General features: G+C 72.1%; 54 protein-coding genes (1 of these 54 only partly in view). 27 read left to right on the top strand and 27 right to left on the bottom strand.

Going from position 1 to position 54,399, the window contains the following annotated elements:
- Together ACIA8F_RS32140 and ACIA8F_RS32135 are read right to left on the bottom strand one after the other, a co-directional pair.
- Window positions 1–266, bottom strand: partial view of a phosphoribosyltransferase gene (locus ACIA8F_RS32140; RefSeq protein ID WP_399384097.1) — the 5' portion only. 2,188 nt of this gene lie to the left of the window's left edge; only the first 266 of its 2,454 coding nucleotides appear in the window; it begins with the start codon at window positions 264–266; its stop codon lies beyond the left edge, outside the window.
- Between the two features lie 8 nt (window positions 267–274).
- Window positions 275–1,441: an HpcH/HpaI aldolase/citrate lyase family protein gene (locus ACIA8F_RS32135; protein ID WP_399384096.1), complete on the bottom strand. Its 1,167-nt coding sequence runs from the start codon at window positions 1,439–1,441 to the stop codon at window positions 275–277.
- Window positions 1,442–1,635: 194 nt separating this feature from the next.
- Here ACIA8F_RS32135 and ACIA8F_RS32130 point away from each other — a divergent pair, with 194 nt between their 5' ends.
- Window positions 1,636–2,367: a TerD family protein gene (locus tag ACIA8F_RS32130; RefSeq protein ID WP_399384176.1), complete on the top strand. Its 732-nt coding sequence runs from the start codon at window positions 1,636–1,638 to the stop codon at window positions 2,365–2,367.
- A gap of 54 nt (window positions 2,368–2,421) precedes the next feature.
- Here ACIA8F_RS32130 and ACIA8F_RS32125 read toward each other — a convergent pair whose 3' ends face one another.
- From ACIA8F_RS32125 to ACIA8F_RS32100, 6 genes are all read right to left on the bottom strand, one after another.
- Window positions 2,422–3,162: a Tellurium resistance gene (locus ACIA8F_RS32125; protein ID WP_267039314.1), complete on the bottom strand. Its 741-nt coding sequence runs from the start codon at window positions 3,160–3,162 to the stop codon at window positions 2,422–2,424.
- 145 nt (window positions 3,163–3,307) lie between these two features.
- Window positions 3,308–4,423, bottom strand: coding sequence for a DUF475 domain-containing protein (locus tag ACIA8F_RS32120; protein ID WP_399384175.1), 1,116 nt, complete (start codon window positions 4,421–4,423; stop codon window positions 3,308–3,310).
- Window positions 4,424–4,448: 25 nt separating this feature from the next.
- Entirely contained in the window at window positions 4,449–5,024 is a 576-nt protein-coding gene (locus ACIA8F_RS32115) for a TerD family protein (protein ID WP_399384094.1), read from the bottom strand.
- 200 nt (window positions 5,025–5,224) lie between these two features.
- Window positions 5,225–5,800 (bottom strand): TerD family protein, encoded by a 576-nt coding sequence (locus ACIA8F_RS32110; protein ID WP_254385430.1) that lies wholly within the window; start codon window positions 5,798–5,800, stop codon window positions 5,225–5,227.
- A 161-nt stretch (window positions 5,801–5,961) separates the two neighbouring features.
- On the bottom strand, window positions 5,962–6,420 hold the full coding sequence (locus ACIA8F_RS32105) for a peroxiredoxin (protein WP_399384092.1): 459 nt from the start codon (window positions 6,418–6,420) through the stop codon (window positions 5,962–5,964).
- Between the two features lie 204 nt (window positions 6,421–6,624).
- Complete coding sequence (locus tag ACIA8F_RS32100; RefSeq protein WP_243329420.1) at window positions 6,625–7,050, bottom strand: DUF3052 domain-containing protein; 426 nt, start codon at window positions 7,048–7,050, stop codon at window positions 6,625–6,627.
- Window positions 7,051–7,495: 445 nt separating this feature from the next.
- On the opposite strand from ACIA8F_RS32100, the gene aceE reads away from it, so the two are divergent.
- Window positions 7,496–10,228 (top strand): pyruvate dehydrogenase (acetyl-transferring), homodimeric type, encoded by a 2,733-nt coding sequence (gene aceE, locus ACIA8F_RS32095; RefSeq protein ID WP_399384090.1) that lies wholly within the window; start codon window positions 7,496–7,498, stop codon window positions 10,226–10,228.
- Between the two features lie 72 nt (window positions 10,229–10,300).
- Window positions 10,301–11,167, top strand: coding sequence for a potassium channel family protein (locus ACIA8F_RS32090; protein ID WP_399384088.1), 867 nt, complete (start codon window positions 10,301–10,303; stop codon window positions 11,165–11,167).
- Here ACIA8F_RS32090 and ACIA8F_RS32085 read toward each other — a convergent pair.
- Window positions 11,148–11,561: a peptidase inhibitor family I36 protein gene (locus ACIA8F_RS32085; RefSeq protein WP_399384086.1), complete on the bottom strand. Its 414-nt coding sequence runs from the start codon at window positions 11,559–11,561 to the stop codon at window positions 11,148–11,150. The genes ACIA8F_RS32090 and ACIA8F_RS32085 overlap by 20 nt on opposite strands.
- 307 nt (window positions 11,562–11,868) lie before the next feature.
- On the bottom strand, window positions 11,869–13,485 hold the full coding sequence (locus ACIA8F_RS32080) for an MFS transporter (RefSeq protein ID WP_399384084.1): 1,617 nt from the start codon (window positions 13,483–13,485) through the stop codon (window positions 11,869–11,871).
- Window positions 13,486–13,576: 91 nt separating this feature from the next.
- Here ACIA8F_RS32080 and ACIA8F_RS32075 point away from each other — a divergent pair, with 91 nt between their 5' ends.
- The 3 genes from ACIA8F_RS32075 to ACIA8F_RS32065 all read left to right on the top strand — a co-directional run bounded on the left by ACIA8F_RS32075 (window position 13,577) and on the right by ACIA8F_RS32065 (window position 16,575).
- Window positions 13,577–14,236: a TetR/AcrR family transcriptional regulator gene (locus ACIA8F_RS32075; RefSeq protein WP_399384174.1), complete on the top strand. Its 660-nt coding sequence runs from the start codon at window positions 13,577–13,579 to the stop codon at window positions 14,234–14,236.
- 279 nt (window positions 14,237–14,515) lie between these two features.
- Complete coding sequence (locus ACIA8F_RS32070; protein WP_399384172.1) at window positions 14,516–15,655, top strand: alpha/beta hydrolase; 1,140 nt, start codon at window positions 14,516–14,518, stop codon at window positions 15,653–15,655.
- Between the two features lie 65 nt (window positions 15,656–15,720).
- Window positions 15,721–16,575: a DUF4429 domain-containing protein gene (locus ACIA8F_RS32065; protein ID WP_399384083.1), complete on the top strand. Its 855-nt coding sequence runs from the start codon at window positions 15,721–15,723 to the stop codon at window positions 16,573–16,575.
- A gap of 64 nt (window positions 16,576–16,639) precedes the next feature.
- On the opposite strand, the gene ACIA8F_RS32060 is transcribed toward ACIA8F_RS32065, so the two are convergent.
- Window positions 16,640–17,686, bottom strand: coding sequence for an aldo/keto reductase (locus ACIA8F_RS32060; RefSeq protein ID WP_399384081.1), 1,047 nt, complete (start codon window positions 17,684–17,686; stop codon window positions 16,640–16,642).
- On the bottom strand, window positions 17,683–18,099 hold the full coding sequence (locus ACIA8F_RS32055) for a MerR family transcriptional regulator (RefSeq protein ID WP_383944191.1): 417 nt from the start codon (window positions 18,097–18,099) through the stop codon (window positions 17,683–17,685). The genes ACIA8F_RS32060 and ACIA8F_RS32055 overlap by 4 nt, the downstream gene beginning before the upstream one ends.
- 60 nt (window positions 18,100–18,159) lie before the next feature.
- Here ACIA8F_RS32055 and ACIA8F_RS32050 point away from each other — a divergent pair, with 60 nt between their 5' ends.
- Complete coding sequence (locus ACIA8F_RS32050; RefSeq protein WP_399384170.1) at window positions 18,160–18,978, top strand: serine hydrolase domain-containing protein; 819 nt, start codon at window positions 18,160–18,162, stop codon at window positions 18,976–18,978.
- A 3-nt stretch (window positions 18,979–18,981) separates the two neighbouring features.
- Here ACIA8F_RS32050 and ACIA8F_RS32045 read toward each other — a convergent pair whose 3' ends face one another.
- The gene (locus ACIA8F_RS32045; protein ID WP_399384079.1) at window positions 18,982–19,695 is read right to left on the bottom strand and encodes a pirin family protein; all 714 of its coding nucleotides are present in this window, start codon (window positions 19,693–19,695) and stop codon (window positions 18,982–18,984) included.
- An 80-nt stretch (window positions 19,696–19,775) separates the two neighbouring features.
- Between ACIA8F_RS32045 and ACIA8F_RS32040 the strand changes: the two genes are divergently transcribed.
- The 5 genes from ACIA8F_RS32040 to fabF all read left to right on the top strand — a co-directional run bounded on the left by ACIA8F_RS32040 (window position 19,776) and on the right by fabF (window position 24,686).
- Complete coding sequence (locus tag ACIA8F_RS32040) at window positions 19,776–20,993, top strand: PucR family transcriptional regulator (protein WP_399384078.1); 1,218 nt, start codon at window positions 19,776–19,778, stop codon at window positions 20,991–20,993.
- 89 nt (window positions 20,994–21,082) lie between these two features.
- Window positions 21,083–22,009: an ACP S-malonyltransferase gene (locus ACIA8F_RS32035; protein ID WP_399384077.1), complete on the top strand. Its 927-nt coding sequence runs from the start codon at window positions 21,083–21,085 to the stop codon at window positions 22,007–22,009.
- Window positions 22,010–22,028: 19 nt separating this feature from the next.
- Complete coding sequence (locus tag ACIA8F_RS32030) at window positions 22,029–23,033, top strand: ketoacyl-ACP synthase III (protein ID WP_399384076.1); 1,005 nt, start codon at window positions 22,029–22,031, stop codon at window positions 23,031–23,033.
- Window positions 23,034–23,095: 62 nt separating this feature from the next.
- Complete coding sequence (locus ACIA8F_RS32025; RefSeq protein ID WP_243329395.1) at window positions 23,096–23,344, top strand: acyl carrier protein; 249 nt, start codon at window positions 23,096–23,098, stop codon at window positions 23,342–23,344.
- A 76-nt stretch (window positions 23,345–23,420) separates the two neighbouring features.
- Window positions 23,421–24,686 carry a beta-ketoacyl-ACP synthase II gene (fabF, locus tag ACIA8F_RS32020; RefSeq protein ID WP_399384074.1) on the top strand — a complete coding sequence of 422 codons (1,266 nt, stop codon included), beginning with the start codon at window positions 23,421–23,423 and terminating at the stop codon, window positions 24,684–24,686.
- 66 nt (window positions 24,687–24,752) lie between these two features.
- Here the strand turns inward: fabF and ACIA8F_RS32015 are convergent, their stop codons facing one another.
- Window positions 24,753–25,247, bottom strand: coding sequence for a DUF3145 domain-containing protein (locus ACIA8F_RS32015; protein ID WP_399384073.1), 495 nt, complete (start codon window positions 25,245–25,247; stop codon window positions 24,753–24,755).
- A gap of 250 nt (window positions 25,248–25,497) precedes the next feature.
- Between ACIA8F_RS32015 and ACIA8F_RS32010 the strand changes: the two genes are divergently transcribed.
- Window positions 25,498–26,403 carry an SGNH/GDSL hydrolase family protein gene (locus ACIA8F_RS32010; protein WP_399384072.1) on the top strand — a complete coding sequence of 302 codons (906 nt, stop codon included), beginning with the start codon at window positions 25,498–25,500 and terminating at the stop codon, window positions 26,401–26,403.
- Between the two features lie 109 nt (window positions 26,404–26,512).
- Here the strand turns inward: ACIA8F_RS32010 and ACIA8F_RS32005 are convergent, their stop codons facing one another.
- A complete protein-coding gene (locus ACIA8F_RS32005; RefSeq protein WP_399384071.1) occupies window positions 26,513–28,972 on the bottom strand; it encodes a beta-glucosidase in 2,460 nt (819 codons plus the stop codon).
- 144 nt (window positions 28,973–29,116) lie between these two features.
- Between ACIA8F_RS32005 and ACIA8F_RS32000 the strand changes: the two genes are divergently transcribed.
- Window positions 29,117–29,692, top strand: a complete 576-nt coding sequence (locus ACIA8F_RS32000) for a TetR/AcrR family transcriptional regulator (protein ID WP_399384070.1) — start codon at window positions 29,117–29,119, stop codon at window positions 29,690–29,692.
- Between the two features lie 94 nt (window positions 29,693–29,786).
- Window positions 29,787–30,545, top strand: coding sequence for a carbon-nitrogen hydrolase family protein (locus ACIA8F_RS31995; RefSeq protein WP_399384068.1), 759 nt, complete (start codon window positions 29,787–29,789; stop codon window positions 30,543–30,545).
- A gap of 85 nt (window positions 30,546–30,630) precedes the next feature.
- Here the strand turns inward: ACIA8F_RS31995 and ACIA8F_RS31990 are convergent, their stop codons facing one another.
- A complete protein-coding gene (locus ACIA8F_RS31990) occupies window positions 30,631–32,283 on the bottom strand; it encodes a DUF2142 domain-containing protein (RefSeq protein ID WP_399384067.1) in 1,653 nt (550 codons plus the stop codon).
- Between the two features lie 13 nt (window positions 32,284–32,296).
- Window positions 32,297–33,874 (bottom strand): hypothetical protein, encoded by a 1,578-nt coding sequence (locus ACIA8F_RS31985; RefSeq protein ID WP_399384066.1) that lies wholly within the window; start codon window positions 33,872–33,874, stop codon window positions 32,297–32,299.
- A gap of 579 nt (window positions 33,875–34,453) precedes the next feature.
- On the opposite strand from ACIA8F_RS31985, the gene ACIA8F_RS31980 reads away from it, so the two are divergent.
- Window positions 34,454–35,188 carry a class I SAM-dependent methyltransferase gene (locus tag ACIA8F_RS31980; RefSeq protein WP_399384064.1) on the top strand — a complete coding sequence of 245 codons (735 nt, stop codon included), beginning with the start codon at window positions 34,454–34,456 and terminating at the stop codon, window positions 35,186–35,188.
- 16 nt (window positions 35,189–35,204) lie between these two features.
- Here the strand turns inward: ACIA8F_RS31980 and ACIA8F_RS31975 are convergent, their stop codons facing one another.
- Window positions 35,205–35,555 carry a winged helix-turn-helix transcriptional regulator gene (locus ACIA8F_RS31975; RefSeq protein ID WP_399384062.1) on the bottom strand — a complete coding sequence of 117 codons (351 nt, stop codon included), beginning with the start codon at window positions 35,553–35,555 and terminating at the stop codon, window positions 35,205–35,207.
- Window positions 35,556–35,652: 97 nt separating this feature from the next.
- Between ACIA8F_RS31975 and ACIA8F_RS31970 the strand changes: the two genes are divergently transcribed.
- The gene (locus ACIA8F_RS31970; RefSeq protein WP_399384061.1) at window positions 35,653–36,600 is read left to right on the top strand and encodes an NAD(P)-binding domain-containing protein; all 948 of its coding nucleotides are present in this window, start codon (window positions 35,653–35,655) and stop codon (window positions 36,598–36,600) included.
- Here the strand turns inward: ACIA8F_RS31970 and ACIA8F_RS31965 are convergent.
- From ACIA8F_RS31965 to ACIA8F_RS31955, 3 genes are all read right to left on the bottom strand, one after another.
- A complete protein-coding gene (locus ACIA8F_RS31965; protein WP_399384059.1) occupies window positions 36,590–37,483 on the bottom strand; it encodes an EI24 domain-containing protein in 894 nt (297 codons plus the stop codon). The two genes, ACIA8F_RS31970 and ACIA8F_RS31965, sit on opposite strands and share 11 nt — an antisense overlap.
- A gap of 135 nt (window positions 37,484–37,618) precedes the next feature.
- Window positions 37,619–38,041 carry an organic hydroperoxide resistance protein gene (locus tag ACIA8F_RS31960; RefSeq protein WP_399384057.1) on the bottom strand — a complete coding sequence of 141 codons (423 nt, stop codon included), beginning with the start codon at window positions 38,039–38,041 and terminating at the stop codon, window positions 37,619–37,621.
- A gap of 65 nt (window positions 38,042–38,106) precedes the next feature.
- Complete coding sequence (locus ACIA8F_RS31955) at window positions 38,107–39,129, bottom strand: NADP-dependent oxidoreductase (protein WP_399384055.1); 1,023 nt, start codon at window positions 39,127–39,129, stop codon at window positions 38,107–38,109.
- Between the two features lie 129 nt (window positions 39,130–39,258).
- On the opposite strand from ACIA8F_RS31955, the gene ACIA8F_RS31950 reads away from it, so the two are divergent.
- Window positions 39,259–39,681, top strand: coding sequence for a MarR family winged helix-turn-helix transcriptional regulator (locus ACIA8F_RS31950; protein ID WP_389693118.1), 423 nt, complete (start codon window positions 39,259–39,261; stop codon window positions 39,679–39,681).
- A 24-nt stretch (window positions 39,682–39,705) separates the two neighbouring features.
- Here the strand turns inward: ACIA8F_RS31950 and ACIA8F_RS31945 are convergent, their stop codons facing one another.
- Window positions 39,706–40,482, bottom strand: a complete 777-nt coding sequence (locus ACIA8F_RS31945; RefSeq protein ID WP_399384053.1) for a hypothetical protein — start codon at window positions 40,480–40,482, stop codon at window positions 39,706–39,708.
- Between the two features lie 80 nt (window positions 40,483–40,562).
- Between ACIA8F_RS31945 and ACIA8F_RS31940 the strand changes: the two genes are divergently transcribed.
- On the top strand, window positions 40,563–41,201 hold the full coding sequence (locus tag ACIA8F_RS31940) for a hypothetical protein (protein WP_399384051.1): 639 nt from the start codon (window positions 40,563–40,565) through the stop codon (window positions 41,199–41,201).
- On the opposite strand, the gene ACIA8F_RS31935 is transcribed toward ACIA8F_RS31940, so the two are convergent.
- Window positions 41,198–41,926: an esterase/lipase family protein gene (locus ACIA8F_RS31935; RefSeq protein ID WP_399384049.1), complete on the bottom strand. Its 729-nt coding sequence runs from the start codon at window positions 41,924–41,926 to the stop codon at window positions 41,198–41,200. The two genes, ACIA8F_RS31940 and ACIA8F_RS31935, sit on opposite strands and share 4 nt — an antisense overlap.
- 242 nt (window positions 41,927–42,168) lie before the next feature.
- Here ACIA8F_RS31935 and ACIA8F_RS31930 point away from each other — a divergent pair, with 242 nt between their 5' ends.
- The 3 genes from ACIA8F_RS31930 (at window position 42,169) to ACIA8F_RS31920 (ending at window position 46,406) form a co-directional block, all read left to right on the top strand.
- Window positions 42,169–43,206 carry a rod shape-determining protein gene (locus tag ACIA8F_RS31930; RefSeq protein WP_399384047.1) on the top strand — a complete coding sequence of 346 codons (1,038 nt, stop codon included), beginning with the start codon at window positions 42,169–42,171 and terminating at the stop codon, window positions 43,204–43,206.
- Complete coding sequence (locus tag ACIA8F_RS31925; protein WP_399384045.1) at window positions 43,203–44,798, top strand: GAF domain-containing protein; 1,596 nt, start codon at window positions 43,203–43,205, stop codon at window positions 44,796–44,798. Before ACIA8F_RS31930 ends, ACIA8F_RS31925 begins: the two co-directional genes overlap by 4 nt.
- A gap of 243 nt (window positions 44,799–45,041) precedes the next feature.
- Window positions 45,042–46,406 (top strand): carboxyl transferase domain-containing protein, encoded by a 1,365-nt coding sequence (locus ACIA8F_RS31920; RefSeq protein ID WP_399384042.1) that lies wholly within the window; start codon window positions 45,042–45,044, stop codon window positions 46,404–46,406.
- On the opposite strand, the gene ACIA8F_RS31915 is transcribed toward ACIA8F_RS31920, so the two are convergent.
- Window positions 46,403–47,515 (bottom strand): esterase-like activity of phytase family protein, encoded by a 1,113-nt coding sequence (locus ACIA8F_RS31915; RefSeq protein ID WP_399384041.1) that lies wholly within the window; start codon window positions 47,513–47,515, stop codon window positions 46,403–46,405. The genes ACIA8F_RS31920 and ACIA8F_RS31915 overlap by 4 nt on opposite strands.
- A gap of 294 nt (window positions 47,516–47,809) precedes the next feature.
- Between ACIA8F_RS31915 and ACIA8F_RS31910 the strand changes: the two genes are divergently transcribed.
- Window positions 47,810–48,271, top strand: coding sequence for a cupin domain-containing protein (locus tag ACIA8F_RS31910; RefSeq protein ID WP_399384039.1), 462 nt, complete (start codon window positions 47,810–47,812; stop codon window positions 48,269–48,271).
- 288 nt (window positions 48,272–48,559) lie between these two features.
- Window positions 48,560–48,727, top strand: coding sequence for a hypothetical protein (locus ACIA8F_RS31905; protein ID WP_399384037.1), 168 nt, complete (start codon window positions 48,560–48,562; stop codon window positions 48,725–48,727).
- Between the two features lie 37 nt (window positions 48,728–48,764).
- Here ACIA8F_RS31905 and ACIA8F_RS31900 read toward each other — a convergent pair whose 3' ends face one another.
- Window positions 48,765–50,084, bottom strand: a complete 1,320-nt coding sequence (locus ACIA8F_RS31900) for an MFS transporter (RefSeq protein ID WP_399384035.1) — start codon at window positions 50,082–50,084, stop codon at window positions 48,765–48,767.
- A 163-nt stretch (window positions 50,085–50,247) separates the two neighbouring features.
- Between ACIA8F_RS31900 and ACIA8F_RS31895 the strand changes: the two genes are divergently transcribed.
- Window positions 50,248–51,459: a glutamate--cysteine ligase gene (locus ACIA8F_RS31895; protein ID WP_399384034.1), complete on the top strand. Its 1,212-nt coding sequence runs from the start codon at window positions 50,248–50,250 to the stop codon at window positions 51,457–51,459.
- A 34-nt stretch (window positions 51,460–51,493) separates the two neighbouring features.
- On the opposite strand, the gene ACIA8F_RS31890 is transcribed toward ACIA8F_RS31895, so the two are convergent.
- Together ACIA8F_RS31890 and ACIA8F_RS31885 are read right to left on the bottom strand one after the other, a co-directional pair.
- Window positions 51,494–52,174: a response regulator gene (locus tag ACIA8F_RS31890; protein WP_399384033.1), complete on the bottom strand. Its 681-nt coding sequence runs from the start codon at window positions 52,172–52,174 to the stop codon at window positions 51,494–51,496.
- A complete protein-coding gene (locus tag ACIA8F_RS31885) occupies window positions 52,162–53,355 on the bottom strand; it encodes a sensor histidine kinase (RefSeq protein WP_399384032.1) in 1,194 nt (397 codons plus the stop codon). Before ACIA8F_RS31885 ends, ACIA8F_RS31890 begins: the two co-directional genes overlap by 13 nt.
- 224 nt (window positions 53,356–53,579) lie before the next feature.
- Here ACIA8F_RS31885 and ACIA8F_RS31880 point away from each other — a divergent pair, with 224 nt between their 5' ends.
- Together ACIA8F_RS31880 and ACIA8F_RS31875 are read left to right on the top strand one after the other, a co-directional pair.
- Window positions 53,580–53,864, top strand: a complete 285-nt coding sequence (locus ACIA8F_RS31880) for a hypothetical protein (protein WP_399384030.1) — start codon at window positions 53,580–53,582, stop codon at window positions 53,862–53,864.
- A complete protein-coding gene (locus tag ACIA8F_RS31875) occupies window positions 53,861–54,154 on the top strand; it encodes a hypothetical protein (protein WP_399384029.1) in 294 nt (97 codons plus the stop codon). The genes ACIA8F_RS31880 and ACIA8F_RS31875 overlap by 4 nt, the downstream gene beginning before the upstream one ends.
- Window positions 54,155–54,399: the final 245 nt, after the last annotated feature.

The raw sequence follows: 54,399 nt of genomic DNA, 5'->3' as shown, positions 1-54,399 counted from the left end.
TGCTCCTCGCCCAGCAGCTCCCGGACCCGCTCGCCGAGCCGGTATCCGGCGGCGTACACGGCGGCCGGGGACTGCGGGACGTGCTTGCCCAGCACCTGCGAGACGAGCAGGTGGGCCCGCTTGGGGTTGCGCCGCAGGGCGAGCCCCAGCAGTTCGTCCAGCCGCGGGCCGTCACCCGTGCCGTCCTCCAGGCTCACGCCCAGCCGGTCCGCGACCCACGTTCCCGACCACACCGCTTCGATCTTCTTGCCCTTCTTCGCAGTCAACGGCCCGCTCACACCTGGAGTCCGGCCGTGAGGAGATCGACGAAGCCGACCTCCTCCTTCGCCACACCGAAGACCTCCGCGCGCAGCATGGTGCGCTCGGCCCAGGCCCGGTGGGGCTTCACCTCGTTCATCTTGTTCGTGTAGACGGAACGCATCACTCCGCCGCCCCCGCGCTCGGGGCGCAGGATGTCTTGAGCATCGCTGAACTCCTCGTGCGACACCACCGAGAGCGCGTGGACCGGGGTGACGTGGGCGGGGTGGATGCAGGTCTTGCCCAGCAGCCCGTTGGCCCGGTCGAGCTCGATCTCGCGCAGCAGTCCGTCCAGGTCGTGCTCGATCAGCGCGGTGCGCAGCTCCTCGACGCCCTCCTCCAGGAAGGGGCTGCGGCGCAGCTGCGGCTTGAAGAGTCGCTGCTGGCTGCGGAAGTATTCCCAGACGGGCCCGGTCACGGTGAAGCCGGTGCCGTCGGCGCGGCTGAGCACGTTGACCACGTCGGCGATCACCCCGGCGACGATCTGGACGTCGTAGGCGGTCATGTCGGGGGTGCGGCGCAGCCCGTAGGCGGAGCAGAAGTCGGTCACGCCGAGGCGGAGCGCCAGGACCCGCTCGCGGTACTTGTTGACCGTGCGGGAGATCCCGGCGAGGGCCTCGACCCGGGTTTCCAGGTGGAGCAGCTCGGGGGTCTCCAGGACGGGCATCGCGTACAGCCGCGGCTGTCCGCTCGCGGCCTCCGCCTGCGCGACGGCGTCGAGGAAGGCGATGCCCCGGCTCTCGCTGAACTTGGGAAGCACGAATCCGGCCAGCCGAGCCGCCGAGCCGCCGAGCCGGTGCACGAGGTCGGGGATCTGCTCGGGTTCCCGGACGCGGATGAAGAGCAGCGGGAGCTCGGCCGGGTCCTCGTGGAGGGCGGCGAACTGCCGGACGAGGTTCTCCTCGCCCCCGGCCACGTCGGCGTCGCTGATGGAATCCTCCAGGCAGAGGACCATGGAGACGACCCCGAGGGCGGCCTGCTTGCGGATGTCCCGGGCGAGCTGGGGCCGGGTGGCGGGGCTGTAGAGCGTGGCTCCCAGTGCGGCCGCGAGCGTGGTGGCGGGGGAGGCGGCGGTGAACTCGGCCGGCTCCTGGTGGAAGAGGTCCTTGCGGACGGTGGGCGAAATATGCCCGAAGTGACGCATGTGCTTCCCCCGTACTGGCTCGGCGGCCGTTCTAGCGTGGCCGGTAATAGTACGTACGAACGTGAGTCAAAAATTCCTCAAGCGCATGAAATCCAGGTAACCCTCTTGCACCATGCCCAGGTCTCCGCGATCCGGACAAGGTCTACGGGGGGCCGCATTGTCCCGGTCCCGCCCGGGAGGGCAGGATGACCGCCATGACGCACGCGATGCAGAAGGGCTCCAACATCCCCGTGGCCGCCGTGGCGGTCCGCGCGGTGCTGCGCTGGACCGGGGGGCCCGACGTGCCCGACGTGGACGCCTCCGCGCTGCTCGTGGGAGCGGACGGGCGCGTGCGCTCGGACGAGGACTTCGTCTTCTACAACCAGCCCCGGCACCCCTCCGGGGCCGTCTGGCGGCTCGGGAAGAAGCAGCTCGGCGACGGGATCACCGACGCCGTCCAGGCGGACCTGCGGGCCGTCACCCCGGCCGTGGACCGGATCCTCGTCGTCGCCTCCGCCGAGGACGTCCCCTTCGAGCGGGTCCACGACCTGCGGATCCTGCTCTACGACGCCACCGCGACCGGCGGCTCCGAACCGCTGGCCTACTTCGACGTGCGGCCGGAGACGGGCGCCGAGACGGCGCTGATCTGCGGCGAGCTGTACCGGCGGGCGGACGCGTGGAAGTTCCGCGCGCTCGGCGAGGGCTACTCCAACGGGCTCGTCGGCCTGGCCACCGACCACGGGATCTCGGTGGACGAGAACGCCCCCGAGGCGCAGGAGCAGGCGCAGGCCGCCACGGCCGCCCCGGCGCCGCCCACCCAGGCCCCGCCGCTCGCCCAGCCCGCCTACGGCTATCCGCAGCCGGTGGCGCAGCCCCCGGTGCCGGCTCCGGGCGGGGACCCGTCCTTCCGGCTGCCCGCGCAGGGTCCGCAGTTCATCCGCCGGTGAGCGCGGGGGCCAGCGGGAGCGCCCCGGCGGCTCCCCCGCCGCTCCCCGGCCCCGTCAGGTCTTGGTCTTGTAGCCCCGCCCCCACTGGAGGCCCCACCCGTACAGCCGGTCCAGCTCGGCCTGGAACCCGTACACGAAGGTGACCTCGCGCCGCACGATCAGCTCCCCCTTGACGTTCTCCAGGGAGACGACGGCGCAGGAGCGGGCGTGCGGGTGGCGCTCCTCCAGCGGGATCTCGATGCGCGGCCCGGTGATCGGGTACAGGGTGACCAGGGCGTGCGTCCGGTCGAAGGCCGGGGTCTGGTCGTAGATGTAGACGAAGACCAGGAGCCGCTTGATCTCCTCGGCGTGGTCGAGGTTGACGAAGATCGTCTCGCCGGAGGGCGCCCCGAAGCGGTCGTCCCCGCTGAGCTTCACGTACGGCGGGCTGTTGATGTCCCCGTGCAGGTTCCCCAGCGGCTGGACGACGCCCCGGGTCCCGTCGGTCAGTTCGTAGAGGCAGCCGATGTCGAGGTCGACGTTGACCATGCCCTGGGTGTGCGCCTGCACCATGTCCGGCTTGAACAGCTTGAACGGATGCCGGAACAGCTGCCCGCTCTGGCCGGTACTGCGGCCGCCTATGTCCGAGGTGCGCATCCGCCAGGAGAGGTTCACGCGCAGATTGCCGTGCACCGCCCCCTGTTTGGTGAGCGATACCGTCGGATGGCGTTTGGTCAGCTCGATCGCGTTCGACGAGGCACTGCCCGACTGGAACTGCGTACCGCGGCTGCCCCTGATGCCGTCGAAGAATCCCATCCCCACAACCCCCCTGCTCACTTGGCCCGCTTGGCCCCCTGCAGGCACGCCGGGGTTCCGTCCCGACATGCGGACGGGGCGGTCCGGTGGGTCCGTGGACCCTCCGGACCGCCCCGCACTTGAGCGTTCCGCATTACCGCCGTGATCATGCCTCGGCGGTGGAACCCTCCAGTTCCAGGCGCTTGTTGCGGCGCACCGAGGACCAGAAGGACCATCCGATCAGGACCACGCCGACGAGGCCGGTGATGACCTCGTTGATCTCGTACTGGATGGTGACGAGCAGGATGACGGCCAGCGCGCCGATGGCGTAGTGGGCGCCGTGCTCCAGGTAGACGTAGTCGTCGAGGGTGCCCTGGCGGACCAGGTAGACCGTCAGCGAACGGACGTACATGGCACCGATGCCGAGGCCGAGCGCCATGATCACGATGTCGCTGGTGATGGCGAAGGCGCCGATGACCCCGTCGAAGGAGAAGGAGGCGTCAAGGACTTCGAGGTAGAGGAACATGAAGAACGCGGCCTTGCCGGCCATCGCGACGACCGAGACGGGCTTGCCGCTCTTCTTCGCCTCTTCCTCCAGCTCGTGTTCGTGTTCCTCCTCTTCCTCCAGCTTGTTCTCGAAGTAGCCGGAGAGGCCGCCGACGATCATGTAGGTGATCAGGCCGAGGATGCCGGAGATCAGGACGGTCTGCGCCTTGTCCACGTGCACGCCGCCGTGCTGGTGGGCGTTGACGGCGAAGGTCATCGAGGTGACGACCAGGACGATCAGCGCGATGCACGCCGACAGCATGTCGATCTTGCCGAGCTTGGCGAGCGGGCGCTCCAGCCACGCGAGCCACTTGATGTCACGGTCCTCGAAGATGAAGTCGAGGAAGATCATCAGCAGGAACATGCCACCGAAGGCGGCGATGGACGGGTGAGCGTCCGTGACGAGCTGCTTGTACCGGTCGGGCTCGGACACCGCGAGGTCGACGGCGTCGATCGGCCCGATCTTGGCGCTGATGGCCACGATCACGATCGGGAAGACCAGGCGCATGCCGAACACGGCGATGAGAACACCGACGGTGAGGAAGATCTTCTGCCAGAAGGCATTCATCTTCTTCAGGATTCCGGCGTTGACCACCGCGTTGTCGAAGGACAGCGAGATTTCCAGGATGGTCAGGATCGCAACGACCCCGAAGGCCTCCCACCCCCCGTAGAGCACCGCTGCGACCAGTCCGAGCGCAGTGACTGCGAACGACCAGCCGAAGGTTTTCAGAACCACTGGCATCCCATCGTGTTGTACGGCTTTACGAAACGTTGACCCCGAAGTCTAGAGCGATGCCGCGGAGCCCCGACGCGTACCCCTGCCCCACCGCACGGAACTTCCATTCGCCGCCGTACCGGTAGACCTCGCCGAAGATCATCGCGGTCTCGCTGGAGGCGTCCTCGGAAAGGTCGTAACGGGCCAGTTCCTGGCCGTCCGCCTCGTTCACCACACGGATGAACGCATTGCTGACCTGGCCGAAGCTCTGCCGACGGGCCTCGGCCTCGTGGATCGAGACCGGAAAGACGATCTTGTCCACACCGGCCGGGACCTTGGTGAGGTCGATGATGATCGACTCGTCGTCCCCTTCACCCTCGCCGGTGAGATTGTCCCCCGTGTGTTCGACGGAGCCCTCGGGGCTCTTCAGGTTGTTGTAGAAGACGAAGTACTCGTCCCCGAGCACCCTGCCGTTGCTGCACAGCAGTGCGCTGGCGTCGAGGTCGAAGTCGGCGCCCGTGGTCGAGCGCGCGTCCCATCCGAGGCCTACGAGAACCCGGGTGAGGTTCGGCGCGGCTTTGGAGAGGGAGACATTGCCCCCCTTGGCGAGTGTGACGCCCATGTTGTGGTCCTCCCCGGACGACGGTGGCGAAGTGGCGGAGCGGCCGTACGGCGGTGTGCGGCACGGCGATGCGACGGTACGGCGGTGTGACGGTACGGCGGTACGCGGTGAGGCGGTGGGGCCGTAAAGCCGGTCCGGCGCCGTACACACGAGTGCACGGCGCCGGACGGATGGAACGCGACTGCTCGGGTGGAGCAGGATCAGACGTTGACGCCGAAGTCCTGCGCGATGCCGCGCAGGCCCGAGGCGTAGCCCTGGCCGATGGCGCGGAACTTCCACTCCGCACCGTTGCGGTAGAGCTCGCCGAAGACCATGGCGGTCTCGGTCGAGGCGTCCTCCGACAGGTCGTAGCGGGCGAGCTCGGCGTTGTCGGCCTGGTTCACCACGCGGATGTACGCGTTGCGGACCTGGCCGAAGCTCTGCTGGCGGCTCTCGGCCTCGTAGATCGAGACCGGGAAGACGATCTTGGCCACGTCGGCGGGGACACCGGCGAGGTTGACCTTGATCGCCTCGTCGTCGCCCTCGCCCTCACCGGTGGTGTTGTCACCGGTGTGCTCGACCGAGCCGTCGGGGCTCTTCAGGTTGTTGAAGAAGACGAAGTTCGCGTCGCTGGCGACCTTGCCCTGGTCGTTGGTCAGGATCGCGCTGGCGTCCAGGTCGAAGTCGACACCGGTGGTGGTGCGAGCGTCCCAGCCCAGACCGACGATGACCGCGGTCAGGTTCGGCGCGGCCTTGGACAGCGAGACGTTGCCGCCCTTGCTGAGGCTGACTCCCACGGGTCCTCCATAAGGTTTTGTGTGGGGCGGGGCCCCGTCGTGCGGTTGCTATCGGATCAACGTTTCGATCCTAGTGACGGGTTCCCGCCTGTACGGGCTTATTCCAGGCGAACGGGCCCGCGTGCCTGCCGGCACCGTGCCCATGAGCCTGCGGCACGGACTCAGAGGCTGTCGAGGGCCTTGATGTACTCGTTCAGGTCACGCGCGTCGGGCAGCCCGTTGACGACGGTCCAGCGCACGACGCCCTCGCGGTCGATGACGAAGGTGCCGCGCACCGCGCAGCCCTTCTCCTCGTCGAAGACCCCGTAGGCCCGGGAGGCCTCGCCGTGCGGCCAGAAGTCCGACAGCAGCGGGTACTCCAGGCCCTCCTGCTCGCCGAAGACGCGCAGGGTCGGGACGGAGTCGTTGGAGACGGCGAGGAGCTGCACGTCGTCGTTCTGGAAGCGCGGCAGGTGGTCGCGCAGCTCGCAGAGCTCGCCGGTGCAGACGCCGGTGAAGGCGAAGGGGTAGAAGAGCAGCACGACGGCCTTCTCCCCCCGGAAGTCGGAGAGCCGCACGACCCTGCCGTGGTTGTCCTTGAGCTCGAAGTCCGGGGCCTTGGTGCCGACCTCGATCGCCATCTGTCGCATCCCTTCGTCCCGCATCCCTGCGTTGGGCTGTTCGGGTGATCTCACCTTATGGGTCCCCCGCTCATGGCTCCCCCGTTCACGGCTCCCCCCGCGCGTCCGCTCCGGCCCGGCCCGCCCGCGAAACGCACGCACCCCGCCCACCGGGAAGCTTCCGGCGTGCGGGGTGCGTGTGTCCGCATGATTGCGGGGCGCGGCTCAGCGCTTGGACTTGGCCGTCTTCGGAGTCGCCAGCTTGGTGGCGGTCCACTCCTTGCCGACGGGGAGACCCTTCGCCAGCGAGAGGCCGGCCGTCTCGGCAGCCTCGCTGATGTCGCTGGCCTCGACGAAACCGTCCTTGCCGGTCTTGGGGGTCACCAGCAGGATCAGTGCGCCGTCCTCGACCAGCTCGGTCGCATCGACCAGGGCGTCCGTCAGGTCGCCGTCGTCCTCCCGGAACCACAGCAGAACCGCGTCTGCGACATCGTCGTAGTCCTCATCGACGAGTTCGGTGACGTGATCCTCTACGGCATCACGGAATTCCTGATCGACATCGTCGTCGTAGCCGATCTCCTGGACCACCTGTTCGGACTGGAAACCCAGCCTGGCGGCCAGGTTCTCCGCGTGGTCCGCGGTCGCGCTCACGGGGTGCCTCCTGCTCATGTTCGGTGAATGTTCTTCGGCGGCGCGCGTACGCGCAGCATTGGGCGTAGTCCACACGGGCGCGGCGGATCGCGCAAGTACCCGGCCGCCGAGACCGTCGAAACGGTGACGATTGCGGCCGTCTCGCCGCAACTTTCAGCCCTTCCGCATGTACCCCTGGTGATTCATCCCACACCATTCCACCTCATTCGGCGCGGCCCCGGGACTTTCGCACCTGTTTGAGGGACGAACGGCCTTGCGAAGAGGGTGATCCACATGGGCGTAAGGTTGCGGTTTGGGCGTTGTCGTCGCCGCAGCCAGCACAATCCCGCCACCTCAAGGGATTACCCAACGGTAAAGATGACGATTCCAGCCGAGCGTAAGACCATGGGAGGCGGCGAACCCCAGCACGGCTTCAGCACGACTCCCCCGACAGCGAAGGAACAGCGTGGCTTCCGCATCCGATCGCAATCCGATCATCATTGGTGGCCTCCCGAGTCAGGTACCGGACTTCGATCCGGAAGAGACGCAGGAGTGGCTCGACTCCCTTGACGCGGCCGTCGACGAGCGCGGCCGCGAGCGCGCCCGCTACCTGATGCTGCGGCTGATGGAGCGGGCCCGCGAGAAGCGCGTGGCCGTGCCCGAGATGCGCTCCACGGACTACGTCAACACGATCGCCACCAAGGACGAGCCCTTCTTCCCCGGCAACGAGGAGATCGAGCGCAAGGTCCTCAACGCCACCCGGTGGAACGCGGCCGTCATGGTCTCGCGCGCCCAGCGCCCGGGCATCGGCGTCGGCGGTCACATCGCCACCTTCGCCTCCTCGGCTTCGCTCTACGACGTGGGCTTCAACCACTTCTTCCGGGGCAAGGACGAGGGCGACGGCGGCGACCAGATCTTCTTCCAGGGCCACGCCTCGCCCGGCATCTACGCCCGCGCCTACCTCCTGGACCGGCTCTCCGAGCAGCAGCTCGACGCGTTCCGCCAGGAGAAGTCGAAGGCCCCGTACGGCCTGTCCAGCTATCCGCACCCGCGGCTCATGCCGGACTTCTGGGAGTTCCCGACCGTCTCGATGGGCCTCGGCCCGCTCGGTGCGATCTACCAGGCCCGGATGAACCGGTACATGGAGGCCCGCGGGATCGCGGACACCTCCAAGTCACACGTTTGGGCGTACCTGGGCGACGGCGAGATGGACGAGCCCGAGTCGCTCGGCCAGCTCTCCATCGCGGCCCGCGAGCACCTCGACAACCTGACCTTCGTCGTCAACTGCAACCTGCAGCGCCTCGACGGCCCGGTCCGCGGCAACGGCAAGATCATGCAGGAGCTGGAGTCGCAGTTCCGCGGCGCCGGCTGGAACGTCATCAAGCTGATCTGGGACCGCTCCTGGGACCCGCTGCTGGCCCAGGACCGCGACGGCATCCTGGTCAACAAGCTGAACACCACCCCGGACGGCCAGTTCCAGACGTACGCCACCGAGACGGGCGCGTACATCCGCGACCACTTCTTCGGCGGCGACCACCGGCTGCGGGCCATGGTCGAGAACATGACCGACCAGCAGATCCAGCACCTGGGCCGCGGCGGTCACGACCACAAGAAGGTCTACGCGGCGTACGCGGCGGCCAAGGCCCACAAGGGCCAGCCGACGGTCATCCTGGCGCAGACGGTCAAGGGCTGGACGCTGGGCCCGAACTTCGAGGGCCGCAACGCGACCCACCAGATGAAGAAGCTGACGGCGGACGACCTCAAGCGCTTCCGCGACCGCCTGCACATCCCGATCACGGACGCCCAGCTGGAGGACGGCGCGCCGCCGTACTACCACCCGGGCCGCAACTCCCCCGAGATCCAGTACATGCACGACCGCCGCAGCGCGCTCGGCGGCTACGTGCCGACCCGCGTGGTGCGCGCGAAGCCGCTCCAGCTGCCGGGCGACGCCGCGTACGCGGCGGCCAAGAAGGGCTCGGGCCAGCAGTCGATCGCCACCACCATGGCCTTCGTCCGCATCCTGAAGGACCTCATGCGGGACAAGGAGATCGGCAAGCGCTTCGTGCTGATCGCCCCCGACGAGTACCGCACCTTCGGCATGGACGCGTTCTTCCCGAGCGCCAAGATCTACAACCCGCTCGGCCAGCAGTACGAGGCGGTCGACCGCGACCTGCTGCTCGCCTACAAGGAGTCGCCGACCGGCCAGATGCTGCACGACGGCATCTCGGAGGCGGGCTGCACGGCCTCGCTGATCGCCGCGGGTTCGGCGTACGCGACGCACGGCGAGCCGCTGATCCCGGTCTACGTCTTCTACTCGATGTTCGGATTCCAGCGCACGGGTGACCAGTTCTGGCAGATGGCGGACCAGCTGGCCCGCGGTTTCGTCCTGGGCGCGACCGCCGGCCGGACCACCCTGACGGGTGAGGGCCTGCAGCACGCCGACGGCCACTCCCAGCTGCTGGCCTCGACGAACCCGGGCTGCGTGGCGTACGACCCGGCGTACGGGTACGAGATCGCGCACATCGTCAGGGACGGTCTGCGGCGCATGTACGGCCCCGACGCCGAGGACGTCTTCTACTACCTGACGGTCTACAACGAGCCCATCCAGCACCCGGCCGAGCCGGCCGGCGTGGACGTGGACGGGATCCTCAAGGGCATCCACCGGATCTCCCAGGGCACCTCGGGAGCCGTCGGGGCGCAGATCATGGCCTCGGGCGTGGCCGTGCCGTGGGCGCTGGAGGCGCAGCGGATCCTGGCCGAGGAGTGGAACGTCAGGGCGGACGTCTGGTCGGCGACCTCCTGGAACGAGCTGCGCCGCGAGGCCGTCGCCGTGGAGGAGCACAACCTGCTCCACCCGGAGGAGGAGCAGCGCGTCCCGTACGTGACGAGCAAGCTGTCCGGCGCGGAGGGTCCGTTCGTGGCCGTCTCCGACTGGATGCGGGCGGTCCCGGACCAGATCTCGCGCTGGGTGCCCGGCACGTACACCTCGCTGGGCGCGGACGGCTTCGGCTTCGCGGACACGCGGGGCGCGGCCCGGCGCTTCTTCCACATCGACGCGCAGTCGGTGGTCCTCTCGGTGCTGACCGAGCTGGCCAAGGAGGGCAAGATCGACCGTTCGGCGCTGAAGCAGGCGATCGACCGCTACCAGCTGCTGGACGTCCGGGCGGCCGACCCGGGCGCGGCCGGGGGCGACGCGTAGCCGTCACTCTTGTGTGAGGGGCGCCGGGACACCTGTCCCGGCGCCCCTTACGCGTTCTTTACGATGCTCCGCATGAAGCAACCTTCTCCCCAGGCCCGGTGGGAGCACCGGACGCAGACGCCGCTGCTGGTGCTCGCCCTGGGGTTCGCCGTGGCCTACGCGGTGCCCATCGTGCTGCCCGACGCGAGCGCGGCGGTGCACGGCGCCTGCAAGCACGCCGAATGGGTGGTGTGGGCCGCCTTCGCCGCCGACTACCTGATGCGGCTGGGCCTGGCGCACTCGAAGAGGGCCTTCGTACGGACCCACTGGCTGGACCTGGCGGCGGTGGTGCTGCCGATGATCCAGCCGCTGCGGCTGCTGCGGGTGGTCTCCACCCTGATGCTGGTGGGCCGGCGGGCCCGGATGGCCCCGCAGATCCGGCTCACCACGTACGTGGCGGGTTCGGTGGTCGGGCTGCTGATGTTCGGCTCGCTGGCGGTGCTGAGCGTGGAGCGGGACGCCCCCGACGGCAACATCAAGAACCTCGGGGACGCGCTCTGGTGGTCGGTGACCACGATGACGACGGTCGGCTACGGGGACCACTCCCCCACCACCGGACTCGGACGGCTGCTGGCGGTGGGGCTGATGCTGTCCGGGATCGCGCTGCTGGGTGTGGTGACCGCCAACATCGCGGCCTGGTTCATCTCCCGCTTCGAGCGCGACGACCTGGTGGAGCTCGCCCAGACGGCGGCGATCTCCGAACTGACGGCGGAGGTACGGGCCCTGCGCGCCGAGGTCGCCCGCCTCGGCGGGCTCCCGGGGGCGGCGGGGTCCTACGCGGCCCCGGCCACGGCTCCGGAGCCGGCTCCGGAGCCGGACCCCGCCCCGGGCGCCGGGGTCGGCGCCCAGGGCGGGCCGGTTCAGGCGGGCGGCGGCGCCGTCAGCGCTCCCACACCTTGAACGCCCTGACCTGGTACGGAGACTGGGGCAGCCACACCCCGTCGCCCGGGTAGGTCTGGAACTCGCCCGTCTCGGCGCACTCGGCCGACTGGTAGGTGGTGACCGGGCGGCCGGTCCGGTTGGTCAGGGACTGGGCGGTGGTCCCGGCGGGCAGGGCGGTGCAGCTGTTGATGTCGAGGGTGCTGAGCTCGTGGGTCGTGCGGGCGCCCTTGAACTCCGGCTTCGCCCAGAAGCACAGCTGCCCGGTGGCGCAGGCCCCGAGCGCCGGCGGCCCGGCGGCCCGGCCCTTCCCCGATCCGTTGCCCGCGGCGTGCGCGGAGCCGGCGGTGGACGGGACCAGCAGGGTGGCGGCGAGAACGGCGGCCGATACGAAAGTCGTGCTCCACGTACGCATGACGGGTCAACTCCTGGTGGACGTACGGGCCCCGGACCGTTTCCGGAGCTCCGTCGGCACCACGCTGACCTGCGCGGACGTCCGGGCGGAAGGGGGCGCGAGCGGGTCCACCCGGATAGGCGACAGCCCCGCCGGGACCTCCCGACGGGGCTGTCGAGGCCCCGGAGTTGACGCCTCCGGGGCCGCCGTGGAACCGCTCCGGCCGCCCGGCCGGGGCGCGGCGTCAGCGGGACACCGTGCCGGGCCGGGCCGCCGGAGCGGGGCTGGTTGCCGCCTGGCCGTGGGCCGGGCGGGGCAGGACACTCCGCTAGATGTGGGCCGCGCCCGCGCCCGCCTCGGCGTTCTCGCCGCGCTTCGTGAAGCAGGCCACGACCGCGGCGAGCACCGCGACCACGCCGGCGACGGTGAAGGCCGTGCTCATCCCCGACACGAACGTGTCGTGCGCGACCCCCGTGATGGTCGCCGCGAGCTGCTGCGGAGCGTCCGGCGGGACCGGGGCGATGCCGACCTGGATGCCCTTCTCCGCGAGGTCCGCCTGCTCCGGGGTGAGCGGGGGCAGTCCGGCCCCGGCCCAGTTGTCCTCGAAGACGCTGCCGACCTTGCTCGCCATGACCGCGCCGAGCACGGCCGTGCCCAGGCTGCCGCCGACCTGCATGGCGGCCTGCTGGAGCCCGCCGGCCACGCCGGAGAGCTCCAGCGGGGCGTTGCCGACGATGACCTCGGTGGCGCCGACCATGACGGGCGCGAGCCCGAGGCCCATCAGGGCGAACCAGAGCGACATCGTGGGCGTGGAGGTGCCCGGGGTCAGCTGGGACATCCCGAAGCAGGCGGCGGCGGTGGCGACCATGCCCGCGACGAGCGGCGGCCGCGGGCCGACCTTGGTGATGGCCAGGCCCGCCAGCGGCGAGCCGACGATCATCATGCCGGTCAGCGGCAGCAGGTGCAGGCCGCTGTCGACGGGGCTCATGCCGTGGACGTTCTGCAGGTAGAAGGTGACGAAGAACAGGCCGCCCATGAAGGCGAAGGCCATCAGGACCATCAGCACCGTGCCCGCGGAGAGCGGCAGCGAGCGGAACATCCCGAGCGGGATCAGCGGCTCGGAGACGAAGTTCTCCCAGAGGGCGAAGGCCACGAAGCACACGACGGACCCGCCGAGGAAGGCCAGGGTCTTCCCGTCGCCCCAGCCCCATTCGGAGGCCTTGATCAGCGCCCAGATCAGCGAGAACATCCCGGCCGACAGGAGCAGGATGCCCAGGACGTCGAAGGAGCGCGGGGCGTTCTCGGCCCGGTGGTCGACCAGGATGAAGAGGCCGAAGGCGAGCGCGACGATGCCGACGGGCACGTTGATGAAGAAGACGGACTGCCAGCTCACGTTCTCCACGAGCAGGCCGCCGACGATCGGTCCGGCGGCGGTCGAGGCGCCGATGACCATGCCCCAGATGCCGATGGCCATGTTGAGCTTCTCGGCCGGGAAGGTCGCCCGCAGCAGGCCCAGCGCGGCGGGCATGAGCAGCGCTCCGAAGACGCCCTGGGCGACGCGGAAGCCGATGACGAGCTCGACGCCGCCGGAGAGGCCGATGGCCGCGGAGGAGACGGCGAAGCCGGCGATGCCGATGAGGAAGGTCTGGCGGTGGCCGAAGCGGTCGCCGAGCTTGCCCGCAGTGATGAGGGAGACCGCGAGGGCGAGCAGGTAGCCGTTGGTGATCCACTGGACGTCGGCGAGCGAGGCGCCGAGGTCCTTCTGGATGGCCGGGTTGGCGACGGCGACGATCGTGCCGTCGAGGGTGACCATCATGACGCCGATCGCGACGGCGAACAGCGTGAGCCACGGGTGGCCGCGGAGGCCCGTGCGGACCGGCGAGGGGTCCGGTTCCTTGGTGAGCGAGAGTGCGTCCCCGCCGTCGACGGTGATCTGACTAGTCATGCGAACAGGTTAGTGACAGCTACTGACACTTCACAGGCCGCTTTGTCAGACAGCCACTGTCAGGTCGGTCACAGGTACCCTGACCGCCGTGATGACCGATCAGCGGCCCGCGTCCGCACCGCCGGCCGGACTGCGCGAACGCAAGAAGCAGCGCACCCGCGACGCCCTCCTGCGCGCGGCCCTCCTCCTCTTCATCGCCCAGGGGTACGAGGAGACGACCGTCGACGAGATCGCCGACGCGGTGGACGTCTCCCAGCGCACCTTCTTCCGGTACTTCGCCAACAAGGAAGAGGTCGCCTTCGCCGTCCAGGACCTGGTCGAATCGCACTTCGTCGCGGCCCTGCACGCCCGCCCGCCGGCCGAGGGCCCCTTCGAGGCGATGCGCTCGGCCGTGCTCGCCGCCTGGGACACCGTCGAAGAGGCCATCTCGGACCTGGTCCCCCTCGACCTGTACATGCGCAGCTACCGGCTGATCGAGTCCACCCCGGCGCTGCTCGCCGTGCACCTGCGCCGCTCCACCGAGCTGGAGGAGCGGATCGCCCGGCTGATAGCCGAGCGCGAGGGTCTTGACGTGGACGCCGACCCGCGCCCGCGGGTGGCCGTCGCGGCGTTCACGGGCGTGATGCGCGTCACCGGCCGGCTCTGGGGGCAGGGCGAGGACACCAGCGTGGCCGCCATCCGGCGGATGACCGAGGCCTACCTCGATCAGATCGGTCCGGCCCTCGGCGCGGACTGGCGCCGCCCCGTCTGACCGGCGCGGTTGCCGTCCGACGGGGCCGGGCCGCCGAAGACCGGGCGAAAGCCGCGTACGGGTCACGGCGCCCGCGCACGAGGTCCCGTACGGGCACACCCGGCGGCGGCGCGTCCCACGGTCGGCGGTGACTCCCGTCACCCGGCGCGCAGGCACCCGCGACGGTCTCCTAGGCTGGGCGCAGTGAACCTGCCCGGCCCCGCCCACACCCACTCCGCCGACGCCCCCGCGCGCCCGGCCGCCCTGCGCGCCCTGCTCGCGCTGGCGGTGGTCTTCCTGATGCTCGCGACCACGGGCTGGACGGCCGTCTACCGGCCCGCGAGCGATCCCTCCCCGCGCGAGGCCGCGCTCGCCTCCTGGGCCGCGGCGCGCTTCGAAGGCCGGACCCTGCCCGCCGCGGACGCCCCGGCCCCCGTGGTGGCACGTTTCTTCGCCAGCCTCGACGGCGCCCAGCGCGCCCGGCTCACCGAGGGCCACCCGCTGGTGGTCGGCAACCTCGACGGCGTGCCCCCCGGCGTCCGCTACCGGGCCAACCGGATGGCCCTGCAGCAGGCCGTGCGGACCGAGGACGCCCGCGCGCACGACATCACGCTGGCCCCCTCCGACCGGGCCACCGCCACCCGGCGCTCCCACCGCTTCGAGTCCCTCGCCGAGTCCGGCCGGCAGATCCTCGTCTTCGACCCCACCGGCGGCGGTCTCGTCGCCGAGGTCTTCGGCGACCTCGCGGAGGCCCGCCGGGTCTCGGTGGTCGTCCCCGGGGTCGACACCGACGCGCTCACCTTCGAGCGGACCATGCGCCGCCTGACCGCGCCCGTCGGCATGGCGGAGTCCCTGTACGCGGCCGAGCGCACGGCCGATCCGGACAGCCGGACCGCCGTCATCGCCTGGGCCGGCTACACCGCCCCGACCGGCGTCGGCATGGACGCGGCGACCGGGCGGCTGGCGGTGGACGGCGCGGCCCGGCTGCGCTCGCTGACCGCCGCGCTCCCCGGACGGGCGAGCGTGGCGCTGTTCTGCCACAGCTACGGCTCGGTGGTGTGCGGGGTGGCGGCGCACGAACTGCCCTCGCAGGTCACGGACATCGTGGTGGCGGGCAGCCCCGGGATGCGCGTCGAGAACGCCGCCGAACTGGGCACCGCGGCGCGGGTGTGGGCGATGCGGGACGCCGGTGACTGGATCGCCGACGTGCCCCACCTGGAGTTCGGGGGCCTGGGCCACGGCGCGGATCCGGTCTCCGGGGAGTTCGGCGCGCGGGTCCTGTCGGCGGCCGGAGCCAAGAGCCACACCGGCTACTTCGAGCCAGGGACCGAATCCCTGGACAACTTCGCCAAAATCGGAACCGGCGCGTTCGGTTCCACGGTGTGCGCCGCCGGGGACGACAGCTGCCGGCGCGGAACATCCGGTACGAACGGCTCCTGACCCGGTCGGCCGACCCGAAATCGGACCTCGCAGCGGGGGGACGCGCGGGGGTGCGTCCCTTTACGATGTGCCGCATGGGTGACGTACTGGCCGGAAATCATGCCGTCTGGGAGTGCGACCGCACCACGGACTCGCTCATCATCCGCTTCGCACGGGGGATGCGAACGCCCAGACTCTGGCACGCCCTGGGGGAACGGCGGATCCCCCTGGAGGCGTTGTCCGGGGTGAGCCTGACCGCGGGACGGCGGGACACCCTGGTTCTGCACGCCCTCGTACGGGCGGGAGCCGATCCGCTCGTGGAGGCCGCGGCCGGGCAGCTGCGCGAAGTCTGCGATCCGTACCGGCTGGTGCTGCCGGGCGGCGCCGCCGGGTCCGCCGGCGCGGCGGAGTTCGCCGAGACCCTGCGCGAGCGGCTGGGACCGGACGAACCGGCGGAACGGTTCCTCGTCCCCGCCCCGGAGCCGCCGGCCACCCTGAAGGCCTACGACGCCCGGCTCGCCTTCGACGGCGGCGCCGTCACCTTCCGCTGGTCGCGCACCGGGGCCACCAGCGCCAAGTGGAAGGCGGGCGACCAGCGGTATCCGCTGGCCGCCCTCGCCGGGCTGGTCTGGCACTCCCCGGAACGCTCCGGCGGGCACCTGCGGCTGCTGCCCCGCGAGGGCGCCGGTGATCCGCGGCCGGACCACGATCTCGCCTCCGCGGTCTTCGGTGTGGGGTACGGGGCCGTGCACGAGTCCCTGCCGTTCGCGGCGGCGGTCCTCGCCGCGCTGCGGGCCCGGACGCCGGTCGCCTCCGGCGCGGGTGTGCCCGGGCCCCGGACCTGGGAGCGGATCCAGCACCTCTCCGAACTGCACAGCGCGGGGCTCCTCACGGACGCGGAGTACCGGGCCCTACGGGACCGCTTCACGGCCGGGGCCTAACCCGGCGGGGTGCCTGACCCGGCGGGGTGCCCGGGCCGGCCCCCGGCAACGGCGCCGCGCCCGGTCATCCCTCGCGTGCCGCCGAGGTCGAGCTCATGTCCGGGTAGCGGTCGCCCGCCACCTGGGAGGCGATCGGCTCCAGGAGGGAGAGTTCCGCGGCCGTCAGGGTGATGCGGGTCGCCGCCGTGTTCTCCGCGAGGCGGGTGGGCTTGCGGGTGCCCGGGATCGGGACGACCGTCAGGCCGTGCACGGCCGCCCGCTGCTGCACCCACGCCAGGGCGATCTGCGCCGGGGTGGCCCCGCGGGCCGCCGCGATCTCCCGTACCGGCGCCAGCAGCTCCGCGTTCTTCCTCGCGTTGTCCCCGGTGAACCGGGGCTGGTACTGCCGGAAGTCACCGGCCGTCAGCTCCGCCGCCGCGTCCGCGAACGCCCCGGTCAGGAAGCCGCGCCCGAGCGGGGAGTACGGCACGAAGGCCACGCCCAGCTCCGCCGCCGCGCCCACCGCGCTGCGCTCCACGTCCCGGCTGAACAGCGACCACTCCGACTGGAGCGCCGCGATCGGGTGCACCGCGTGCGCCTCGCGCAGCTCGGCTCCGGTCACCTCGCTGAGCCCGAGCCGGCGCACCTTGCCCTCCTGCACCAGCTCCGCCATCGCGCCCACCGACTCGGCGAACGGGACGGCCGGATCCCGCCGGTGCATGTAGTAGAGGTCGATCACGTCGGTGCCCAGCCTGCGCAGGCTGTCCTCCACCGCGCCGCGGAGGTACGCGCGGTCGTTGCGGACCCCCCGGTACCGCGGGTCGTCCGTCCGCTCTATGGCGAACTTCGTGGCGAGGGTGATCCGGTCGCGGTGCGCGGCCACGAACGGCGCGAGGAACTCCTCGTTGGCGCCCCGCCCGTAGACGTCGGCGGTGTCGAAGAGGGTGACCCCGGCCTCCAGCGCCGCTTCCAGGGTCTGCCGGGCGGCCGCCTCGTCGGTGTCCCCGTAGAACTCGCTCATGCCCATGCAGCCGAGCCCCTGGACGCCCACCAGCGGGCCGCCCGCGCCCAGTTCGACCTGCTCGATCGGCGCCGTGCCGCCTGCCGCGCCGCCTGCCGTGTTCCCGCTCATGTCCGGTCTGCCTCTCCCGCGACGGTGGTGCACATCGCATACGTATCGATCTTGTAGTCCAGAACGGCGAGCGCGTCCGTCAGCTCCGCGATCCGCGTCCGCACCTCGTCGCGGGTGCGCTCCAGCAGTTCGCGCCGGGCATCGGCGGTGTGCGGGCCCTCACGGACGAGTTCCGCGTACCGGACCATGTCCGCCACCGACATTCCGGTGGTGCGCAGCTTGCCGACGAAGCCCAGCCAGTCGAGGTCCTTGTCGGTGAACCGCCGCTGCCCCGAGTGCGAGCGGTCCACGTGCGGCATGAGGCCGATCCGCTCGTACCAGCGCAAGGTGTGCTGGGTCAGACCGGTCCGTGCCTCGACCTCGCTGATCGTGTACCGCGTCTGCGTCTGCAGGGGCGTCTGGGTCAGGCTCATGACTCCACGCTAAATCCTTGGAGTGCACTCCAAGCAAGTACCCTCGGCCGCATGGAGAGCTTGCAGAGTCTGCGCATCATCGAGAACTGGCCGGTTCCGACCGCCGCCGCGGCCGTGGTCGACTCCGACGGGACCGTGCTCGGCGCCCACGGCCCGGTGGACCACCGCTTCCCGCTGGCCTCCGTCACCAAGCCGCTCACCGCCTACGCCGCCCTCGTCGCCTACGAGGAGGGCGCCATCGAGCTGGACGAGCCGGCGGGGCCCGAGGGCTCCACCGTGCGCCACCTGCTCGCCCACACCAGCGGCCTGGCCTTCGACGAGCACCGGGTGACGGCCCCCGCCGGGGAGCGCCGGCTGTACTCGAACGCCGGTTTCGAGGTGCTCGGCGACCACATCGCCAAGGCCACCGGGATCCCCTTCGCCGCGTACCTGGCCGAGGCCGTCTTCGAGCCGCTGGGCATGGCGTCGAGCAGCCTGGAGGGCTCTCCCGCCAAGGACGGCGTGTCCACCGTCTCCGACCTCGTGCGTTTCGCCGCGGAGCTCCAGCAGCCCCGGCTGCTGGACGTCCGTACCGTCGCGGAGGCCACCTCGGTGGTCCACCCCGGGCTCAAGGGCGTGCTGCCCGGCTACGGCCACCAGTCGCCCAACGACTGGGGTCTGGGCATGGAGATCCGCGACGGGAAGGCCCCGCACTGGACGGGCGCCGGTTCCTCGCCGCGGACCTTCGGGCACTTCGGGCAGTCCGGGACCTTCCTGTGGGTGGACCCGGACGCCCGCGCCGCCTGCGTGGCGCTGACGGACCGCGCCTTCGGACCGTGGGCGGTCGAGGCCTGGCCCCCGTTCACCGACGCCGTGCTGGCCGAGCTCAGGACCCGCTGAGGCCTACGGAAACTCCCAGATCAGCACCTCGGCGGGCGAGCCGGCGACCAGTTCGAGCTCCGGCTCGCCGGTGATCCGCGCCGAGTCCCCGGGCCCGAGCTCCGCGCCGTCCTCGTCCGCGGCGGCCCCGGCATCCGCGGCGGGCCCGGCCTCCCCGGCGGCCGCCCCGTCCAGCCGCAGGTCTCCCCGTACGACGTGCAGGTACACCCGCCCGGCGGCCGGTACGGCGATCCGCTCGCCCGCGCCCGGCCGCCGTACGTGCAGGACGGCCCCCGCCGCGGGCACGGCGTAGGGCGTGCTGTCGGCGATCCCCCGGACCAGCGTGTACGAGGGCTCCGCGGCCGGCTCGGCCGGGGCCAGCCACATCTGGACGAAGCGCAGCGGCCCGGGGCCGTCGTTGCGTTCCACGTGCCGGGTCCCGGACGCCGCGCGCAGGTGCTGTACGTCCCCGCGCCGCACCAGGGTGGCGGCGCCCGTGGCGTCCCGGTGGGTGAGCTCGCCCTCGGCCACCCAGGTCACGATCTCGGTGTGGCTGTGGGGGTGCTCGTCGAAACCGGCACCCGGGGCGAGGCTCTCCTCGTTGCACGCCAGGACCGGGCCGAACCGCAGGTTGTCGGGGTCGTAGTGCGCTCCGAAGGAGAAGGCGTGCCGGGTGGAGATCCCCTCCACCGGTTCCCCGCCCTCGTACCGGTCCGTGCCGCGGCGAACATCAATCATGAGGGCCACCGTAGCCCCGGGGGGCCGCCCGGGACGGGACCGGACGCCACGCAGCGGCCCCGATAAGGCAGTCTTGTCACGTGCCCCAACCCGAACGTGAGCATTCACCCGCGGTCCACCCCGCGCATCCGGCTCCGCCCCATCCGCACTCCGCGACGCTGCGCCGACTGGAGAAGTCCTCCGGCCGGCTCGCCGCCAACGCCATCGCGCGCATGGACGAGACGCTGTCGTGGTACCGGGCGATGCCGCCGGAGAACCGGTCCTGGATCGGCCTGGTCGCCCAGGCCGGCATCGCCGCGTTCACCGAGTGGTTCAGGCATCCGGAGACCCCCCAGGCGATCTCGACCGATGTCTTCGGGACGGCTCCGCGCGAGCTGACCCGGGCGATCACCCTGCGCCAGACCGTCGAGATGGTGCGCACCACGATCGAGGTCATGGAGACCGCGATCGACGAGGTCGCGGCGCCCGGCGACGAGTCGATCCTGCGCGAGGCCCTGCTCGTGTACGCCCGGGAGATCGCCTTCGCGACCGCCCAGGTGTACGCCCAGGCCGCCGAGGCCCGCGGTGCGTGGGACGCCCGGCTGGAGTCCCTGGTGGTCAATGCGGTGCTGTCCGGGGAGGCCGACGAGGGCGCGCTGTCCCGGGCCGCGGCGCTCGGCTGGAACTCCCCCGAGCACGTGTGCGTGGTGCTGGGCACCGCACCCGAGGGCGACAGCGAGCTGACGGTCGAGGCGATCCGGCGGGCGGCCCGCCACCACAAGCTGCAGGTGCTCACCGGTGTGCTGGGCGACCGGCTCGTGGTCATCGCGGGCGGCAGCGACAATCCGATGCAGGTGGCGAAGTCGCTGATCGGGCCGTTCGCGGCGGGTGCGGTGGTCGCCGGACCGGTGGTCCCGGACCTGCTGAACGCCACGAAATCGGCGCAGGCCGCCGCCGCCGGACTGAAGGCCTGCACGGCGTGGCAGGACGCTCCGCGTCCGGTTCTCGCGGACGATCTCCTGCCCGAACGCGCGATCGCCTCCGACCCTGCGGCCCGCGAGCAGCTGGTGGAGGAGATCTACAGACCGCTCGAAGAGGCGGGCTCGGCGCTGCTGGAAACGCTGAGTGTCTATCTGGAGCAGGCGAGCAGCCTCGAAGGTGCGGCCCGGATGCTGTTCGTACACCCGAACACCGTGCGCTACCGGCTCCGACGTGTGACAGACGTCACCGGCTGGTCGCCCTCGGATGTCCGTTCCGCGTTCACGCTGCGAATCGCCCTGATCCTCGGGCGTCTAGCCGACGGCGATCCTCAGTCCTAAGCTTTTGTCGGACATCAACAATTACCCCGATGGTTCTTCGTCCCTGTCCCCACGGGCGGCGTGGACCGAACACAAGAGAGAGTGTGAGGGTGCTCGTACTCGTCGCTCCCGGCCAAGGCGCACAGACGCCCGGCTTCCTGACTCCCTGGCTCGAACTGCCCGGCGCCGCTGACCGCGTCGCCGGCTGGTCGGACGCCATCGGGCTCGACCTTGCCCACTACGGCACGAAGGCCGACGCGGACGAGATCCGCGACACGGCCGTCGCACAGCCCCTGCTGGTGGCCGCCGGCCTGCTCTCCGCGGCCGAGCTGACCTCCAGGACCGGCCCGGCCGCCTTCGGCGCCGTGGCGGGCCACAGCGTCGGCGAGATCACCGCCGCCGCCTATGCGGGTGTCCTGTCGGACACCGACGCCCTGTCCTTCGTACGCACGCGCGGACTCGCCATGGCGCAGGCCGCGGCGATCACCGCGACGGGCATGGCCGCCGTCCTCGGCGGGGACCCGGACGTGGTCGTCGCACACCTGGAGAAGCTGGGTCTGACCCCGGCGAACGTGAACGGCGCGGGCCAGATCGTGGCCGCGGGGACCATGGAGCAGATCGCGGCCCTGGAGGCCGACAAGCCCGAGGGTTCCATGAAGGTCGTCGCCCTCAAGGTCGCGGGCGCCTTCCACACGCACCACATGGCTCCGGCGGTCGCCGGTCTGGAGAAGGCCGCCGCGGCCCTCTCCCCGGCCGACCCGGCGCTGACGTACGTATCGAACAAGGACGGTCAGGTCGTGACCACGGGCGCCGATGTCGTCGCCCGGCTGGTGGGCCAGGTGGCCAACCCGGTCCGCTGGGACCTGTGCATGGAGACGTTCGCCGCACGGGGCGTCACCGGGATCGTCGAACTGTCCCCCGGTGGCACCCTGACGGGTCTGGCCAAGCGCGCGCTGAAGGGCGTACCGAGCGTGGCCCTGAAGACCCCGGACGATCTCGACAAGGCCGCGGCGCTCGTTTCCGAGCACGCGGTCTGAGAGAAGGAGCCCACTCAGCATGTCGAAGATCAAGCCTGCCAAGGGCTCCCCGTACGCCCGCATCCTCGGTGTCGGCGGCTACCGTCCGACCCGTGTGGTGCCGAACGAGGTCATCCTCGAAACCATCGACTCCTCCGACGAGTGGATCCGCTCCCGTTCCGGCATCGCGACGCGGCACTGGGCCTCCCCGCAGGAGACCGTCGCCCTGATGTCGGTGGAGGCCTCCGGCAAGGCCCTGGCCGACGCCGGGATCGCCCCGGAGAAGATCGGCGCCGTGATCGTCTCGACGGTGTCGCACTTCAAGCAGACCCCGGCCGTGGCGACCGAGATCGCGCACCGCATCGGCGCGGGCAAGCCCGCCGCGTTCGACATCTCCGCGGGCTGCGCCGGGTTCGGCTACGGCCTGACCCTGGCCAAGGGCCTCGTGGTGGAGGGTTCCGCGGAGTACGTCCTCGTCATCGGCGTGGAGCGGCTCTCGGACCTGACCGACCTGGAGGACCGCGCGACGGCCTTCCTGTTCGGTGACGGCGCGGGCGCCGTGGTCGTCGGACCCTCGGACGAGCCGGCCATCGGCCCCACGGTGTGGGGTTCGGAGGGCGACAAGTCCGAGACCATCAAGCAGACCGTGCCGTGGGACGAGTACCTCGGCAAGGACGGCGGGAACAAGTTTCCGGCCATCACGCAGGAGGGCCAGGCGGTGTTCCGCTGGGCCGTCTTCGAGATGGCCAAGGTGGCCCAGCAGGCGCTCGACGCAGCCGGGATCACCGCCGATGACCTGGACGTCTTCATTCCGCACCAGGCGAACATGCGGATCATCGACTCGATGGTGAAGACTCTGAAGCTGCCGGAACACGTCACGGTCGCCCGTGACATCGAAACCACCGGCAACACCTCGGCTGCCTCGATCCCGCTCGCAATGGAGCGGCTCCTGGCGACCGGAGCGGCGAAGAGCGGCGACACCGCGCTCGTCATCGGCTTCGGGGCGGGGCTCGTCTACGCCGCCACGGTCGTTACCCTCCCCTAGGGCCCGGGATCCACATCCCGGGCTCCGTTTGACCCCCAGCTAGCTATAGAAGGAGCGCCAACATGGCCTTCACCCAGGAAGAAATCGTCGAAGGTCTCGCGGAGATCGTCAACGAGATCGCCGGCATCCCGACCGAGGACGTCCAGCTCGAGAAGTCCTTCACCGACGACCTGGACGTCGACTCGCTGTCCATGGTCGAGGTCGTCGTCGCCGCCGAAGAGCGCTTCGAGGTGAAGATCCCGGACGAGGACGTCAAGGGTCTGAAGACCGTCGGCGACGCCGCGAGCTACATCCTCAAGCACCAGGCCTGAGCCTGACGAGCGTTTGTCGCCACCTGGCGGTGGCGCCGTGACAATTCACCCCCTGAAACGTGGAGAAAGAATTCCTGTGAGCCCGACCAATCGCACCGTGGTCGTCACCGGTATCGGCGCAACCACTCCGCTGGGTGGCGACAGCGCTTCGACCTGGGAAGGTCTGCTTGCCGGCCGTTCCGGCGTAAAGCCCCTCGAGGGTGAGCGCTTCGCCGAACTCCCGGTCCGCATCGCCGCGACCGCCGCCGTGGACCCGAGCGAGGTCCTCCCCCGGCCGCTGGCCCGCAAGCTGGACCGCTCGGCCCAGTTCGCCGTCATCGCGGCCCGCGAGGCGTGGGCCGACGCGGGTTACACCGCCCCGGCCGGCGAGGACGCGTCCATCGCGCCCGAGCGCCTGGGCACCGTCATCGCCTCCGGCATCGGCGGCGTGACCACCCTGCTCGACCAGTACGACGTACTGAAGGAAAAGGGCGTGCGCCGGGTCTCCCCGCACACCGTCCCCATGCTCATGCCCAACGGCCCGTCGGCCAACGTCGGCCTGGAGGTCAACGCCCGCGCGGGTGTGCACACTCCGGTCAGCGCCTGCGCCTCCGGCGCCGAGGCCATCGGCTACGCCGTCGAGATGATCCGCACCGGCCGTGCCGACGTGGTCGTCGCCGGCGGCACCGAGGCGGCGATCCACCCGCTGCCGATCGCGGCCTTCGCCAACATGATGGCGATGTCCAAGAACAACGAGAACCCGACCACGGCCTCCCGTCCGTACGACAAGGCCCGCGACGGCTTCGTCCTCGGAGAGGGCGCGGGCGTCATCGTCCTGGAGTCCGCCGAGCACGCCGCCGCGCGCGGCGCCCGCGTCTACTGCGAGGTGCTGGGCCAGGGCCTGTCCGCGGACAGCCACCACATCGCGCAGCCGGAGCCGACCGGCCGCGGCGTCTCCGCCGCCCTGCAGAACCTGCTCGACAACACGGGTCTCGACCCGGCCGAGCTGGTCCACGTGAACGCGCACGCCACGTCCACCCCGCAGGGCGACACGGCCGAGCTGAAGGCCCTGCGCAAGGTGCTGGGCGAGGACCTCGACCACATCGCGATCTCGGCCACGAAGTCGATGACGGGTCACCTCCTGGGTGGCGCGGGCGGCATCGAGACCGTCGCGACGGTGCTGGCGCTGTACCACCGCCTCGCCCCGCCGACGATCAACCTCGACGACATCGACGAGGACATCGACGCCGACATCGTGCGCGACGAGCCCCGCAAGCTCCCGGCCGACGGACCGATCTCCGCGATCAACAACTCCTTCGGCTTCGGCGGCCACAACGTCTCGCTGGCGTTCAGGACCGTCTGATCCAGGCACTGACGCACAAGAAGGCCCGCCCGGGATTCCCGGGCGGGCCTTCTTGCGTGTCAGTGGCTAGACCACCTGGTGGAGCCAGCGCACCGGGGCGCCCTCGCCGGCGTAGCGGAAGGGTTCGAGCTCGTCGTCCCAGGGCTTGCCGAGGAGTTTGGCGATCTCCGCCTCCAGGTCCGTCTCCCCGCAGGCCGAGCGGGCGAGGGCGGCGCGCAGCCGGTCCTCGGGGATCAGGATGTCCCCGTGCATGCCGGTGACGGCGTGGAAGATGCCCAGGTGCGGGGTGGAGCTGTAGCGCTCTCCCTCGGCGGTCGGACAGGGTTCCGCGGTCACTTCGAAGCGCAGCAGGTGCCAGCCGCGCAGCGCGGAGGCGAGTTTCGATGCGGTGCCCGCCTCGGCCTGCCAGGAGAACTCGGCTCTCCAGGTGCCCGGGGAGGCGGGCTGACGGATCCAGTCGAGGTTCACCCGCACCCCGAGCACCCCCGCAACAGCCCATTCCACGTGCGGGCAGAGCGCTCGCGGTGCGGAGTGCACGTACAGGACTCCACGTGTCGTCACCGGGACCTCCAGTATGGGACGAGGTCGGGAATAAACTCCAGAAAACGGACAGTATGTGACGTGATGTAATGTAACGGAAATTATTTGACATTGCGTCGTGGGACGTGCGGCCGAAACGCCACGGGAAAAAGCTACCGTGCGCCGGGGGTCATGGTGTGACGTACGGTCGCTCCGAGACCCGTAAACACCGAGCATTCACTCAGCAGGACGCCCCCGAACGATGCGGGGACGACGAGGAGGGACCTTCCGCATGCGCACCACCGCCCCACGCCGCCGCGCGCGTCGGAGTTCCGCGGGTGCGGGCGCGGCGGTCGCGCTGCTGCTCCTGGCGGCGGGTGCGCTGAGCGGCTGTTCGGCGGACGGGGCGAAGGCCGGGGGCGAGCGCGGTGCGCAGGCGGCCCCGCGGTGGAACACCGCGCCGGCCTCGGTCGCCGCGGTGGGCGACTCCATCACGCGCGGTTTCGACGCCTGTTCGGTGCTGGCCGACTGCCCGGAGGCCTCCTGGGCCACCGGTGACGATCCCGAGGTGCGGTCGCTGGCCGCCCGGCTGCTCGGGGAGGCCGAGGTGCCCGCGCGCAGCTGGAACTACGCGGTGACCGGCTCCCGGATGGCGGACCTGCCCGGTCAGCTCGCCTCGGCCGCCGTGCACAAGCCGGGCCTGGTCACGGTGATGGTGGGCTCGAACGACGCCTGCCGGCCCTCGGCTTCCTCGATGACTCCGGTGGCCGCCTTCCGCTCCGGCTTCGAGAAGGCGCTGGCCGGCCTGCGGGCGGCCTCGCCGGCCTCGCAGGTGTACGTCTCCAGCGTCCCGGACCTCCAGCGGCTGTGGGAGCAGGGCAAGGACGACCCGATGGTGCGCCAGGTGTGGAAGCTGGGCATCTGCCAGTCGATGCTCGCCGATCCGATGTCGGCGGCCGCCGGTGCGACGGCCCGGCGCGAGCAGGTGCGGGCGCGCGTGGTCGAGTACAACGAGGTGCTGCGCGAGGTCTGCGCGAAGGACGAGCTGTGCCGCTACGACGGCGGCGCGGTGTTCCAGTACCCCTTCTCGGCGCAACAGTTGAGCCGCTGGGACTGGTTCCATCCGGGCAAGGACGGGCAGGCCCGGCTCGCGGAACTGGCGCACCGACAGGTGACCTCCGCCGAGCCTCCGCGTTGACGCCGTTGCCGCCGTAGACGCCGTAGACGGATCGGACCGGGGGCGGGTGTCAGGGCCCGCCCCCGGTCCGGCTTGTGGGATCACCTCCGCAGGGGGTGATTTCCGGCCATTACAGCTCCAGGGCCGCCGTCAGCCGCGTGTCGCCGTGCGAACGGCTCGCGCGGACCTCGTAGCCGCCGCCGATCCGCTGCCAGGCGCCGGCGGACTGGTCCCAGATCTCGAAGGCGCGCTCCGGCAGGGCGATCTGCACGTCGACGCTCTCGCCGGGGCCCGCGGTCACGCTCGCGAAGCCCGCGAGCCAGCTCGCCGGCCGCTCGACGGTGTCCGCGACGGGCGCCAGGTAGACCTGTACGGTCTCGCGGCCCGGCCGGGTGCCGGTGTTGGTGACGCGGACGGTCGCCTGCCCGGGGGTGACCTCCAGGGACTCGTAGGCCCAGTCCGTGTAGCCGAGGCCGTGCCCGAAGGGGAAGGCCGGGGCGATCCCGTGCTTCTCGTAGGCCCGGTAGCCGACGAAGAGGCCCTCGGTGTACTCCAGGCGCCCCTCGGCCGGGGTGACTTCGGTGACCGGTGCGTCGGCGAACTCGGCGGGCCAGGTGGTGGGCAGCCGCCCGCCCGGCTCGGCCTCGCCGAGCAGTACGTCGGCCAGCGCGGCCCCGCCCTCCTGGCCGGGGAACCAGGTCAGCAGGACGGCGGCGACCTCCTCGCGCCACGGGAGCTCCACCGGGGAGCCCGCGTTGACGACGACCGCGGTGTTCGGGTTGACCGCGGCGACGGCCCGCACCAGGTCGTTCTGGCGGCCCGGGAGGGTGAGGTCCTTGCGGTCGAAGCCCTCGGACTCCACCCGCTCGGTGGTGGCGACGACCACGACGGCGGTGTCGGCGGTGCGCGCCGCCTCCACGGCCTCCGCGATGAGCTCCTCGGCGGAGCGCTGCGGGCCGAGGTGGAGGAAGGAGAACATGATCGCCTTGAGCGGCAGGGTCGTCATGTCGGGGACCTGGTAGGTCAGCGAGACCTCGACCGCTTCGCCCTCGGTGAGGGTGAGGCGGGTGCGCACCTGGGGGGCGCCGAAGAAGGCCTCGAAGGGGTCGGCCTCGTCGCCCATCGGCTGGACCCCGTCGAAGCGGACCTCTCCGCCGACGGCCAGGGTGAAGGCGCCGAGTCCGCGGGTGCCGAAGGCGTGCTCACCGCTCTCGCGCGGCACGAAGGTACCGGTGACCTCGATGCTCGCCATGGTCGCGTAGGTGACGCCTTCGGGCAGGTCGTCGCCGATCCACTGGACCTGGCCGGTGGGCAGCGAGCCGGTGCCGAGGATCGCGCCGGAGGCGTCGCGGCAGATCGCGCGGAGCTGGAAGCCCTTGTCGGCGGGGGTCAGTTCGTCGCTGGGGTCGGCGCCGACCGTGAAGGTCAGCGCACCCTCGGGCAGGGCTGCGGCCAGTCCGTCCAGCGGGGAGACGATCCGCTCCGGGAAGACGGTGGCGCTGCCGCCGCCGAGGACGCGGGCGTCGCGGGCGGCGGCGCCGATCAGGGCGACGGTGCGGCCGGCGGCGGAGTCGAGCGGGAGGGCCGGGCGTTCGCCGTCGACGGCCTCGTTGCGTACGAGGACGAAGCCGCGGGCGGCCAGCTCGCGGGCCAGTGCCTGGCCGTCGATGGCGGCCGGGAGCTCGTCGACGGCGGCGGGGGCGCCTTCCAGGATGCCGACGCGGGCGGCGAGGCGCAGGACGTTGCGCACGGCGTCGTCGACGGCGGACTCGGGGACCTCGCCGGCGCGGACGGCGTCGGCGAGCGGAGCCCCGTAGACGGTGACGGGGCCGGGCATGGCCACGTCCAGGCCGCCGAGGATGTCTCCGGTGGTGGAGCGGGCGGCCATCCAGTCGGAGACGTTGTAGCCGTCGAAGCCCCATTCGCCGCGCAGGACCTCGTTCACGAGGTAGCGGTGCTCGGTCATGGTCGTGCCGTTGACCCGGTTGTAGGCGGTCATGATGCCCCACGGGTGGGCGTTGGCGACGATGGCCTCGAAGGGGGCCAGGTACAGCTCGCGCAGCGGGCGCGGGGCGATGACGCTGTCGACCGTGAACCGCTCGGTCTCGGCGTCGTTGCCGACGAAGTGCTTGACGGTGGTGCCGACGCCGCCGTCCTGGACGCCGTTCACGTAGCCGCTGCCGACCGCGCCGGTGAGGTACGGGTCCTCGGAGTAGCACTCGAAGTGCCGGCCGCCGAGCGGGGAGCGGTGCAGGTTGACGGTGGGCGCGAGCAGGACGTGGACGCCCTTGCGGCGGGCCTCCTGGGCGAGGAGGCGGCCTGCCCGGCGGGCGAGCTCGGGGTCCCACGCGGCGGCGAGCGCGGTCGGGGAGGGCAGCGCGATCGACGGGTCGTCGGCGGTCCAGCGCACGCCGCGCACCCCGATGGGGCCGTCGGACATGACCAGGGACTTCAGCCCGATCCCGGGCACGGCGGGCAGGGACCACATGTCCTGGCCGGCCAGCAGCCGGGCCTTGGTGTCGAGGTCCAGCTTGCCCAGGGCCGTCTCTACGGCGTCGTTGCGGACCTGATCGGCATCGGTCACGGCCATGCCTCCTCATTGAGTGCGGGTGCGCTGTGCGGTGACCCCATGGTGGACCCGTTACCTGTAGAGCGGTAGGGTTCGTAACCTGTTCGTAATCGATTGATGTCGTACGGTCCTGCTGGCAGCTGTGAACGGAAGGGGTGGCGGGCGATGGTCAGGGCCAGGAGTGAGGAACGGCGCGCGGAGATCCTCCGCGCGGCCCTCGAAGTGATCGCCGAGCGCGGCTACCGGGGCGCGGCCCTCGGCACGGTCGCCGAGCGCGTGGGCCTGACCCAGCAGGGGCTGCTGCACTACTTCCCGACCAAGGAGGCGCTGCTGGTCGCGGTCCTGGAGGAGCGCGACCGCTGGGACACCGGCGGCGGCGCCCGTGCGATGGCCGATGCCTGGCGCCCGGATCTGCTGGCCTCGCTGGTGGAGTACAACGCCATGCGCCCGGGCATCGTGCAGACCTTCTCGGCGCTGCTCGGCGAGAGCGTCACCGACGGCCACCCGGCGCGGGAGTTCTTCGCCGAGCGGTACGCGCAGGTGCGCTCCGCGATGGCGGACGTGCTCCGCGCGGAGTACGGCGACCGGCTGCCCTCGGGCCTCACCCCCGACCAGGCGGCCCCGCTGCTGGCCGCCGTGATGGACGGCCTCCAGTACCAGTGGCTGCTGGCCCCGGAATCGGTGGACATGCCCGGCGCCTTCCGCGCCTTCCTGGACCTGATCCAGGGCTCCCGGGCCTGATCCGGGCTCCCGGGCCTGCGGCCGGCCCCGGGACCTGCGACCGGCCCCGGGCCCGGCCGGGGGCGCCGGCCGCGGGGCTGGCATGCTGGGCCGGGTGAAGATCGCCGCCGCGCAGCTGAGCTGCGTCCCCGCCGACCTGCCCGCCAACACCGTACGGGCGGCCGCGCTGGCCGTGCGGGCCCGGGAGGAGGGCGCCGGGCTGGTGGTGTTCCCCGAGCTCACCCTGACCGGCTACGAACTGGCCGCGCTCGGCGCCGATCCCGGGCTGTGGCTGGCCGACGCCGAGGATCCCCGGCTCGACCCCGTCCGCTCCACCGGGATCGCCACCGCCGTCAACGTCGCGCTGCGCACGGACGGCCCCCGGCCCGTCATCGCGACCCTGGTCCACGACGCGGACGGCGCGCACGTGACCACGTACGCCAAGCAGCACCTGTTCCGCCACGAGCAGGAGGTCTTCGCGGCGGGGACGGTTCCGGGCCGCTTCGAGCTGGGCGGGATCCGCTTCTCGCTGGGGATCTGCTTCGACAACCACTTCGCGGACGTGCCCGCGGCGGGCGCCGCGGCCGGCTGCCGGGTCCACCTGGCGAGCTCGCTCTACGGCACGGGCGACGGCGTCGCCGAGCGTGCGGCGGTCCACCCGGGGATCGCCCGGGACCACGGCATGTTCGTGGCCCTCGCCAACCACGTCGGACCCGCCGGGCCGTGGACGGGCTGCGGGGGCGCGGCCGTATGGGCTCCGGACGGGAGCCTGCTGGCCGAGGCGGACGTCCGCACGCCGTCCGTGGCCGTGGCGGAGATCCCGGCGGCGGTCCCGGCCGAGGCCCCCGCGGGCGGCCGCCACGGGGGCCGCTGACGGCGCGGGCCCCGGTCCGGCGGGCGTCCTGGGACGCACCTGCCGGGCCGGGGCCCGTTGTTCGGCCGGTCGGCGGATCAGCGGATCAGCGGACCTGGGTCACCCGTGGCTGGCGGGGGCTTTCGGTTCCGGGCTCGGGAAGGGCTCCGGAGAGGGCCGCCGGGCCCTGTGACCCGTCTGCCCCGGGCAGCAGTCCGGCCGGCGGGAGCACGGGCGGGGTGCCGGGCACCCGGTCCCGCATCAGTGCGGGCACCACGAGGGCGAACGCGGCCACGGTGTACAGGCCGGTCCAGAGCACCCAGCCGCCGGGCGGGGCCCAGTGCGCGGCGTACGGGATCACCGGGCCGCTGATCCCGACGGCGAAGCGGCGCAGGGTCCAGAAGAACGCCGCGGCGTTGCCCAGGGCGAGCAGGGGCAGGCAGTAGCCGACCAGCCTGCGCACGGGGAAGCCCTTCTCCGGCATCCGGCGGGCGATGATCAGCACCGCCATCAGCGGCAGGCCGACGGCGAAGGGCAGCAGGTAGCGGCCCTGCCAGACCAGGCCGATCTTCGACGCCTGCGAGGTCTGCCCGACCACCGGCACGATCACGATGGCGATCAGCATGGCGACGAGCGCCAGCGCTTCGCGCTTGCGGGCGTACACCAGCCCCAGCACGGTGACGACCGCGATCACGCCGAGCCAGACGTACCAGGTGACGACCGGCGCCGGGGTGTCCAGCCAGCCGAAGTAGCCGAGCATCTGCTCAACGTACATCTCGGAGGCCCCGAGGGTGCGGCGGGCCGCTTCCGTCGTGGTGAGGTACTTGGGGATCCTTATGACCGAGTTGTCGGGGTGCGCGGCCGCCCACGCGAGCGCGCCGACCGTGGCGAGGCCGAGCAGCCCCGTCCAGAGCCACATCGCCTTGCGGCGGAGCACCGAGCGCAGCACTCCGCGCTCGGCCAGCAGGAGGCCGAAGCAGACCGCGCCCGCGAACCAGATCAGTCCGAGCGGCCGGATGTTGATCAGCACCAGGGCGCCGACGCCGACCCGGGCGAGCCTGCGATTGAGCAGGCGCCCGTCGGGCGACATGAGGATCGACAGCAGACCCGTCCACACCAGGATTCCGGCGGCGATCTCCCCACCGCTGGGGTTGACCATGCCCGCCATGAACAGGGCCATGGGCGTCGCCGCCGTGAACACGCCGAGCAGGGCGACCGAGCGTCCGCGCCGCCATTCGGAGGCCGTCACCACGGCACTGGCCAGCAGCAGCGAGCAGAACAGCGCCGACATGAGGCGCATGAGGTAGAGGCCCTTGGTGCCCTCGACGAGCAGGCTCGGCCAGCCGGTCAGCAGGTAGTACGCCGGGTGGTAGCGGCCGGCGGCGGTGGGGACCTCGACGACCTTGTCCGAGGTCCCGATGGCGGGCGCGCAGGAGGCCGGGGTGCCCGCGTGCCAGGCGTAGCACTCGTGGTGCTTGGGGAGTTCCGAGTACCACTCCGGGAGCTGGACGCCGGTCTCGGCGAAGTCGCCCTTGATGCCCGCGACCTTGTGCGGAACCATCACCTCGGAGCCGTTGATCTGCCCCCGGGCGACGGCCGCCGCCCGGATGAAGTGGGCGTGCTCGTCGGGCGAAGCGCCGAGCGGCGTCGCTGCCGACCAGCTCGCCGCGATGGTGAAGAAGAGGACGAAGCTGACGGCCCAGAGCCTCTTGGGGGTCCGGGCCGACCAGTCGGCCAGCCGCGTCAATGCGGAGATCATGTCGTCCTCGAGATCATCTGATGTATGTCAGCCAAGTCTGATCGCCGTCCTTGGAGCACTTGTGCTCGGGGGCGAATTGGGGGCACTTTCCGTTCATCTGCCGAATCGTGTGTGACACGTAGGGCAGGATCCGGTAGGTCCCGTCCTGGGCCGGCATGTACCGGTCGGCCATCGAGGACGACACCGTTCCGAGGAGGAGCAGCAGGGCGCACAGGGTCCCGATGACGGCCCCCTCCCGGCCCGGCAGGCCCCGGCCCCGTACGGCCGTGGCGTCACCATTGTCCAATGTGCGCCGTTCGGCCAGCCGCTGCGACACCAGGTGGGCGACGAGCGCGGCCAGGATGAGGCCGCAGTACAGCAGCTGGTTGTTGGTGCGGGTGTAGAGCTGGACGGTCTGCGTCTCGTACCCGTGCGAGGCGATGTACATCCGCATCAGCCAGGCGGAGACGAACATCGCCGTGATGGTGACCACCATCGGCTTGCGCAGTCCCAGCCAGATCGCGATGCCGAGACAGATGAAGGTCACGAGGGCGAACAGCCCGACCCCGCCGAACTCGCCGGGCGGCGGCCAGTCGCCGACCTTGCCCGGCATGTCCGTGCGCCACATCAGGTAGTAGGCCGGGTCGGTGAAGGTGTCGAACCGGAAGTTGTAGTCCTTGGTCTCCTGGCCCTCGGTCAGCATGACCACCAGGTACTGCCCGGCCACGGCCATGAAGGCCGCCAGGGTGACGCCGAGGAAGGCTGCGCCCTTGGCCCGGCCGGTCTTCCAGGGGAAGTACAGGACGGCGGCGAAGAAGACGCCGGCCGCGCTCCACAGGAACCAGCCGGAGTACGTGAGGAAGAGCACACCGATCAGCGCGCCGAAACCGGCGGCCTTGAGCAGCAGGGGCCGCCAGTTCTCGGTGCCGCTGCGGCGCAGCGCCACCACCAGGGCCACCAGGACCGGGACCAGGACCACGAGGACCGTCTGGGCGTACGGCTTGTACGCGTCGATCAGCGCGAAGGCCGGTACGACGCCGAAGGCCAGCGCACGCAGCGGGCTCAGCAGCATCCGCCAGGCGAGGTAGACGCACGGCCCGAAGAAGGCGGCCCCGAGGATCTGGAGGTCCTTGAAGGCGTAGGCGGTGTTGCCGCCGTGGAACCACTCCGCGTAGTAGCCGAGGGTGTAGAGCGGTGCGGGCGGGTAGACCGGGGAGCCCGAGGGCTTCCCGTTGGCGACCGCCTGGGCCCACTCGACGATCCGGCCGCTGTCGCCGTTGAGGCCGAACATCGGCCACGGGGTGCCGTGGAGCGCCACCACCGCACCCGCCGCGACGAACCCGCTGGCCAGGCCGGCGAAGGCGGCCGCGGAGATCCGGGTGGTCAGGTCGAAGTGCCGGCCGCCGCGCAGCCGCATCGCGAGGACGACGGCGGCTATGACGACCAGACCGAGCAGGGCGAACCGGAACTGGATCGCGGCGAGACCGCTGACCTGTGCGATGCGGTCCAGCGGGTCGAGCCGGAAGCCCACGGCCATGACCGGGAGGATGAGCGCGCAGGCGAAGGCCACCGCGGCTTCGACGAGCAACAGGGCGCCCCGGGAGCGGAGCACGCCACGTGCGGGACCCGAAACGGGCCGGGCGCGCGTCGCAGGCCCGCTCGTGGGACCCGAGCGCACAGGCTCCAGCCCCTCGGTACTGACTCTCACGTGAAAGATGTCCCTACTGCTGGTCGGTGCACAGCGCCGTGGCCGTCGTCTCTCAGCAAGGCACTGTCCGGCTCGGACCCCGAGCAACCGATGCTCCGGACAAGGACGCGGACTCTAGGACGGTGGGGGACAGCTTTGAATCTTGCCGCCGGTCATCCTATCGGGTGGCGCAGGAGCGCTGCGGAGTCCCGGGAGATGCCGCACGCCCCCGGGCAGGGCCGCGTACGGGTGGACGCCGGTCGGGTGTCGGCAAGAACACCGCTCCGGAACCCGCGGGGAAACAGGGCCCGGGCCGCCCGGAAAAGGGCCCGTGGGGGCCCTGGGCGGGGCTCTGGAGCACTCCGCCACCCCGCCCCCGGGGGCGGGGTGCCACCCCGGCCCCAGAGGGTGCCACAGGGCCTGTCAGTCACCCCCAACACCCTATCTGACCTGGGCTTTTACCGTATGGACCGATAAAATCAGGGACAGCTGAAAGGGGTTCTGATGGACCGGAACATACGCAGTGTCGACGACGTGCTCGCCCTCATGGACGGGCTCTTCGCACCGGAGGCCGACCGCTGGACGGCCGGCGGTTCCGCTTGGTGGGACGGCTTCTACGCGGACCGCGAGCGGCCGGTGCCCTTCTTCGCGGCGAAGCCCGACGAGAACCTCGTCTCCGTCCTCGACCTCGGTCTGGTCCCCGCGGGCGGCCGCGCCCTGGACCTCGGCTGCGGACCGGGCCGCAACGCCCTGCACCTGGCCGCCCGGGGCTTCGAGGTGGACGCCGTCGACCTCTCCCCGACGGCCCTGGCCTGGGCCGGGGAGCGCGCCCGGGCCGCGGGGGCCCGGGTCCGCTTCCATCACGGGGACGCCTTCGGCGCGGCCGGCGCCGGGCTCGCGGGCCCGTACGACCTGATCTACGACTCGGGCTGCTTCCACCACCTGCCGCCGCACCGCCGGGTCAGCTACCTGGCCCTGCTGGACCGGCTGCTGGCCCCGGGCGGCCGCTTCGCCCTGACCTGCTTCGCCTCGGGCGCCATGGGTTCCGAGCTGTCCGATGCGGAGTTCTACGGCCGGGCACGGCTCGAAGGCGGGCTCGCCTACACGCCGCAGGCCCTGCGCTGGATCTTCGAGGACCTCACCGAGGTGGAGCTGCGCCGGATGAACGAGGAGCCGGAAGCCTCCGGTTCCTTCGGGAGGGCCTTCCTGTGGACGGCGCTGTTCCGCCGCCCGGAGTGAGGGACCGGCCCCGGCCTCACACGGTGACCGGCCGGACGGCCCCGGGGAGCAGGTGCTTCGCGCCCCAGGCCCCGAGGGCCTCCAGGGCCCCGTTCAGCTCGCGGCCCAGCGGGGTCAGCGAGTACTCCACGCGCGGCGGGACCTCCTCGTAGACCTCGCGGTGGACGATGCCGTCCGTCTCCAGCTCGCGCAGCTGGGCCGCGAGCACCTTCTCCGAGACCCCCGGGACCAGGCGGCGCAGTTCGCCGAAACGGCGCGGGCACTGCTCCAGCTCCCACAGGACCGACACCTTCCACTTGCCGTCGATCACGGACATCGCCGCGGCGATCCCGCAGTGATCCGCCCCCGGCCGCTGCGCCATTGCCATCGCGCACCCCTCCCCACCTGGTCGCTCACCTCGGGGTAACCACCCACTCCGAAGTGCGTACTTGAGCACCTGAAGGCCCTCGACCAGGCTAAACGGCATGACCGACACCAGCACGAAGCACGATGCGCAGACCATCGCGAACCCCGTTGTCCGAGCCGCTGCGAACGCCGCCGCGAAGACCCCGCTCACCCTCCTCGGACTCGGTGCCATGGGCACCGCCCTCGCCCGCACCTGGCTCGCCGCCGGGCACCCCCTCACCGTCTGGAACCGCACCCCCGGCAAGGCCGCGGCCCTCGCGGCCGAAGGCGCCCTCGTCGCGGCGAGCCCCGCCGAGGCGGTGGCCGCGAGCGGCCTGATCGTGGTGTGCCTGCTGGACCACGCCGGCGTGGGCTCGGCCCTGGAGGGCCTGGACCTCACCGGCAAGGACCTGGTCGACCTGACCACCGGCACGCCCGCCGACGGCCGCGCCCGGGCCGCATGGGCCCGGGAGCGCGGGGCCCGGTTCCTCGACGGCGGGATCATGGGCACCCCGTCGATGATGGGCACCCCCGCGGCGGGCGGGTACGTCTTCTACAGCGGCTCCCCCGACCTGTTCGGGGAGCACCGCAGCACGCTGGAGGTCCCGGCCGGCGCCCGCTTCGTCGGCTCCGACCCCGGCCACGCGGCCCTGCACGACGTGGCACTGCTGAGCGCGATGACCGGGCTGTTCGCCGGGATCTCGCACGCCTACGCGCTGATCGGGGGCGAGGACGTCTCGCCGAAGGACCTGGCTCCGCTGCTGGCCGAGTGGCTGGGGGCGATGGGCTTCTTCGCGGGCGCCGCCGCCGAGCGGCTGGTCTCCGGGGACTTCACCTCGGGCGTCGAATCGAACCTGGCCATGCAGGTCACGGGGAGCGCCACCTTGCTGAGGACCGCCGCGGAGCAGGGGGTCAGCACCGAGCTGATCGGTCCGTACCTGGACCTGATGCGGGAGCGCCTGGCCGCCGATCCGGCGGCCCACGCGGGCGAGGACAACGCCGGGGCGATCACCCTGCTCAGGCGCTGAGCCGCTTGCCCCGCACCTGAGTCCGGCCCTGGACCCGTGCCGGGTCCTGGGGCTGTGCCGGGTCCTGGGGCTGTGCCGGGCCCTGCTCCGGCTGCCGGGCCGCACCGTGGCCCTCGCCCTCGCCCGGTCCGTCCCCGTCGCCGTCACCCTCGCCCACCAGGTCCCGGACCATCAGGGTCGCCCCGGCCACGGCGCCGGGCATCAGGAACACGGCGACGAGCGGGACCAGGAAGGACAGCACGAGCGGCACCCCGAAGCCGAGCGCCAGCATCCGCCGTCCGCGCAGCAGCGCGAGCTGCTCGGTGAGCTGGATCCGTCGGCGCATCAGGGCGACGGAGGTGAGCTCCTGGGCGAGGAAGAAGCCGGAGACGCAGAAGCCCAGGACCGGGACCACGGTCTGTCCGATCACCGGGACGAAGCCCAGCGCGAAGAGCAGGATGCCGAAGAGCAGCACCCGGCCCAGGATCCGCAGGCTGTCCCGGGCGGAGATCCACAGCTCCTGTGCGAGCGTGAGGCCCGACTCCGGGACCTCGCCGCCCTCGGTGCGGTCGACCTGCTCGGAGAGGGACTCGTAGAACGGCTGGCCCACGAGCAGGGTCACGGCGGTGAAGGTGATCACCGCGAGGAAGAGCCCGAGGCAGAAGACCAGGGCGGTCAGGAAGCCGCGGAAGAGCCCGAGCCACGGGGAGGACCAGCCGTCGGCGAAGGGGGTCGCCCAGGCGGTCAGGTCGTCGGCGCCGTAGCCGAGGCCGATGAGGGCGCCCGCGTACAGCACCAGGGAGACGAGTCCGGGCAGCAGCCCGAAGCCCAGCCAGCGGCCGTGGCGCAGTACCCATCGCTGTCCGGCCAGCAGATAGCCGAATCCCCCCGCAAGATCACGCATGGTCCCAGTTTAGGGCGGGGGCCCGGGGGCGGAAGACGCCGGGCACGGCGAAGGCCGCACCCCGGTGCCTGGGTGCGGCCTTCGATGTACGGACGTACCGGATGAACCGGTACGAGCCGGTCGGCGGGTCGGAGATCAGACCGCGAGCTCGACCGTGATGTTGCCGCGGGTCGCCTTGGAGTACGGGCAGACCTGGTGGGCCTTCTCGATGAGGTCCTTGGCGGTGGCCGCGTCCACGTTCGGGATGGAGGCCGTGATCTTGACGATGATGCCGAAGCCGTCGTCGTTCTTGCCGATGCCGACCTCGGCGGTGACCGTGGAGCCGGTGATGTCGGCGTTCTCGTTGCGGGCGACGACGCCGAGCGCACCCTGGAAGCAGGCGCTGTAGCCGGCGGCGAACAGCTGCTCGGGGTTGGTGCCCTCGCCGCTGCCACCGAGCTCCTTCGGCGGGTTCACGACGACGTCGAGGCGGCCGTCGTTGGTGGCGACGCGGCCGTCACGGCCGTTCTCGGCGGTGGCAACAGCGGTGTACGCGACGTCGGACTGCTGGATGGACATGTAAGAAGATCCTCCTGGTAATCGCCGGGACTCGCGCCCACGCGTCACGGCGGTGTGGAGTGAGCCTAACCGGTGAAAGAAACGATCATCTTTCCGGTGTTGTCCCCGCGCAGCATTCCGAGGAAGGCGTCGGTGGCGTTCTCCACTCCCCGCACGACCGTCTCGTCGGCGACGAGCTGCCCGGAGCGCAGCCAGCCGGCCACGTCCTCGACGAACTGCGGCTGCAGTCCGGCGTGGTCCCCGACGAGGATGCCCTGCAGGCGCAGCCGCTTGCCGATGACGAGGGCGAGGTTGCGCGGGCCGGGCACGGGCTCGGTGGCGTTGTACTGGGCGATGGCCCCGCACAGGGTGGCCCGGCCGTGGACGTTGAGGGAGGAGATGGCGGCCTCCAGGTGGTCCCCGCCGACGTTGTCGAAGTAGACGTCGATGCCCTCGGGCGCGGCGTCCTTCAGCTGCTGGGCGACGGGGCCGCCCTTGTAGTTGAAGGCGGCGTCGAAACCGTACTTCTCCGTGAGGAGGGTCACCTTCTCGTCGGAGCCGGCGGAGCCGATCACCCGGGAGGCGCCCTTGATCTTCGCGAACTGGCCGACGAGGCTGCCGACCGCTCCGGCGGCGCCGGAGACGAAGACGGAGTCGCCCTCCTTGAAGGAGGCGACCTCGAAGAGCCCGGCGTAGGCCGTCAGACCCGGCATGCCGAGGACGCCGAGGTAGGCGGAGAGCGGGGCGAGCGAGGCGTCGACCTTGGTGGCGTGCTTGGCGTCCACGTCCGCGTACTCGCGCCAGCCCAGGCCGTGCAGCACGTGGTCGCCGACCGCGAAGCGCTCGTCGGCGGAGGCCACGACCTCGCCGACCGCGCCGCCGTCCATGGGCCGGTCGAGCTGGAAGGGCGGGACGTACGACTTCACGTCGTTCATCCGGCCGCGCATGTACGGGTCCACGGACATGTGGAGGTTGCGCACCAGAATCCGGCCGGCGGCGGGCTCGGCGACGACCGGCACCTCGCGCAGGGCGAAGTCCTCGGCGACGGGCCAGCCCTGCGGACGGCGGACGAGGTGCCACTCACGGCTGACGGCGGGGATCTCGGACATGCGTCACTCCTGGGGAGGGGGAAGAGTGCAGGGAAAAGGTGCAGGGGAAAGAGCAAAATGCTTCAGAACGTGAAACAACCATGCGCCTGGATATTTCATGTTGTCAAGTAAATGGGTACGCTTGGGTGCATGCCCAGCCGTCGCGCAGATCCCCTGACCCTCGAAGTCGTCGAGCTCATCGGCGACGTCGTGACCCGCTACCACCAGGAGTACGAGCACGCGGCCTCCAGCCACCAGCTCACCGGCGCCCAGGCCCGCGTGCTGAACCTGCTCTCCCTGGAGCCGATGCCGATGCGCAAGATCGCGCAGAAGCTGCGGTGCGAGCCCTCGAACATCACCGGCATCGTGGACCGCCTGGAGACCCGCGGACTCGTCGAGCGCCGCCCCGACCCGGCCGACCGCCGGGTGAAGCTGGCCGCGCCCACCGAGGAGGGCCTGCAGACCGCCGACCGGCTCCGCGCGTCCCTGGACTTCGCCCGGGAGCCCCTGGCCGGGCTCTCCCCGGCCGAGCGCGCGGTCCTGCGGGACCTGCTCAGGCGGATGCTGGGCTGAGCCCGCGGGCCGCCGGCGGAACCCTCAGCAGAAGAACCACCAGCAGTCGGTCGGCGTGGGCTTCGGGGTCGGCTTCTTGGAGGGCTTCGGCCTGGACGGCCCCTTCGACGTCGCGCTCCCGCTCGGAGTCGCGGAGCCCCCGGAGGACGAGGCCGTCGGCGCCGGAGACGTGGGCCGTACGCCCTGACCCGCCCCGGAGGCGCTGCGTGACGGCCCCGCCGGCCCGGAGGAGGAGACGGAGGCGGACGGTCCCGCACTGGAGGCTCCCGCAGCCGCGCCGGTCCCGCCCGGCTTCGTACCCCCGGACGTGGCCTTGGCCGGGCCGGTGGTCCGCCCCTTCGCCGGAGCCGTGCCCGAGGGCGCGGCCGGATCCCCCGTCAGGCCCGGCAGCGGAGCCGGCTCCGCGGGACCCGCGTCGTCGGTCAGCATCACCGTCGCCGCCCGGTCGGTGCGCTCCCCGTCGGCCGTCAGCCGGGCCAGGCCCAGGGTGACGCCGGCGGCGAGCAGCAGCCCGAGGCCCACGGTGAGCGCGGTCCGGCGGCGTCGGCGGTGCCCGGCGCGGCGGCGGTCTGCGGCGCGGCCCCGCCCCTGTCCGCGGCCCCGGCCTTCGCCCGCTTCCGCGGACAGCACGACCAGCGAGTCGGCGTACACGTCGGCGAGCGCGGCCGGGTCGCTCCCGAACGCGGCGGCGGAGCCGGGGGCGGCGGGCGCGGCGGATGTCAGCCGTTCGGCCGGGGTCCCGCATCCGGCGCACGCCAGCGCACCGTTGAGGTACCTGCGGCAGGCGATGCAATAGTCCATGGCGCCCCGCAGGCTACGCGTTCGCCCGCAACGGCCGTATACCGGGATCGTGAGGATCCTGTGTGGAAGGGTGGGGTTCCATGACGAGGACGCCGGGCACACCGCCCCCGACCCCGGGCCCCTTCGGCCCCGCCGGCTTCCAACTGGTGCTGCTGCGCCGGATGGCGGACTTCCGGCCGGAGCTCGCCGAGGAGGCCCGCCGGCGGCTCGGCGCCTCCCCGGCCGAGCAGCGGGAGGCCAACAAGCGCTGGCAGGCCATGGTGCGCTCCCCCCGGTCGCGGGGCTCCCTGGCCCGCTACCGCTCGGTGCTCGGCCCGCCCGAGGCCGTCTCCTCCCGCACGATCGGCGATCTGACGTGCGAGGCCCTGCTGTGGCCGGTGCCGCTCTGGCCGGACCTGCGCTTCGAGGTGCTCGCCGCGCCGGACGGGGCCGTCTGGAACGAGTGGCTGGTCCGGGCCCCGGGGGCGCCCAGTCCCGTACTGGAATCGCCGGACGACCTGCTGCCCTGGTCGGCGACGGTCGACGAGGTGGCCCGGGCCTTCGGCCCCGTCCGCCCGATGGAGGGCTCCGCGCCGACGCGGTGGCGGCTGGCGTTCACCGCGTCGGGGCGGGCCTGCGTCGCGGAGTTCACGTACGGCCTGCTCCAGGAGGTCACGGTGGCTGAGCCGGCCGCCCCCTCCCAGGAGCGGACGGTGGCGGAGCCGCCCGCCCCTTCCTAGGAGCGCAGGAAGGCTCGTACGCCCGCCGAGGTGGGGTCGTCCCCGAGCAGGTCGTTGTGCTTGAGGCAGCCGACCGGGGTGTTCGTCGCCCCGGTGAGCGGGACGCTGTCGTCGGGGTTGATGACCTCGTCGCAGTTCGACCAGAAGGTGGCGTACCGCACCGTGCCGGGGGTCTCGTCGCCGGAGTTCAGGTTCTTCACCACATAGGAGCCGGGGGTCATGTCCCGGCAGGCCTGGTCCCACAGGGCGCAGGCCCAGGCGGTGGAGGTGCCGCGGTTGGGGCCGGCGAGGGAGACCCAGTGGTCGACGTAGGGGGCGCCGCCGCCGAACTTCACGTACCAGCGGGTGACCAGCGAGCCGAAGGAGTGGGCGACCAGGTCCACCCGGGCGGCGCCGGTCTGCCGCCGGACCTCGTCCACGTAGGCGGCGAGGCGTCCCGAGAGGACCTCGTTGACGGACTGGTGGGTGTCGTAGCCGAAGGAGAAGAGCTCTGAGTCGGCGTACCCGTCGGCGCGCAGGTCCTCGCGCAGGGATCCCCAGACGCCGGGGTCGGCGTTGTAGCCGTGCACGAAGACCACCGGATTGCGCGCCGCGGCCGCGGCCCGACCCGGGGCCGGAGTCGGGGCCGGAGCCCGGCCCGAGGCCTGGGCCGGGAGCGCGGGCGCCGCGAGCAGCACCAGGCAGAGCGTCAGGAGGGCGAGCAGTCGCTGGCGGACCGTCAGCATCGAGTCCCCTTTACCTTGTTACGCACGAGTAGCAGGATCGGTGCGGGCATGGTCGCGCCTGGCGTCGCAGAATTCCACCCCCGTGCAGCACTCACCGGCGCCCCTCGTGACCCTTCCGTATCTCAAGACACCCCCCACCCGGAGCATCAAATCGGGCAATACGGGTAATTCACCCGAGAAGATACGAAGTGTGACCGGCGTCCGCCGGTCTTCTTGCGTCAGCGCTCTCGGGAGGATCTGCCGTGACCGTCAGTCTTGAGCAGTTGCGCCGCTGCCACGTGGCCGTCGACCTCGGAGCGGCCAGGACCCGCGTCTACGTCAAGGGCCTCGGCCTGGTCGTGGACGAGCCCAGCGTCGCCGCCGTGAACACCCGGACCGGTGCGCTCATCGCCGTCGGCACCTTCGCCGAACGGATGACGGGCCGCACGCCCGACTACATCCGCGTGGTCCGCCCGGTCTCCGGCGGCACCGTCGTGGACATCGAGATGGCCCAGCGCATGCTGCGCCACCTCCTCGGCGAGAAGCTGCGGCGCGCCCTGCGCCGCAAGCCCCGGCTGCGGGCCGCCGCCTGCACCCCGCACGACGCCGACCCGCTCGCCCAGCGCGCGGCGGTGGAGACGATGGTCGGACTCGGCGCCCGGCGCGTCGAACTCGTCGACACCCTGATCGCGGCGGCCGTCGGCTGCGGGCTGCCCGTGGAGCAGCCGACCGCGACCATGATCATGGTGTGCGGGGCCGCCGCCACCCAGGTCGCCGTCCTCTCCCTCGGCTCGATCGTCACCGCCGTACGGATCCCCGTCGGCGGCGAGGCCATCGACCACGCCGTGGTCCAGCACCTGCGCCACGCGCACGAGCTGATGCTGCCCAGCCAGGCCGTACGACCGCTCCAACTCGCCCTGCACGGCAACGGCATCACCGCCGGCGGACCCACCTCCACCCTCATCCACGGCCGCGACGTGGCCACCGGCCTCGCCCGCTCCGTCCACGTGGACACCGCCGCCGTCCGCGACGCCATCCACACCCCGCTGACCGCCGTGCTCGACGGCATCGGCAAGGTGCTGCGCGACTGCCCGCCGGACCTGGTGGCCGACCTGACGGACCGAGGGATCATGATGGTGGGCGGCAGCGCCTTGCTGCCGGGCCTGGACCAGATGCTCCGCGATGCCACCGGGATGCCCGTGGCCATCGCCGAACGGCCGGACATCTGCGCCGTACTGGGCCTCGGCATGATGCTCGAAGGGAAGATCGCCCCCATGGTTCTGAACCCCCTGGCCGAATGACGGACGCCGAGCCCTCCCCGCCGGCCCCCGGGGACGGGAGGGACGTCGCCGCCCGCCAGGCCGCCAGCCTGCCCGTGCTCCTGGAGGCGGTCCTCAGCGTCGGTTCCGAACTCGAACTGCGGACCACCCTCCAGCACATCGTGGATTCGGCGACCGAGCTGTGTGCGGCACGGTACGGAGCGCTCGGGGTCATCGACCCCGAGCGCGCCCGGCTGACCGAGCTGTTCACCGCCGGGATGACCGAGGCCGAGCGGGCCGCGATCCCCCACCTGCCGGACGGCCGCTGCGGCCTGCTCGGAGCCCTGATCAACGATCCGCGCCCGCTCGTCCTGGAGGACCTGAGCCAGGACCCCCGCGCGGCGGGCTTCCCGCCGGGGCACCCCCCGATGAAGGGCTTCCTCGGCGTCCCCATCCGGGTCCACACCGAGGTCTTCGGCAACCTCTACCTCACCGACAAACAGGGCGGCGGCCCGTTCACGGACGAGGACCTCGCACTGCTGCGCGTCCTGGCCTCGCAGGCGGGGATAGCGATCGGCAACGCCCGGCTGTACGAGACCGCGCGCCGCCGGGAGCGATGGATCGAGGGCGCCGCCGCCGTGACCACCACCCTGCTGGCGGGCCGCCCTGCGGCGGACGCGCTGATGTGCGTGGCCGAACGGGCCCGGCTGCTCGCCGACGCCGCGGCCGGGGTCGTCCTCCAGCCGACCCCCGAGGGCGGCATGGAGATCGTGGCCGCCTCCACGCAGGGGGACCCCGGCGATCTCGTCGGCACGGCCATCGCCCCGGGCTCCGCGGTCCTGGAACAGCTCCTGGGCGGAGAGCCGGTCTTCATAGAGGATTCGGCGACGGACCCCCGGATGACCACCCACGTACGGGAGCGCTTCGGCCCCAGCATGATGCTGCCCCTCCAGAGCGGCGGGCAGCTCATCGGCACGCTCGCCCTGCCGCGCGAGCGCGGCGGCCCCGCCTACGACGCGGTCGACCGGCTGCTCGCCTCGCAGTTCGCCTCCCAGGCCGCACTGGCCCTGGTCCTGGCGGACGCCCAGCACGACCGCGAGCAGCTGGCCGTCTACGAGGACCGCGACCGCATCGCCCGCGACCTCCACGACCTGGTGGTGCAGCGGCTGTTCGCCACGGAGATGATGCTGGAGAGCACCCGGCGGCGCTCCGCGAAGGCACCCGCCGGGGACACGGTCGGCGAGGAACTCGGCCGGGCCGTGGACGAGCTCGACTCCACCATCCAGGAGGTCCGCACGGCCATCTTCGCCCTCCAGCAGCCCCCGACGGACGCGCCGACCACCTTCCGGGGCCGGGTCCTCCGGGAGACCGGCGGGGCGGCGGTGCTGCTGGGCTTCCAGCCGTCGGTGCACTTCGCGGGCACGGTGGACGCGCTGCTCCCCGATGCGGTGGCGGGAGACCTCCTCTCCGCCCTGCGCGGCGCGCTGGCGGCGGCGCACCGGCGGGCGGAGGTCACCTCCATCGACGTCGAGGTCGACGCGGTCCCCACCCGGGTCCGCCTCACCGTCTCCGACGACGGCCGCACGGAATCGGGCACCCGGGGCACCACCCTGACCTGGGAAGCCCCGCTCTGACGCTGCGCGGGCGCCGGGTGCCCTGCGGGGCTGATCTTGCCCGGCCGGGGCTGGTTTGCCGCGCAGCGGCACAATCCAGCCCCTCCGGCGTTTGAGGAGCGGGGTCTGGGGCGGAGCCCCAGGGGGTCCGGGGCGCAGCCCCGGGGAACGGGCGAAGGGCGGGTCGGGGACTTCGCCCCCGCAGGGCAGACGCACCCGCACCGCGCGAGCCACGCCCCAGCGCAGGGCCCGTACGCTGGCGGCGTGACGACCCGCCCCTCGGCCCGCGCCGCCATCGCCTCCGCCACCGACCCCGGCAGCTTCACCGAACTCCCCGCCCCACCAGGGGACTCCGCCCCCGACGGCCCCCTCGGCTGGGCCGGCTACGACGACTCCCGCGCCCGCGCCACCGCCCGCACCGGCGAGGAGGAGTCCGTCGTCACCGGCACCGCCCGCATCGGCGGCCGCGAAGCCGCCGTGATCGCCTTCGAGTTCGGCTTCCTGGGCGGTTCCCTCGGCCACCGCACCGGTGACCGCCTGGAGGCGGCCTACACCCACGCCCGCACCCACCGGCTCCCCCTGGTCTCCCTCATCGCCACCGGCGGCTCCCGCATGCAGGAGGGCATGCTCGCGCTGACCCAACTGCAGCGCGTGGCACGCCAGTCCGCCCTCACCCGGGCCGCGGGCCTCCCGCAGATCGCCGTTCTGCGCGACCCCACGACCGGCGGCGGCTGGGCCACCCTCGGAGCGGGGGCCGACGTGATCCTCGCGCTGCCCGGGGCGCAGGTCGGGTTCGCCGGGTCCCGGGTGCGGCCGCCGGACGCGGATCCGGCCGCCTACACCGCCGAGGGGCAGTACGCCGCCGGGCACGTGGACGCCGTCGTCCCCGCCGCGGAGCTCGCCGCGACCCTGGCGGCCTGGCTCGGGGTGTTCGCCGCGCCCCGGTCCGCCGAGCCGGTGGAACCTCCCGCCGCGCTGGCCGACGTAGGGCTGCCGCCGACGGGATGGGACGCCGTCCGGCAGGCCCGGCACCCCGGCCGGCCGCGCGCGGGGCGGTACCTGGACGCGTACTTCGAGCTCCGGCTGCCCCTGTCGGGCGACCGGGCGGGCGGCACCGACCCCGGGATGCTGTGCGGGTTCGGGCTCCGGGAGGGCCGGGCCGTGGCCTACGCCGCCCAGTGCGGCACCGCCACCCGCCCGGCGGGGTACCGCACCGCGGCCCGCGTCGTGCGGCTCGCGGACCGGCTCGGAATCCCGGTGCTCACCCTCGTGGACACCCCCGGCGCGGCCAACGACGCCGCCGCCGAGCACGCGGGCGCCGGCGCGGCCATCGCGGACGCCTTCGCGGCGCTCGCCTCGGCCGCGGTCCCCGTGACCACCCTCCTCATCGGCGAGGGCGGCTCGGGCGGGGCCCTGGCCCTGGCGGCGCACGGCAACACCTGGGTCACCCCGGACAGCTACTTCTCGGTGATCGCCCCCGAACTGGCGGCGGCCATCCTCAAGCGCCCCCCGGAGTCGGCCCCGGCCACGGCGGACCAGCTGCGCGTCCGCCCCCAGGACCTGGTCGCCCTGGGGGTCGCCCGCGGCATCGTCGCCACCGCGAAGGAAGAGAAGGAAGACACCCCCTAGCGGCCCCAGCTCCGCGCCGGCAGCTTCACGTCCACCCGGTACAGCCGGGTGATCTGCTGCGCCAGCTCGTTGTCGTCGCTGGTCAGGAGCAGCCGCACCCGACCGTGCCCGCCGCGGCCGTCGCGCTTGTCGCCCTCACCGTAGGACGTGACCACCATGCCCTCGACGTTGTCGACCAGCGGGTGGTTCTGCGGCAGCTTGGACGGCGCGCCCAGCGTCGGGCAGCCGTCCAGGTCCCCGATCAGCGTCTTGCGCGCGGTGCGCAGCCGCGGTCCCTCGGCCAGCGCCGCCACCTTCGAGGTGTCCGTGGCGCCCAGGGGGTCGGCGACGTACAGCCGCACCGTGATCTTGAACTGCTGGGTGAAGCCGCGCTCCAGCACGATCAGCCGGCCGTCGCGGGTGGGCGCGAGCTCCACCAGCCCGTGTCCGGAGTCCACGGGGTACGCGTACTGCCGCCCCAGGACGAACTCCCCGTTGCGGCCGTGCCGTTCCCAGGTCTGGATCCGCTGGAGCGTCCGCCCCTGCGCGTCCTTGCCGTCTCCGGCGAGCACGCCTTCGACGCCGGCGACGAGGGTGTCGCCCCCGGGCAGCAGGGTCAGGGATTCGAAGGTCTGGTTGACGGTGGCCCGGCCCGCGGGCGCGAGCTTGAAGGCGTCGGGGATCGGGAGCGAGCCCAGCACCTCACCGGTGCGGGAGTAGCGGCGGATCGCGGGGGTGGTCTCGTCCGTCACCAGGTAGCTGCCGTCGCGGTCGACGACGATCCCCTCGGAGTCGAGGGCCTTGCCCGCGCCGTCGGTCAGCGGCAGCCGGGCGGTGGCCGTCGCCGTCGGGGTGTCGCCGCGGCCCACCTTCAGCTTGTACAGGGCCGACTTGTCGGAGACCGCGGCGATCGTGCCGTCCCGGTCCACCGCGAGTCCGGAGAGCCCGCCGACCAGCTTCCCGTCGATGAGGGTCTTGTCGAGGGAGTCCGAGTACCCGGCGACCGAGAGGTACGGGGAGCAGGAACGGTCCCCCTTCGGCACCGAGGGGGCCGCGAGGGCCTGCGGAACGAGAGCTCCGGAGAGCGCGGCGGTGGCCGCGGCGGTGGCGACGAGCGTACGAAGGCGCATGAAAGGCCTTCCTCCTGGATCAGATGAGGAGATGCGAAGCGGGGGCAGCGAGGGGTGACTTCCGAACTGTCATATGGCGAATCGAAAGAAAAAGGAAGACCCGGCAACACAAGGGCAACGAACCCGCCAACTTCCCTTCACACTCCCGCAGATCGGGCGAGCCTTCCCGGGCCGACCCCCACGTGCCGCCCGAAGTGCCGGGTCGGGTGCGCCCGGTCGCAGAACCCCGCCGCCACGGCCGCCGTGTCAGGAACGTACAAGACCGTCCGGTGCGCGCCCCGGCAGTCTGCCGGTATGACGACACGCGAGAGCACGCACGAGAACACGCCCGGGAACATGCACGAGAACACGCCCGGGAGCGCACCCGCGAGCACGCACGGGAACGGTCGCCCGTCGGCGCACGGCGTGGTGAACATCGCGGAAAAACTGGCCGGTTTCACCGAGCAGTGGGCCCCGCACCGGATCGCCCGGGTCAACGACTACGAGATCAAGATCGCCAAGGTCCAGGGCGAGTTCATATGGCACACCCACGAGGACACCGACGAACTGTTCCTCGTCGTCAGCGGCACCCTGACGATCCGGCTGCGCGCCGGGGACGTCGTCGTGAACCCCGGGGAGATCTACGTGGTCCCGCGCGGGGTGGAGCACTGCCCGCAGGCCGACGGGGAGACGGCGATCCTGCTGTTCGAGCCGGTCGGCACCGCCAACACCGGCGGCGAGGTCAGCGACCGCACCCGCGAGCCGGTGGACGCGTAAGGGACCGCCCGCCCGCCTGCCAGCCCGGTGACGGAACCCCGAGACCCCCCGCGGGCGTCTCCCCCACGGGACACGAGGGAGGGGTGGGGCGTGCACGATGCCGGGAGGGGAACCGACGGCAAGCGGTGGCCGGGCGGCCGCCTATGGGGACCGGCGCTTGCGAATCTCCTGATCGGAGTGGTCGCGGTCATTCCGGGCGCGTGCGCGTGGTGGCTCGTGATGGAGTACCCGTCACTGAAATGCACTCCCACGAGCTGCGACAGGGACGCGGCCGAACCTGCACCCGTCATGATGTTCGGCGCCGTGCTCGGCGGCCTGATCGTCCTCGGGCTGATGCTGGTGGTGGACGTCCTCGTGCCACGGCAGGAGGGGCAACGGCCGCACCGATGGCTCGGCATGGCCGTGCTCGTCCCGGTCCCCTTCGCCGTCGGCCAGGCCCTGGGCCGGCTGTGGTAGCTCCTGCGCCTCGGCGGACCCGAGGCCGCCCTCCCCCTCAGGCCTGCGGGGTGCGCGCGTCGTAGCGGGCGAAGCCGCGCCAGCGCAGGGCCAGAAGCGCCAGGACGAGGACGCAGCCGAGCCCGCCGCCCGTGATCGCGAGGGTCGGGGAGGTGAGTTCGGCGGCGGTCCCGGCGAGGAAGTCCCCGAGCCGGGGCCCGCCGGCGACGACCACGATGAAGACGCCCTGCAGGCGGCCCCGCATCCCGTCCGGGGTGGCGGCCTGGAGCATGGTGGTGCGGAACACCATCGAGATGCTGTCGGCGCATCCGGCCAGGGCCAGGAACAGCAGCCCGAGCCAGAGGTTGCGGGTCAGCCCGAACACGGCGACGGCCAGCCCCCACCCTGCGACGGAGAGCAGGATCGCCACTCCGTGCCGGCGGATCCGCCCCTGCCAGCCGGAGAGCAGCCCGCCGAGCAGCGCCCCGACGGCGGGAGCGGCCACGAGCAGCCCGACCGTCTTGGCGTCGCCGCCGTACCAGAGCACGGCGACGGCCGGGAACAGCGCCCTCGGCTGGGCCAGCACCATGGCGGCCAGGTCGGAGAAGAACGTCATCCGGATGTTCGGCCGGGTCCCCAGGAAGCGCAGGCCGTCGAGCACGGAGGCCCGCCCCGTGCGGCCCGCCTCCTCGGGCTTCATCGGCGGCAGCCGCCACGTCGCGTAGAGGGCGGCGCCGAAGGTGACGGCGTCGATCAGGTACGCGGCCTGGTAGCCCCACCAGCCGACGACGACCCCGCCCAGGGCCGGGCCGGCCGTCATGCCGAAGGTCATGACCACGGAGTTCAGCGCGTTGGCGGCGGGCAGCTGCTCGGCGGGGAGCAGGCGCGGGATCATCGCCGACCGGGCGGGCCCGTTGAGGGCTCCGCAGAGGGACTGGAGCGCGACCACGGAGTACAGCAGCCAGACCCGGTGGTAGTCCATGAGCGCGGCGCCGGCCAGGGCGAAGGAGAGGGCGGCCAGGCCGAGCGCACTGACGAGGCCGAGTTTGCGCCGGTCGACGGTGTCGGCGATGGCCCCGCCGTAGAGCCCGAAGGTGACCAGCGGGACGAGCGAACAGAGCCCGACCAGTCCGACGGAGAAGCTGGAGCCGGTGATCTCGTAGACCTGGAGCGAAATGGCCAGGGCCGTCATCGCCTGGCCCAGCCAGGACACGATGCCGCCGAACCACAGCCGCCGGAAGTCCGGGGAGGTTCTCAGCGGGGTGAGGTCGGCCCATATGCGGCGTCGGGGGCGGGTGGACGGGGGTGCATCGGTCGTACGGGTCACATCGGATGATAAGCAGCCACCGCTGGGGGCCCGGTCGTGCGGACTGCGCATTCACGCACGCGCAACACTCACCCCACCCGGAACCGGCGCCCCGCGGCGACGCATTTCTTGCCGGTAACCCGCCACTATCACCGGACATTTGACCGAATAGACGTGCGCTCCTCGCCTGGAGTTCAGCTCATGATGAAAAGACTCGTATGTCCAGGGAGGCGCAGTGATCGAACCTGGCACCAGCACCACGAGCACCGGCACCACGAGCACCGCGGCCACGAACGCCGGCACCACGCAGACCGGGCCGAAGCCGGCAGGACCGCGCACGAGCGGCCCGGTCTTCCCCCTCACCCTGGGGGTCGAGGAGGAGTTCCTCCTCGTCGACGCCCGCACCCTGCGGGTGGTCCCGGCCGCCCCGCTCGTCCTGTCCACCGCCGCGGGGCTCCCCCACGAACTGCACCCCGAAGGCACCCGCTACCAGGTGGAGATCTCCACCCCCGTCGCCGAATCGGCCGCGGTCCTGCGCGGCGAGCTCGCCGGTCTGCGCAGAACCCTCGCGCGGGCCGCCCGCGCCCACGGCTGCCGGCTGCTGGCGGCGCCCTCACCGGTGGTCGCCCTGGAGGGCCCCCTCCACCTGACCGACGACGAGCCGCGCCAGCGCGAGCAGGCCCGGCGCTTCGGCGCCCTCACGGACACCCTGGTGAGCTGCGGCCGGCACATCCACGTCGGCACCCTCGACGTGGACACCGCGGTGGCCGTCTCCAACCGGGTCCGGCCCTGGCTGCCCACGCTGATCGCACTGGCGGCCAATTCCCCCTTCTGGGGCGGCCGCGACACCGGCCACGCCAGCTGGCGGGCGATGGCCTGGGCGGGCTGGCCCTCGGCGGGCCTGCCCCCGCACTTCACCTCGACGGCCCACTTCCGGCGCTCCGTGCAGACCCTGCTCGGCTCCGGGGCGGCCCTCGACACCAAGATGGTCTACTGGGACCTCCGGCCCTCGGGGAACTGGCCGACGCTGGAAATCCGCGCCCCCGACATGTCCCCGGACATCGACTCGGCCATCCTCCAGGCCGAGCTGGCCCGCGCCCTCGTCGCGACGGCCCTGCGCGAGATCGCCGAGCAGCGGCCCGATCCGCCCGTACGGGACGACGTACTGCGCCTCGCGCGCTGGCGGGCGGCCCACGACGGGCTGGAGGGGTTCGGGCTGGACCCGTACACGGGGGCCGAACTCCCGGCGGCGGACCTGGCGGAGGCCCTGCTCGACCTGGTGGCCCCCGAACTGGCCGCGTCCGGCGACCTCGACCACGCGGCGAAGACCATGGCCGGCCTGCTGCGCGACGGCTCGGGCGCCCACCGCCAGCGCACGGCCTTCGCCCGCCGCGGCGACCTGAAGGACGTCCTGCGCCACCTCGCGGACGAAACGGAGGCCTCCTGACCCGCGCACCAGCGGCGGGTGCGGACCCGTCCCGTCAGGCGAGGCCGGAGCGGTGGGCCAGGAGGGCGATCTGCACGCGGTTGCCGAGGTCCAGCTTGGTGAAGATGTGCGAGATGTGGGACTTGACCGTGGGGACGCTCATGTACAGCACGTCGGCGATCTGGGCGTTGGTCAGACCCCTGCCGACGGCGAGGGCCACTTCGAGCTCCCGCTCCGCGAGCAGGCCGAGCCGTTCGCGGGCCTCCTCGCCCGCCGGTACGGCGGACTGCGGGGAGGGCGGGCCGGCCGGGACCGCGACGGCCGCGATCAGCTCGCTCAGCGCCTCGCGCGACATGACGGGCTCCCCCGCGGCCGCCTGCCGTACGGCGTCGATGATCCGCGCCGGGCTGGTGTGTTTGAGGAGGAACCCGGCCGCGCCCGCCTGAAGGGCGCGCAGGACGTAGCTGTCGGTGGTGAAGGTCGTCAGCATCACGACCTCGGGGGCGTCCGGGCGGGCCTTGAGGATCCGGGTGGCCTCGAGGCCGTCGAGGGTCGGCATGCGGATGTCCATCAGGACGAGGTCGGGGCGGAACGCGTCGGCGAGCGCTTCGGCCTCGCTTCCGTCTCCCGCCTCGGCGACGATCTCGATGCCGGGGGCGGAGGCGAGCATCATGCGCAGGCCGGCGCGGACCAGGGCGTCGTCGTCGACGAGCAGGACGCGGATCACGCGGGCCACGGCAGCCGAGCCCGGATGTGGTGGGTGTGCCCGGTCCGGCCGTAGGTGAGCTCACCGCCCACCAGGGCGGCCCGCTCGCGCAGCCCCGCCAGACCCGATCCGCTGCCCGGCAGTGCCGCACCGGGGCCGTCGGTCGCGGGGTTGGTGACCTCCAGGGTCAGTCCCGCCCTCGGTGCTGCGTCGAGGCGGATGCGCACGGTCTGGCCCGGCGCGTGCTTGCGGGCGTTGGTGAGCGCTTCCTGCACGATCCGGTAGGCGGTGCGGCCCGTGGCCGGCGGTACGGGTGCGGTGGCGGCCGCCACGTTCTGGTTCATGTCGATGTCCATGCCCGCGGCCCGGGACTCCTCCAGCAGGGCGGTCAGGTCGGCGAGGGTGGGCTGGGGCGGCTCGGGCCGGGCGTCCGCGGGCTGCAGGGGGGTCCGTAGGACACCGAGGACCTGCTGGAGGTCCTCCATGGCCTGGTGCGCGCTGGACCGGATGACCTCGGCGGACTGTGCGATCTGCTCGGGCGGCGCGCCGGGATGGACCTGGAGGGCCCCCGCGTGGACGCTCAGCAGCGACAGCCGGTGGGCGAGCACGTCGTGCATCTCCCGGGCCAGCGACTCCCGTTCCCGCCGGCGGACCTGGTCCGTGCGCTCCGCGGCCCGCGCCTGGTCCTCCGCCTTGCGCTCGCGCATCGAGCGGGACACCAGTCCCCAGCCCACGGCCGCCCCGACGAGCACGGCGGCGGTCAGTGCCGTGGTCAGGCGGTCGGTGCCGGGCGGCGGAGGGAACGCCCAGCCCAACGGCAGCGGGAGCAGCCCCAGGGCCGTCGTCGCGTACACGGTCCTGACCGGGCAGGTCGAGGCGACGGTGAACAGGGCGATGAGTGCGCCGGGGAGGAACGGCCCGAGCGTCGAGAGCATCAGCAGCAGGGCGAGGGGCGCGGGCCGGCGCTTGCGCCACAGCAGCAGGGTGCTGACGGCCAGCGGCATCAGCCCCCAGTGCACGAAGCCCGCGAGGTGCCCGGCAGGCAGGATGCCCTCCAGCGGCGGAACGCCCTTCAGCAGGGTGGCGAACCACGGATAGGCCCACTGGCCGCGCGTCCCGGATACCGCCACGCACAGCGCGGCACTGGCCGTCACGACGACCGGGCCGCTGCTCCGGCGCAGCACGCCGCGGATCTTGTCCTCCCACTCCATGATGCACAAGGCTAAACGCGGAGAAATCCCCCCAACGGCCGATCAGCCCCACAATCGTGCGTTCGCCGCCGAACTTGGACGAAAGGATGAGTCGTCCGCACGGATCCTCCTTTCGTCCGCTTCGTCCGCGCTGCATCGCCGACTTTCCGCCGATGCAGCGGAACCCCCGGTGTTCCTAGGTTCTTCCCCATCGACTGATTCGTCCTCACAGGGAGAGACACCAGATGAAGCACCTCACCGCCCCCGCCCGGCACGCCGTGACCACGGCGGTGGTCCTCGTCGCGGGCGTCGTCGGCGTGGCAAGCGGCATGCCCATCGCCACGCGCACGACGGCCCACCTCCTGCGCTTCGCCTTCGGCGACAACGTCCACGCCCAGGCCATCGCCCAGCTCGTCCTCCTCCTCATCGGGATGGGCACGCTCGGCTTCGCCGTCCACCGCGCCCTGCGCCCCCTCGCGCCCGCCGCCACCCCGCTCGACGAGACGGCCGAAGGGGTCCCGGCCGCATGAACCGCTTCGCTCCCGCCGCCCGCCCGCTCCTCGCCTCCTTGGCGTTCCTCACGGCACTGCTCGCCTTCGCCGACGGCATCCCACCGACCGGCCAGGTGGTCACCCCGCTCTCCCGCGCACTCTTCGGCGACGCCTTCTACGGTCCGGCCCTGAGCGACTACCTGCTCGTACTCCTCCTCCTATGGGCGACGATCACTACCCTCGGGATCTCCCTCCTGGCCACCTTCGACACACACCCCGAGCAGCCGGAGCCCCTGAAGGCCCCGGCCCGGGACGGCGCAGCGATCTGATCACCTCCTCGAACTGAGCCCGATGCGCCCTTCGAAGCCCCTCGACCGGGGGTCGTGCAGCGATCGCCGCACGACCCCCTTTCGGAGACGTCGGTCCCTGCCCGTCGGCTGCGGGGGTTCCGGCTCCTATCCGATGGTGAGGAAGGTGTCCCAGCCGTCCTCGTCGCGGCCGCTGGCTGCGCCGACGGTGGTGGCGCTGCCGGCGTAGAGCCATTGGTAGCCCTCGGTGCCGGAGCCGACGGCCC

This window comes from Streptomyces sp. NPDC051563 (assembly GCF_044454225.1).
In the GTDB taxonomy this organism is placed as follows: domain Bacteria; phylum Actinomycetota; class Actinomycetes; order Streptomycetales; family Streptomycetaceae; genus Streptomyces.
This window is presented reverse-complemented; position numbering and strand designations above follow the sequence as displayed.

Excerpts from the sequence above, each read along its gene's own strand:
- ACIA8F_RS32135 (WP_399384096.1), bottom strand. The coding sequence starts at position 1,441 with ATGCGTCACTTCGGGCATATTTCGCCCACCGTCCGCAAGGACCTCTTC.
- ACIA8F_RS32130 (WP_399384176.1), top strand. The coding sequence starts at position 1,636 with ATGACGCACGCGATGCAGAAGGGCTCCAACATCCCCGTGGCCGCCGTG.
- ACIA8F_RS32125 (WP_267039314.1), bottom strand. The coding sequence starts at position 3,162 with ATGGGATTCTTCGACGGCATCAGGGGCAGCCGCGGTACGCAGTTCCAG.
- ACIA8F_RS32115 (WP_399384094.1), bottom strand. The coding sequence starts at position 5,024 with ATGGGCGTCACACTCGCCAAGGGGGGCAATGTCTCCCTCTCCAAAGCC.
- ACIA8F_RS32105 (WP_399384092.1), bottom strand. The coding sequence starts at position 6,420 with ATGGCGATCGAGGTCGGCACCAAGGCCCCGGACTTCGAGCTCAAGGAC.
- ACIA8F_RS32090 (WP_399384088.1), top strand. The coding sequence starts at position 10,301 with ATGAAGCAACCTTCTCCCCAGGCCCGGTGGGAGCACCGGACGCAGACG.
- ACIA8F_RS32085 (WP_399384086.1), bottom strand. The coding sequence starts at position 11,561 with ATGCGTACGTGGAGCACGACTTTCGTATCGGCCGCCGTTCTCGCCGCC.
- ACIA8F_RS32080 (WP_399384084.1), bottom strand. The coding sequence starts at position 13,485 with ATGACTAGTCAGATCACCGTCGACGGCGGGGACGCACTCTCGCTCACC.
- ACIA8F_RS32075 (WP_399384174.1), top strand. The coding sequence starts at position 13,577 with ATGACCGATCAGCGGCCCGCGTCCGCACCGCCGGCCGGACTGCGCGAA.
- ACIA8F_RS32070 (WP_399384172.1), top strand. The coding sequence starts at position 14,516 with ATGCTCGCGACCACGGGCTGGACGGCCGTCTACCGGCCCGCGAGCGAT.
- ACIA8F_RS32065 (WP_399384083.1), top strand. The coding sequence starts at position 15,721 with ATGTGCCGCATGGGTGACGTACTGGCCGGAAATCATGCCGTCTGGGAG.
- ACIA8F_RS32060 (WP_399384081.1), bottom strand. The coding sequence starts at position 17,686 with ATGAGCGGGAACACGGCAGGCGGCGCGGCAGGCGGCACGGCGCCGATC.
- ACIA8F_RS32055 (WP_383944191.1), bottom strand. The coding sequence starts at position 18,099 with ATGAGCCTGACCCAGACGCCCCTGCAGACGCAGACGCGGTACACGATC.
- ACIA8F_RS32045 (WP_399384079.1), bottom strand. The coding sequence starts at position 19,695 with ATGATTGATGTTCGCCGCGGCACGGACCGGTACGAGGGCGGGGAACCG.
- ACIA8F_RS32030 (WP_399384076.1), top strand. The coding sequence starts at position 22,029 with ATGTCGAAGATCAAGCCTGCCAAGGGCTCCCCGTACGCCCGCATCCTC.
- ACIA8F_RS32025 (WP_243329395.1), top strand. The coding sequence starts at position 23,096 with ATGGCCTTCACCCAGGAAGAAATCGTCGAAGGTCTCGCGGAGATCGTC.
- ACIA8F_RS32010 (WP_399384072.1), top strand. The coding sequence starts at position 25,498 with ATGCGCACCACCGCCCCACGCCGCCGCGCGCGTCGGAGTTCCGCGGGT.
- ACIA8F_RS32005 (WP_399384071.1), bottom strand. The coding sequence starts at position 28,972 with ATGGCCGTGACCGATGCCGATCAGGTCCGCAACGACGCCGTAGAGACG.
- ACIA8F_RS32000 (WP_399384070.1), top strand. The coding sequence starts at position 29,117 with ATGGTCAGGGCCAGGAGTGAGGAACGGCGCGCGGAGATCCTCCGCGCG.
- ACIA8F_RS31990 (WP_399384067.1), bottom strand. The coding sequence starts at position 32,283 with ATGATCTCCGCATTGACGCGGCTGGCCGACTGGTCGGCCCGGACCCCC.
- ACIA8F_RS31980 (WP_399384064.1), top strand. The coding sequence starts at position 34,454 with ATGGACCGGAACATACGCAGTGTCGACGACGTGCTCGCCCTCATGGAC.
- ACIA8F_RS31975 (WP_399384062.1), bottom strand. The coding sequence starts at position 35,555 with ATGGCAATGGCGCAGCGGCCGGGGGCGGATCACTGCGGGATCGCCGCG.
- ACIA8F_RS31970 (WP_399384061.1), top strand. The coding sequence starts at position 35,653 with ATGACCGACACCAGCACGAAGCACGATGCGCAGACCATCGCGAACCCC.
- ACIA8F_RS31965 (WP_399384059.1), bottom strand. The coding sequence starts at position 37,483 with ATGCGTGATCTTGCGGGGGGATTCGGCTATCTGCTGGCCGGACAGCGA.
- ACIA8F_RS31960 (WP_399384057.1), bottom strand. The coding sequence starts at position 38,041 with ATGTCCATCCAGCAGTCCGACGTCGCGTACACCGCTGTTGCCACCGCC.
- ACIA8F_RS31955 (WP_399384055.1), bottom strand. The coding sequence starts at position 39,129 with ATGTCCGAGATCCCCGCCGTCAGCCGTGAGTGGCACCTCGTCCGCCGT.
- ACIA8F_RS31950 (WP_389693118.1), top strand. The coding sequence starts at position 39,259 with ATGCCCAGCCGTCGCGCAGATCCCCTGACCCTCGAAGTCGTCGAGCTC.
- ACIA8F_RS31945 (WP_399384053.1), bottom strand. The coding sequence starts at position 40,482 with ATGGACTATTGCATCGCCTGCCGCAGGTACCTCAACGGTGCGCTGGCG.
- ACIA8F_RS31940 (WP_399384051.1), top strand. The coding sequence starts at position 40,563 with ATGACGAGGACGCCGGGCACACCGCCCCCGACCCCGGGCCCCTTCGGC.
- ACIA8F_RS31935 (WP_399384049.1), bottom strand. The coding sequence starts at position 41,926 with ATGCTGACGGTCCGCCAGCGACTGCTCGCCCTCCTGACGCTCTGCCTG.
- ACIA8F_RS31925 (WP_399384045.1), top strand. The coding sequence starts at position 43,203 with ATGACGGACGCCGAGCCCTCCCCGCCGGCCCCCGGGGACGGGAGGGAC.
- ACIA8F_RS31915 (WP_399384041.1), bottom strand. The coding sequence starts at position 47,515 with ATGCGCCTTCGTACGCTCGTCGCCACCGCCGCGGCCACCGCCGCGCTC.
- ACIA8F_RS31910 (WP_399384039.1), top strand. The coding sequence starts at position 47,810 with ATGACGACACGCGAGAGCACGCACGAGAACACGCCCGGGAACATGCAC.
- ACIA8F_RS31905 (WP_399384037.1), top strand. The coding sequence starts at position 48,560 with ATGATGTTCGGCGCCGTGCTCGGCGGCCTGATCGTCCTCGGGCTGATG.
- ACIA8F_RS31900 (WP_399384035.1), bottom strand. The coding sequence starts at position 50,084 with ATGCGCAGTCCGCACGACCGGGCCCCCAGCGGTGGCTGCTTATCATCC.
- ACIA8F_RS31885 (WP_399384032.1), bottom strand. The coding sequence starts at position 53,355 with ATGGAGTGGGAGGACAAGATCCGCGGCGTGCTGCGCCGGAGCAGCGGC.
- ACIA8F_RS31880 (WP_399384030.1), top strand. The coding sequence starts at position 53,580 with ATGAAGCACCTCACCGCCCCCGCCCGGCACGCCGTGACCACGGCGGTG.
- ACIA8F_RS31875 (WP_399384029.1), top strand. The coding sequence starts at position 53,861 with ATGAACCGCTTCGCTCCCGCCGCCCGCCCGCTCCTCGCCTCCTTGGCG.